Source organism: Methylobacterium sp. WL8 (assembly GCF_008040045.1).
Classification (GTDB): Bacteria; Pseudomonadota; Alphaproteobacteria; order Rhizobiales; family Beijerinckiaceae; genus Methylobacterium; species Methylobacterium cerastii.
On record NZ_VRVF01000010.1, the window covers coordinates 1 to 55,483 of the forward strand.

The 55,483-nt window shown below is 70.7% G+C and carries 56 protein-coding genes; 24 read left to right on the plus strand and 32 right to left on the minus strand.

The features are described from left to right. Window positions 1-3,560 (minus strand): AsmA family protein (locus tag FV234_RS05840; protein ID WP_147828362.1); only part of this gene is annotated, 3,560 nt, incomplete at its 3' end. A gap of 197 nt (window positions 3,561-3,757) precedes the next feature. Further along, a complete protein-coding gene (locus tag FV234_RS05845; RefSeq protein WP_147751559.1) occupies window positions 3,758-3,994 on the minus strand; it encodes a hypothetical protein in 237 nt (78 codons plus the stop codon). A 173-nt stretch (window positions 3,995-4,167) separates the two neighbouring features. On the opposite strand from FV234_RS05845, the gene FV234_RS05850 reads away from it, so the two are divergent. The 6 genes from FV234_RS05850 (at window position 4,168) to proC (ending at window position 10,175) form a co-directional block, all read left to right on the plus strand. Next, window positions 4,168-6,567: a UvrD-helicase domain-containing protein gene (locus tag FV234_RS05850; protein WP_147764834.1), complete on the plus strand. Its 2,400-nt coding sequence runs from the start codon at window positions 4,168-4,170 to the stop codon at window positions 6,565-6,567. Window positions 6,568-6,961: 394 nt separating this feature from the next. Next, window positions 6,962-7,678, plus strand: coding sequence for a PhoH family protein (locus FV234_RS05855; protein ID WP_147751561.1), 717 nt, complete (start codon window positions 6,962-6,964; stop codon window positions 7,676-7,678). Window positions 7,679-7,811: 133 nt separating this feature from the next. Beyond that, entirely contained in the window at window positions 7,812-8,060 is a 249-nt protein-coding gene (locus FV234_RS05860; protein ID WP_147751562.1) for a hypothetical protein, read from the plus strand. 159 nt (window positions 8,061-8,219) lie between these two features. Beyond that, a complete protein-coding gene (locus tag FV234_RS05865) occupies window positions 8,220-8,504 on the plus strand; it encodes an accessory factor UbiK family protein (protein WP_147751563.1) in 285 nt (94 codons plus the stop codon). 325 nt (window positions 8,505-8,829) lie between these two features. Then, the gene (locus FV234_RS05870) at window positions 8,830-9,339 is read left to right on the plus strand and encodes a YbjN domain-containing protein (protein WP_147726522.1); all 510 of its coding nucleotides are present in this window, start codon (window positions 8,830-8,832) and stop codon (window positions 9,337-9,339) included. A gap of 8 nt (window positions 9,340-9,347) precedes the next feature. Next, a complete protein-coding gene (gene proC / locus FV234_RS05875) occupies window positions 9,348-10,175 on the plus strand; it encodes a pyrroline-5-carboxylate reductase (RefSeq protein WP_147828363.1) in 828 nt (275 codons plus the stop codon). 198 nt (window positions 10,176-10,373) lie between these two features. Here the strand turns inward: proC and mdcG are convergent, their stop codons facing one another. The 5 genes from mdcG to mdcA all read right to left on the minus strand — a co-directional run bounded on the left by mdcG (window position 10,374) and on the right by mdcA (window position 14,743). Beyond that, window positions 10,374-11,006 carry a malonate decarboxylase holo-[acyl-carrier-protein] synthase gene (gene mdcG, locus FV234_RS05880; RefSeq protein ID WP_147828364.1) on the minus strand — a complete coding sequence of 211 codons (633 nt, stop codon included), beginning with the start codon at window positions 11,004-11,006 and terminating at the stop codon, window positions 10,374-10,376. Beyond that, on the minus strand, window positions 11,003-11,716 hold the full coding sequence (gene mdcE / locus FV234_RS05885; protein ID WP_147828365.1) for a biotin-independent malonate decarboxylase subunit gamma: 714 nt from the start codon (window positions 11,714-11,716) through the stop codon (window positions 11,003-11,005). The genes mdcG and mdcE overlap by 4 nt, the downstream gene beginning before the upstream one ends. Beyond that, complete coding sequence (locus FV234_RS05890; RefSeq protein ID WP_147828366.1) at window positions 11,703-12,599, minus strand: biotin-independent malonate decarboxylase subunit beta; 897 nt, start codon at window positions 12,597-12,599, stop codon at window positions 11,703-11,705. Before FV234_RS05890 ends, mdcE begins: the two co-directional genes overlap by 14 nt. Next, the gene (mdcC, locus tag FV234_RS05895; RefSeq protein ID WP_147828367.1) at window positions 12,596-12,910 is read right to left on the minus strand and encodes a malonate decarboxylase acyl carrier protein; all 315 of its coding nucleotides are present in this window, start codon (window positions 12,908-12,910) and stop codon (window positions 12,596-12,598) included. Before mdcC ends, FV234_RS05890 begins: the two co-directional genes overlap by 4 nt. 186 nt (window positions 12,911-13,096) lie before the next feature. Beyond that, window positions 13,097-14,743, minus strand: a complete 1,647-nt coding sequence (gene mdcA, locus FV234_RS05900) for a malonate decarboxylase subunit alpha (RefSeq protein ID WP_147763804.1) — start codon at window positions 14,741-14,743, stop codon at window positions 13,097-13,099. Between the two features lie 270 nt (window positions 14,744-15,013). Between mdcA and madL the strand changes: the two genes are divergently transcribed. From madL to FV234_RS05915, 3 genes are read left to right on the plus strand one after another with little or no spacing between them, the layout of a single operon-like run. Beyond that, the gene (gene madL, locus FV234_RS05905) at window positions 15,014-15,472 is read left to right on the plus strand and encodes a malonate transporter subunit MadL (protein ID WP_147828368.1); all 459 of its coding nucleotides are present in this window, start codon (window positions 15,014-15,016) and stop codon (window positions 15,470-15,472) included. Window positions 15,473-15,477: 5 nt separating this feature from the next. After that, window positions 15,478-16,242 carry a malonate transporter subunit MadM gene (gene madM, locus FV234_RS05910; RefSeq protein ID WP_147828369.1) on the plus strand — a complete coding sequence of 255 codons (765 nt, stop codon included), beginning with the start codon at window positions 15,478-15,480 and terminating at the stop codon, window positions 16,240-16,242. Between the two features lie 27 nt (window positions 16,243-16,269). Continuing rightward, entirely contained in the window at window positions 16,270-16,938 is a 669-nt protein-coding gene (locus FV234_RS05915) for a GntR family transcriptional regulator (RefSeq protein ID WP_147751572.1), read from the plus strand. Window positions 16,939-16,953: 15 nt separating this feature from the next. On the opposite strand, the gene FV234_RS05920 is transcribed toward FV234_RS05915, so the two are convergent. Both FV234_RS05920 and cynS read right to left on the minus strand, forming a co-directional pair. Beyond that, window positions 16,954-17,181 carry a hypothetical protein gene (locus tag FV234_RS05920; protein WP_147828370.1) on the minus strand — a complete coding sequence of 76 codons (228 nt, stop codon included), beginning with the start codon at window positions 17,179-17,181 and terminating at the stop codon, window positions 16,954-16,956. A gap of 149 nt (window positions 17,182-17,330) precedes the next feature. Further along, the gene (gene cynS / locus FV234_RS05925; RefSeq protein ID WP_147751574.1) at window positions 17,331-17,819 is read right to left on the minus strand and encodes a cyanase; all 489 of its coding nucleotides are present in this window, start codon (window positions 17,817-17,819) and stop codon (window positions 17,331-17,333) included. 212 nt (window positions 17,820-18,031) lie between these two features. Here cynS and FV234_RS05930 point away from each other — a divergent pair, with 212 nt between their 5' ends. The 3 genes from FV234_RS05930 to FV234_RS05940 all read left to right on the plus strand — a co-directional run bounded on the left by FV234_RS05930 (window position 18,032) and on the right by FV234_RS05940 (window position 22,005). Then, entirely contained in the window at window positions 18,032-19,933 is a 1,902-nt protein-coding gene (locus tag FV234_RS05930) for a sigma 54-interacting transcriptional regulator (protein WP_281407947.1), read from the plus strand. A 72-nt stretch (window positions 19,934-20,005) separates the two neighbouring features. After that, window positions 20,006-21,010 carry a tyrosine recombinase XerC gene (locus FV234_RS05935; protein ID WP_147828371.1) on the plus strand — a complete coding sequence of 335 codons (1,005 nt, stop codon included), beginning with the start codon at window positions 20,006-20,008 and terminating at the stop codon, window positions 21,008-21,010. 116 nt (window positions 21,011-21,126) lie between these two features. Further along, window positions 21,127-22,005, plus strand: a complete 879-nt coding sequence (locus FV234_RS05940; protein WP_147751576.1) for a response regulator — start codon at window positions 21,127-21,129, stop codon at window positions 22,003-22,005. A gap of 41 nt (window positions 22,006-22,046) precedes the next feature. Here the strand turns inward: FV234_RS05940 and lpdA are convergent, their stop codons facing one another. From lpdA to gloB, 11 genes are all read right to left on the minus strand, one after another. Next, entirely contained in the window at window positions 22,047-23,450 is a 1,404-nt protein-coding gene (gene lpdA / locus FV234_RS05945; protein ID WP_147828372.1) for a dihydrolipoyl dehydrogenase, read from the minus strand. Between the two features lie 75 nt (window positions 23,451-23,525). Continuing rightward, a complete protein-coding gene (locus FV234_RS05950; RefSeq protein ID WP_147828373.1) occupies window positions 23,526-24,281 on the minus strand; it encodes an SDR family oxidoreductase in 756 nt (251 codons plus the stop codon). Continuing rightward, window positions 24,278-24,601 carry a pentapeptide repeat-containing protein gene (locus FV234_RS05955; protein ID WP_147828374.1) on the minus strand — a complete coding sequence of 108 codons (324 nt, stop codon included), beginning with the start codon at window positions 24,599-24,601 and terminating at the stop codon, window positions 24,278-24,280. Before FV234_RS05955 ends, FV234_RS05950 begins: the two co-directional genes overlap by 4 nt. After that, a complete protein-coding gene (locus FV234_RS26600) occupies window positions 24,582-24,992 on the minus strand; it encodes a hypothetical protein (protein ID WP_238271020.1) in 411 nt (136 codons plus the stop codon). The genes FV234_RS05955 and FV234_RS26600 overlap by 20 nt, the downstream gene beginning before the upstream one ends. Window positions 24,993-25,022: 30 nt before the next feature. After that, window positions 25,023-26,336, minus strand: a complete 1,314-nt coding sequence (gene odhB, locus FV234_RS05965; protein ID WP_147828375.1) for a 2-oxoglutarate dehydrogenase complex dihydrolipoyllysine-residue succinyltransferase — start codon at window positions 26,334-26,336, stop codon at window positions 25,023-25,025. 86 nt (window positions 26,337-26,422) lie between these two features. After that, complete coding sequence (locus FV234_RS05970; protein WP_147828376.1) at window positions 26,423-29,422, minus strand: 2-oxoglutarate dehydrogenase E1 component; 3,000 nt, start codon at window positions 29,420-29,422, stop codon at window positions 26,423-26,425. Window positions 29,423-29,637: 215 nt separating this feature from the next. Next, window positions 29,638-30,522: a succinate--CoA ligase subunit alpha gene (gene sucD, locus FV234_RS05975; RefSeq protein WP_147751582.1), complete on the minus strand. Its 885-nt coding sequence runs from the start codon at window positions 30,520-30,522 to the stop codon at window positions 29,638-29,640. A 6-nt stretch (window positions 30,523-30,528) separates the two neighbouring features. Further along, window positions 30,529-31,725 (minus strand): ADP-forming succinate--CoA ligase subunit beta, encoded by a 1,197-nt coding sequence (sucC, locus tag FV234_RS05980; RefSeq protein ID WP_147763815.1) that lies wholly within the window; start codon window positions 31,723-31,725, stop codon window positions 30,529-30,531. A 139-nt stretch (window positions 31,726-31,864) separates the two neighbouring features. Beyond that, entirely contained in the window at window positions 31,865-32,827 is a 963-nt protein-coding gene (mdh, locus tag FV234_RS05985) for a malate dehydrogenase (RefSeq protein ID WP_147828377.1), read from the minus strand. Between the two features lie 293 nt (window positions 32,828-33,120). Next, a complete protein-coding gene (locus FV234_RS05990; protein ID WP_238271022.1) occupies window positions 33,121-33,717 on the minus strand; it encodes a TetR family transcriptional regulator in 597 nt (198 codons plus the stop codon). A gap of 335 nt (window positions 33,718-34,052) precedes the next feature. Beyond that, complete coding sequence (gene gloB / locus FV234_RS05995; RefSeq protein ID WP_187273599.1) at window positions 34,053-34,820, minus strand: hydroxyacylglutathione hydrolase; 768 nt, start codon at window positions 34,818-34,820, stop codon at window positions 34,053-34,055. Window positions 34,821-35,016: 196 nt separating this feature from the next. On the opposite strand from gloB, the gene FV234_RS06000 reads away from it, so the two are divergent. Continuing rightward, complete coding sequence (locus FV234_RS06000; RefSeq protein ID WP_147751586.1) at window positions 35,017-35,751, plus strand: class I SAM-dependent methyltransferase; 735 nt, start codon at window positions 35,017-35,019, stop codon at window positions 35,749-35,751. A gap of 206 nt (window positions 35,752-35,957) precedes the next feature. Then, on the plus strand, window positions 35,958-36,764 hold the full coding sequence (locus FV234_RS06005; protein ID WP_147828379.1) for a MarC family protein: 807 nt from the start codon (window positions 35,958-35,960) through the stop codon (window positions 36,762-36,764). A 10-nt stretch (window positions 36,765-36,774) separates the two neighbouring features. On the opposite strand, the gene FV234_RS06010 is transcribed toward FV234_RS06005, so the two are convergent. Both FV234_RS06010 and FV234_RS06015 read right to left on the minus strand, forming a co-directional pair. Continuing rightward, complete coding sequence (locus FV234_RS06010) at window positions 36,775-37,308, minus strand: hypothetical protein (RefSeq protein ID WP_147828380.1); 534 nt, start codon at window positions 37,306-37,308, stop codon at window positions 36,775-36,777. 94 nt (window positions 37,309-37,402) lie between these two features. After that, complete coding sequence (locus FV234_RS06015; RefSeq protein ID WP_147828381.1) at window positions 37,403-38,407, minus strand: hypothetical protein; 1,005 nt, start codon at window positions 38,405-38,407, stop codon at window positions 37,403-37,405. Window positions 38,408-38,755: 348 nt separating this feature from the next. Between FV234_RS06015 and FV234_RS26085 the strand changes: the two genes are divergently transcribed. Continuing rightward, window positions 38,756-38,917 carry a hypothetical protein gene (locus tag FV234_RS26085; RefSeq protein ID WP_187273592.1) on the plus strand — a complete coding sequence of 54 codons (162 nt, stop codon included), beginning with the start codon at window positions 38,756-38,758 and terminating at the stop codon, window positions 38,915-38,917. Between the two features lie 304 nt (window positions 38,918-39,221). Here FV234_RS26085 and FV234_RS06020 read toward each other — a convergent pair whose 3' ends face one another. The 3 genes from FV234_RS06020 to FV234_RS06030 form a co-directional block, all read right to left on the minus strand. Next, window positions 39,222-40,265: a cytochrome c peroxidase gene (locus tag FV234_RS06020; RefSeq protein ID WP_147763820.1), complete on the minus strand. Its 1,044-nt coding sequence runs from the start codon at window positions 40,263-40,265 to the stop codon at window positions 39,222-39,224. 167 nt (window positions 40,266-40,432) lie between these two features. Further along, complete coding sequence (locus tag FV234_RS06025; RefSeq protein WP_147753917.1) at window positions 40,433-41,008, minus strand: sigma-70 family RNA polymerase sigma factor; 576 nt, start codon at window positions 41,006-41,008, stop codon at window positions 40,433-40,435. After that, entirely contained in the window at window positions 41,005-41,250 is a 246-nt protein-coding gene (locus FV234_RS06030; protein WP_187273593.1) for a NepR family anti-sigma factor, read from the minus strand. The genes FV234_RS06025 and FV234_RS06030 overlap by 4 nt, the downstream gene beginning before the upstream one ends. Window positions 41,251-41,863: 613 nt before the next feature. On the opposite strand from FV234_RS06030, the gene FV234_RS26090 reads away from it, so the two are divergent. Next, a complete protein-coding gene (locus tag FV234_RS26090) occupies window positions 41,864-42,022 on the plus strand; it encodes a hypothetical protein (RefSeq protein ID WP_187273594.1) in 159 nt (52 codons plus the stop codon). Window positions 42,023-42,352: 330 nt separating this feature from the next. Beyond that, window positions 42,353-42,565 (plus strand): hypothetical protein, encoded by a 213-nt coding sequence (locus FV234_RS06040; RefSeq protein WP_147828382.1) that lies wholly within the window; start codon window positions 42,353-42,355, stop codon window positions 42,563-42,565. A 155-nt stretch (window positions 42,566-42,720) separates the two neighbouring features. Here the strand turns inward: FV234_RS06040 and FV234_RS06045 are convergent, their stop codons facing one another. The 4 genes from FV234_RS06045 to FV234_RS06060 form a co-directional block, all read right to left on the minus strand. Then, window positions 42,721-43,020 carry a hypothetical protein gene (locus FV234_RS06045; protein ID WP_147828383.1) on the minus strand — a complete coding sequence of 100 codons (300 nt, stop codon included), beginning with the start codon at window positions 43,018-43,020 and terminating at the stop codon, window positions 42,721-42,723. An 81-nt stretch (window positions 43,021-43,101) separates the two neighbouring features. After that, a complete protein-coding gene (accC, locus tag FV234_RS06050; protein ID WP_147828384.1) occupies window positions 43,102-44,454 on the minus strand; it encodes an acetyl-CoA carboxylase biotin carboxylase subunit in 1,353 nt (450 codons plus the stop codon). 113 nt (window positions 44,455-44,567) lie between these two features. After that, window positions 44,568-45,035: an acetyl-CoA carboxylase biotin carboxyl carrier protein gene (gene accB / locus FV234_RS06055; RefSeq protein WP_147763823.1), complete on the minus strand. Its 468-nt coding sequence runs from the start codon at window positions 45,033-45,035 to the stop codon at window positions 44,568-44,570. A gap of 142 nt (window positions 45,036-45,177) precedes the next feature. Continuing rightward, window positions 45,178-45,939: a DsbA family protein gene (locus FV234_RS06060; RefSeq protein ID WP_147814846.1), complete on the minus strand. Its 762-nt coding sequence runs from the start codon at window positions 45,937-45,939 to the stop codon at window positions 45,178-45,180. Between the two features lie 196 nt (window positions 45,940-46,135). Here FV234_RS06060 and FV234_RS06065 point away from each other — a divergent pair, with 196 nt between their 5' ends. The 4 genes from FV234_RS06065 (at window position 46,136) to FV234_RS06080 (ending at window position 48,657) form a co-directional block, all read left to right on the plus strand. Beyond that, window positions 46,136-46,792: a DUF1345 domain-containing protein gene (locus FV234_RS06065; protein WP_147761700.1), complete on the plus strand. Its 657-nt coding sequence runs from the start codon at window positions 46,136-46,138 to the stop codon at window positions 46,790-46,792. A gap of 87 nt (window positions 46,793-46,879) precedes the next feature. Beyond that, a complete protein-coding gene (locus FV234_RS06070) occupies window positions 46,880-47,152 on the plus strand; it encodes a BrnT family toxin (protein ID WP_147761720.1) in 273 nt (90 codons plus the stop codon). Next, window positions 47,118-47,432: a BrnA antitoxin family protein gene (locus tag FV234_RS06075; protein ID WP_246686124.1), complete on the plus strand. Its 315-nt coding sequence runs from the start codon at window positions 47,118-47,120 to the stop codon at window positions 47,430-47,432. Before FV234_RS06070 ends, FV234_RS06075 begins: the two co-directional genes overlap by 35 nt. A gap of 70 nt (window positions 47,433-47,502) precedes the next feature. Next, complete coding sequence (locus tag FV234_RS06080; protein WP_147828386.1) at window positions 47,503-48,657, plus strand: aminotransferase class I/II-fold pyridoxal phosphate-dependent enzyme; 1,155 nt, start codon at window positions 47,503-47,505, stop codon at window positions 48,655-48,657. Between the two features lie 37 nt (window positions 48,658-48,694). Here FV234_RS06080 and FV234_RS06085 read toward each other — a convergent pair whose 3' ends face one another. Both FV234_RS06085 and FV234_RS06090 read right to left on the minus strand, forming a co-directional pair. Further along, on the minus strand, window positions 48,695-49,954 hold the full coding sequence (locus tag FV234_RS06085; RefSeq protein WP_147761697.1) for a methyl-accepting chemotaxis protein: 1,260 nt from the start codon (window positions 49,952-49,954) through the stop codon (window positions 48,695-48,697). 247 nt (window positions 49,955-50,201) lie between these two features. Then, window positions 50,202-53,297 (minus strand): ribonuclease E/G, encoded by a 3,096-nt coding sequence (locus tag FV234_RS06090; protein ID WP_147828387.1) that lies wholly within the window; start codon window positions 53,295-53,297, stop codon window positions 50,202-50,204. 68 nt (window positions 53,298-53,365) lie between these two features. Between FV234_RS06090 and FV234_RS06095 the strand changes: the two genes are divergently transcribed. The 3 genes from FV234_RS06095 to FV234_RS06100 all read left to right on the plus strand — a co-directional run bounded on the left by FV234_RS06095 (window position 53,366) and on the right by FV234_RS06100 (window position 54,972). After that, on the plus strand, window positions 53,366-53,617 hold the full coding sequence (locus FV234_RS06095; protein WP_147828388.1) for a hypothetical protein: 252 nt from the start codon (window positions 53,366-53,368) through the stop codon (window positions 53,615-53,617). A 433-nt stretch (window positions 53,618-54,050) separates the two neighbouring features. Further along, window positions 54,051-54,179, plus strand: a complete 129-nt coding sequence (locus FV234_RS26915) for a hypothetical protein (protein ID WP_281406900.1) — start codon at window positions 54,051-54,053, stop codon at window positions 54,177-54,179. A 178-nt stretch (window positions 54,180-54,357) separates the two neighbouring features. Further along, window positions 54,358-54,972, plus strand: a complete 615-nt coding sequence (locus FV234_RS06100; protein WP_147828389.1) for a ParB-like protein — start codon at window positions 54,358-54,360, stop codon at window positions 54,970-54,972. 18 nt (window positions 54,973-54,990) lie between these two features. Here FV234_RS06100 and FV234_RS06105 read toward each other — a convergent pair whose 3' ends face one another. Continuing rightward, window positions 54,991-55,371, minus strand: coding sequence for a PRC-barrel domain-containing protein (locus FV234_RS06105; protein WP_238272234.1), 381 nt, complete (start codon window positions 55,369-55,371; stop codon window positions 54,991-54,993). Window positions 55,372-55,483 lie beyond the last annotated feature (112 nt).

A 55,483-nucleotide genomic window follows, 5' to 3' on the forward strand; every position in this document is an offset into this window, starting at 1 on the left:
ATGTCGAGGGGGCGTTCCGGCGGCGGGTCGGGCGTCTCGGTGCGGGCGCGGCGGGCGGCCTCCTCGGCGGCCTGGGCCTTGAGCCGGGCTTGGCGCGCCGCCTCCTCCGCCGCGGCCTTGTCCACCATCGCCCTGTCCGCCGTCGCTTTGTCCGCCGCAGCCTTCTCGGCAGCCGCCTTGTCCGCCGCGACCTTGAGGGCGGCGGCGCGCGCCTTGTCCATCTCGATCCGGGCGCGGCGGCGCTGACGCTCGGTCTGGTCGGCCTCGATCAGCTCGATCGTTTCCAGCTCGCGCTGCAGCACCAAGGCGGCGAGGCCCGTGGTGAGCGGTCCGACGTCCAGGCTGCGCTCGGGCGCGGCGAGGGGTCCGGCGAGCCCGAGCTGGATCGCAGGGAGGCCGCCGCCCCAGCCCTTCGGCGCCGTGCCGCCCGAAAGCGTGCCGCGGGCGTCGAGCCGGCTCGTCCGGAAATCGTAGCCCAGCGTCCCGCTCCAGCGCGCCGCGCCGAGATCGAGGTCGAGCGGGCCGGCCCGCAGGGTCCCGCCGATGACGGTCGCCGGCGCGGACGCCGTCTGCGTCGTGCCGGCGGCGGCCTTCGACAGCTCCTCCGCGACGAGGGCTTGGAGCCGGCCGTCGCGCAACGGGTCCTCGATCTGGAGCGCGCGGGCGAGCGCCCGGCCGATCGCGGCGGGATCGGTCTCGGGCAGGTTGAGGGCGGCCAGCGTGACGCTGCCCGTGCCCGAAAGGTTTGCCGCCAGGGCCGCAACATCCTCGCCGGAGGTGCCGAAGCGCAGGGCGGCGGAGAGCCGGCCGCCGAGCGGCCCGCCGTCGGCCAGCGCCGGGATCGCCACGTCGGCGACGGTGCCCTCGCCCGCGATCGCTGCGAGGCCGCTGCGCCGCGACAGGCTCGCCGAACCGGCGATCCTGCCCTCGGCGAGCTTGGCCGAGAGGTCGCGCACGCTCAGCGTCCCATCCTCGAGCCCGAGCGCCGCGGCGGCGCCCGTGGCGACGAGGCCGCGCCCGAGGTCGAGCCGTTCGACCCGCAGGTCGAGGGCGGCCGTTAGACCCGGCGCGGGCGGGGCGCCGAACCGCCCGGCGGCGCCCGGCGGCATCACCAGGGCGGCGGCGAGCTGCGGCAGGGACAGGCGGTCGAGGCGCGCGGTCCCCGACAGGGCCCCGTCCGGGATCCGCACGAGGTTCGCGTCGAGGGCCGCCCCGGCGATCCGCCCGGAGAGCGCGGCGCGCGCGTCGTCGCCCTGGCGGGTCAGGGCGACGGAGAGGTCCGCCGGCCACGGGCCCGGCGCGAGGGCGGCGGCGCCCGCAAGCGTCAGGAACGGGCCGAGGTCGGCGGTCTGGAGCCGCAGGGCGCCGGCGGCGGGTGGGCCCCCGTCGCCGGGAAGCCGCAGCGGCGTCGCGGTCGACAGGCTCGCCCCGGCGATCGTGCCCGACGCCTGCAGCGACAGGCCCCCCTCCGCCGCGCGGGCGGCGACGAGGGACAGGTCGGCCGGCTGCTGCAGGCCGGCGATGTCGGCGCGGCCGAACCAGGTGCCGGCCCGCGGCGTCGCGAGGTGGACCTTCGCCCCCTCGACCGAGCCGGCGCGGCTGACCAGAGACAGGTCGAGGCTGCCGCCCGCGGCCTTGCCCTCTGCGGCGAGCCGCAGCGCGTCGGCATCGCCCGCGTCGCGCGCCAGCGTGACCGCGAGGTCGAGGGCGCCGGCCCGCAGGAAGGCGGGGATCAGCCGGGTCTCGGCGGTCCAGACCCGCTCGATCAGGGCGACGAGGGGGGCCGCCACCGGGGCGGAGATCCGGCCGGCGACGCGCCCCGCGCCGTCGGCGCCGATCCGCCCGGAGAGCTTCGCGTTGGCCCCGGCCAGATCGGTCACGTCGAGGCTGTCGACGACCAGCGCCGCCCCGTCCGACTGGATGCTGGCCGAGAGCGTGCCGTTCCCGCTGCCGGTCGCGCCGTAGCGCAGGTCGCGCGCCTCGATGGTGAGGCCGAGGTCGTGGTCGTGCAGGCCCGCGAGCGCGTTGCCGAGCGGCGGCAGGTTGGCGACGTCGAGGCCGCGGGCGCGGATCTGCGCATCGACGCGGCCGCGGGTCCGGCCCTCGGCCGCGGCGTAGCGGGCGTTGCCGGTGACCTGCGCCGTGCCGAGCCCGAGCCGGAGGTTGCGCAGGGAGTACGCGCCGCCGGCCGCGGAGACCTCGGCCGAGACCTCGATGGGCCGCCCGTCGAGGAGCGCCGTCGGCGGCCCGTCGAGGCCGAGCCGGCGCAGATACCGCCCGAGCCCGTCGGAGGCGGATGCGGCGAGCGTCACCGGGCCGGTGAAGCGCGGGCTCGGATCGGTGTCGATTTCGCCGCTCGCCGTCACGGTCGCCGCGCCCGGCGCCACGGCCGAGAAGCGCCGCAGCAGCAGGCCGCCGGCGCGCTCGATGGTGCCGGCCGCCTTGAGGTCGCTCCATTCCTCGAAGCCGAGCACGGCCGTCTCGACCGACAGGTCGAGGTCGAGCATCACCGGCAGGCCGGACGCCGCCTTGCCCGCCTTGCTACCCAGCTTGGGCAGGCCGCGCGCGAGGAAGGCCTGCCCGCCCGGCGAGAGCAGGAAGGCGTCGAGGTCGAGGCGGCGCGCACCGAGGGTCAGCCCCGCGCGCCAGCGCCGCAGGTCGATCTGGCCGCCGCCGGACAGGCGCAGGACCTGACCGCCCGGATCGATCTCGGCGTCGACGCCCTCGAACCGGACCAGCGCGCCGCTCGCCTTGAACTTGCCACCGAGGGTGAACGGCAGGTAGGCGCCCGCGGCCTGGGCCGGCGGGCCGACCACGAGGCGGGCGCTGCCCTCGGCCTCGGCGACGAGGGCGCGCGGCTCGGAGCCGCGGGTGCCGCGCGGGTCCGCCGGCACGAAGGCGACGCGGGCGTCGGCCTCGAAGCGCGGATGGGTGTCGCCGCCGCCCGAAAGCTTCAGCGCGACCGCGCCGTCCGCCCCCGGCTCGCCGCTGACGAGGGTGAACGGCAGGCCGCCGCTGCTGCCCGAGACCCGCCACGGGCCGACGAGCGCCGGCGCCTGGACCTGCACGGCCTCCGCGTAGAACTGGTCGGTGCGCCCGGTCGACGGCACGAACGTGGTGAGCAGCAGCTGCTGGACGTGAAGGTCTTCGACCGCGAGGTCGCGCCCGCGCAGGGTCTCGCCGAGGCCGGCAGGCACCACGAGGGCGTCGCCTTCGGTCACCGGCAGCTTGATCTCGGCGCGGCCGATCCGCGTCTCCGTGAACCGGACCGCGCCCGACAGCAGCGGGGTCAGGCCGAGCTCGGCCTTGACGAAACGCAGGTCGAGGGCGGGCTTTCCCGCATCGTCGCCGAGGTGCAGGCGGTCGAGGCGCAGGCGCGGCGAGGGCAGCAGCCGCACGTCGATGCGGCCCTCGGTGCGGACCGTCAGCCCGAGCGAGCGGCTCACGGTCGCGTCGACGAAGGCGCGATGGGCCGGCCAGTCGATGAAGGGGGGCACGGCGAGCGCCGCGACCAGGATCAGGATGACGGCGCCCGCGAGCGCGGTCAGAAGGTCACGCACCGTGATCGTTCCGCATGCATCCCGCGCCACCCGGCGGGTTCACGGCGGGCATAGCACGGCCGGCGGCAACCAGCGCCAGCGGGCTTTTGTCGGGGGCCGGCAGGGTCGTTTCAGGCAGGCCGCCGGATATTTACCGGATCGATCGAGCGCCCCCCCCTTCCCTCCCGCTCTGCGGGGGGAGGGAAGGGACGGTCCGCTTATCGCCGAGGGGCGACGACCACGCCCGGGGTGGGTTGAGGCGCCTGCATCTGCTGGCTGCGCTGGATCTCCATGCGCGTGGTGTTGTTCTGCGAGGTGATGTTCTGCTGCAGCGCCCGGGACTCGCTCTGGCGGGCGAAGGACTCGTTGGCGGCGTCGGGGTTGCCCTGCCGGACCTGCGCGAGGGCGGGGGTGGCGGCGAGGACGGCGAGGACGGCGATCGGCACGATGCGCATCGGGCGCTCCTGAATCTCGTGTGGTCTTTAATGATGTGGGTCTTGCGATGATCTGACCAAGCGGCCGAACGACCCTGGGTTCCCCGCCTGCGACTCCCCGCCTGCAACCGTGCGGGGTGGCGACATCGCGTCCGGGCCTCGACGCCGTTCGCGTTTTGGTCCAGGGATTGCCGATGCCGAATTCCTCGCATGCGACGCCGCCTTCCGACGCGGGGCGTGGCCCCAGCTCCATCGCCGCCCGCGCCATGGGGGGCTTGCGCCCGACCGCCGCGTCCTACTTGGATGGCCTGAACGAGGAGCAGCGCCGCGCCGTCGAGGCGACGGAAGGCCCCGTCCTGGTGCTGGCCGGCGCCGGCACCGGCAAGACCCGGGTGCTGACCACGCGCATCGCCCACCTGATCAGCACCGGCCGGGCGCGGCCGTTCGACATCCTGTCGGTGACCTTCACCAACAAGGCCGCGCGGGAGATGAAGCACCGGATCGGCACGCTGGTCGGGCCGGCCGGCGAGGGCATGCCCTGGCTCGGCACCTTCCACGCCATCGGCACCAAGATCCTGCGCCGCCACGCCGAGCTGGTGGGCCTGAAGTCCGACTTCACGATCCTCGGCACCGACGACCAGCTCCGCCTGATGAAGCAGGTGCTCAAGGACCAGAACATCGACGAGAAGCGCTGGCCGGCGCGCGCGCTCGGCCACGTCATCGACGGCTGGAAGAACCGCGGCCTCGGCCCGGACCAGATCCCCGCCGGCGAGGCGCAGGCCTTCGCCTTCGGCAAGGGCGGCGACCTCTACACCGCCTACCAGGCGCGGCTCGTGACCCTGAACGCGGTCGACTTCGGCGACCTGCTGCTGCTGTGCCTCAAGCTGTGGCGCGAGAACCCCGAAGTCCTGACCATCTATCAGGACAAGTTCCGCTACATCCTGGTCGACGAGTACCAGGACACGAACGTCGCCCAGTACCTCTGGCTCCGCCTGCTCGGGCAGACCCGGAAGAACATCGCCTGCGTCGGCGACGACGACCAGTCGATCTACGGCTGGCGTGGGGCCGAGGTCGACAACATCCTGCGCTTCGAGCACGATTTTCCCGGCGCCGTGGTGGTGCGGCTGGAGCGCAACTACCGCTCCACCGGCCACATCCTGGCCGCCGCCTCGGGCCTGATCGCCAAGAACCAGGGCCGGCTCGGCAAGACGCTGCGGACCGAGGACGAGCTCGGCGAGCCCGTCACCGTGTCGGGCGCCTGGGATTCCGAGGAGGAGGCGCGGCTTCTGGCGGAATCGATCGAGTCGCTCCAGGCCAAGCAGCACCCGCTTTCCGAAATCGCGGTGCTGGTGCGGATCTCGGCGCAGATGCGCGAGATCGAGGACCGCTTCGTCCAGCTCGGCCTGCCCTACCGGGTGATCGGCGGCCCGCGCTTCTACGAGCGCGCCGAGATCCGCGACGCGCTGGCGTACCTCCGCGCGACCAAGAACCCGTCCGACGACCTCGCCTTCGAGCGGATCGTGAACACCCCCAAGCGCGGCCTGGGCGACGCGACGCTGCAGCAGCTCCACCTCTATGCCCGCGCCGAGCAGGTGCCGCTCCTGCACGCCGCGCGAAAGCTCTGCGAGACCGACGAGCTCAAGCCGCGCGTCCGCTCGACGCTGCGCGCGCTCACCGAGAGCTTTTCGCGCTGGGCGCGGCTCGTCGAGAGCAACCCGCATTCCGAGGTGGCGCAGACCATCCTCGAGGAATCCGGCTACACCGAGATGTGGCAGAAGGAGAAGTCGGCCGACGCCGCCGGGCGCCTGGAAAACCTCAAGGAGTTCGTCCGCTCCATGGAGGAGTTCCCCGACATGGGCGCCTTCCTCGAGCACGTCTCGCTGGTGATGGAAGCCTCGGAGGCCGAGGGCGCCGACCGCGTCTCGCTGATGACCCTGCACGCGGCCAAGGGCCTGGAGTTCGACACGGTGTTCCTGCCCGGCTGGGAGGACGGCCTGTTCCCGAACCAGCGCGCGCTCGACGAGAGCGGCCGCGCCGGCCTGGAGGAGGAGCGGCGCCTCGCCCATGTCGGGCTCACGCGCGCCCGCAAGCGGGCAAAGCTGTCGTTCGCCGTCAACCGCCGCATCCACGGCCTGTGGTCCTCCACAATCCCCTCGCGCTTCATCGACGAATTGCCCGAGACCGCCGTCGACGTGATCGAGGCGCCGGCCCACTTCTCGGCGGGCGCCTCGCGGTTCGACCGCAACCCGCAGCCCTTCGGCTCCAGCTACGGCACGCCGGGCTGGCAGCGGGCGCAGGCCAACACCGGGCAAGGGAACGGCGGATCCGGCAACTTCGGCAAGGGCGCGGCGCACACCACCGCCCGCGGCTTCGGCGCCTCGCCCGGCGGCGGGCGCGGCGGGCCGCGCCAGATCGAAGGCGAGCTGATCGCAAAATCCACCGGCGCGCCCTCGGCCTTCGAGACCGGGATGCGGGTTCTGCACACCAAGTTCGGCCCCGGCGACGTGGCCGCGGTCGACGGCAACAAGCTCACCGTTGACTTCGACAAGGCCGGTCGCAAGATGGTGCTCGACAGCTTCCTGCAGCCGGCCTGACGCCGCCGCGGGACGGCGTCGGGTAGAGGCGTAGGACGCGACCTTGGGCGGACCGGACACGGCCCCATCCCCCGACCTTCCCGGCGTACGACACGCCCGTCTCCGAACCATTTCGGCAACACCCGTCCAACACCGTCATGCGGTCGTCGCAGGCGGCGATTCTATGGTGCGCGCGTTGCATGCTCCTGCAACGACGAGACCGGCCGCATTCGCGGCTCGCCTTGTCCACAAGCTTCGTGTCGTGGGCCGGAACCGGCTCGAGGCAGCCTGATTGCTTTGAGAGAGGCATAGTAAGCCCCGTCACGAAGGTAGAGCGAAGAGCGGTCCCGAGGTTAGCAAGTTCCTAGCTTAGCAAGTCCTTTTGGTTAGCAAGTCCCACGCGGAGTGTTGATCGATGAAAAGACGGCGCGCACGACTCGAGCTGGTTGAAGACCGCACGGTCCGGCTGCACAGGACCCGCTTCGACGAGGAACGAAACCTAGGCCCGATCCAACCGCTGACCGACCGGCAGGCCGAGTACCTCGACGCGCTGGCCCTCCACCCGCAGGTGATCGTGCTCGGCCCGGCCGGCACCGGGAAGACCTACATCGCCGGCACCCGCGCCGCCGACCTGCTGCGCCAGCGCCGCATCGCCAAGGTGATCATCACCCGCCCCAACGTCCCCGGCGGCCGCTCGCTCGGCTTCTTCCCCGGCACCCTCGAGGAGAAGATCGCCCCCTGGGTCGCGCCGCTCACCGAGGCGATGAAGGAGCGGATGGGCGCCGCCGCCTTCGAGATCGCCCTGAAGGCCGGCGACATCGAGATCGTGCCCTTCGAGGTGATGCGCGGGCGCACCTTCAAGGACTGCCTCGTGATCCTCGACGAGGCGCAGAACACGACCACCGCCGAGATCAAGATGTTCCTCACCCGCATCGGCGACGCGTGCCAGGTGATCATCAACGGCGACGTCTCGCAGACCGACCTGCGCGAGACCTCGGGCCTGCGCACCGTCATCCACCTGATCAAGAGCCGGATGATGCCGATCCCCGTCGTGGAGTTCACCCGCGACGACATCGTCCGCTCGGGGATCTGCGCCGAATGGGTGAAGGCGTTCGAGGAAACGAATCTCTGAGTTGTACGTTACCAGAGGCGGGTCGAAGCGGAGACCCGCCGCGCTTCTCCGGCGCGACTTCCTTCTCCCTTCCTTCGGACCCGGAGGATGGAATGGGTGCCGCGGCCCGACGACAAGAAACAGGATTATCTCCGTGAGGAAACTGACCTTCGCCGTTGCCGTGCTCGCCTCGCTCGGCGCCGCCGCGATCACCGCCCCCGCCTCTGCCGCCCCCGGCGCTCCGATGGGCGTGACCGCCCCCGACGCGATCGAGCATGTGCAGATGCACCGCATGGAGCGCCGCATGATGCATCGCCGGATGGAGCGCCGCATGATGCACCGTCACATGGAGCGCCGCATGATGCGTCGTCACATGGAGCGCCGCATGATGCGCCGCATGTGATCTGATCGCTTCGATCAGGTCGGCGACGGGGTCCTTCGGGGCCCCGTTTTTGTTTGCGGCATCCCCATCCCGCGCCGTCCCGCCGGATTGCCGCGGACTCCGCGGATTCCTATGTCGGAGCGCAGGCCGGGTTGCGGCTGCGACGCTTTCGGAGACCACATGCCCCCGTCCAACCGCCTGTTCGACGACTTCGCCCGCCTGATGACCGATGCCGCCGGCGCCGCGCAGGGCGTACGCCGCGAGGCCGAGACGGTGATCCGCGCCCAGGCCGAGCGGCTGATCCGCGACATGGACATCGCCTCCCGCGAAGAGCTCGACGTCCTGCGCGACATGGTCGCCACCTTGCGCTCGCAGAACGAGGCGCTGACCGCCCGCGTCGCGGCGCTGGAGGCCGACGCGAAGCCGCCCGCGGCCGCCGTCGCCGGGGCGAGCGAGGCGATCTGATCGACGGTGGCGAGGGCCGGGTCGCCGGCGCGAATCGGCCCCGGCGGGGCGGCGGGCTTGTACACAGGAAGCGCGCGCGAACGATCCATTTCCTGTTCACCGGCCGGGGGAAGCGCTTTGTGTCGCGAGTCCGCACCGGTCTATAGTCGGTGACGTACTGATTCGCCTTAACCCGCCGAAGACGGGACGCCGCAGAGCCGCCGCCACGAGGTATACCGTCCCATCGGGATAAGTGTCGTCGCGTCGTGACGTGGTTTCGTGCTTCGGTTCTTTCTTGTTCACCATGCCGCGGCGCTCGAATACGGCGGCGTCATTTCGGATCGTCATGCCACAGCTTCACGTCGACATCGAGGGCTACGATCGGATCGAGCACCCGCTCGATGTCGTCGAGCGGCTTGCCGCGCTCCGCGACTGGATCTTCGATCGCGCCGAGACGGACGAGATGTCCGTGGTGGTGGCCGGACGCTGGACCGAGTACCAGGTCGCCTTCACCTGGATCGAGGATGTCGAGGCGCTGCACGTCGCCTGCGCCTTCGACCTCAAGGTGCCGGACCGCCGCCGCACCGAGGTGCAGCGCCTGATCGCCCTGATCAACGAACAGCTCTGGATCGGCCATTTCGACCTGTGGTCGAGCGACGACGTGGTGATGTTCCGCCATTCCCTGCTGCTCGCCGGCGGCTCGGTGCCGACGCACCCGCAATGCGCCATGCTGTTGAAGTCGGCGGTCGAGGCGTGCGAGCGCTACTACCAGGCGTTCCAGTTCGTGCTCTGGGCCGGCAAGTCCGCCCGCGAGGCGCTGGACGCCGTGCTGTTCGAGACCGAAGGCGAGGCCTGAGGCGCACCATGGTGGGTTCCGCAGGCGGCGCCCTGCCCGCCTCCCTGACCCTCGTCGGGGCGGGCAAGATGGGCGGGGCGATGCTCGAGAGCTGGCTCGCGGCCGGCCTCGACCCGCATCGCACCACCGTCGTCGAGGCCCATCCGACCGAGGCTTTGCGTGTGCTCTGCACGGCGGGCGGCCTCGCCCTGAACCCGGCCACCGTCGCGCCGGCCGCCATCCTCGTCGTCGCGATCAAGCCGCAGGGCTTCCCTGACGCCGCGCCCGACCTCGACCGGATGGTCGGCCCCGACACCGTCGTCCTCTCGATCCTGGCGGGCAAGACCGTCGCCGACCTCGCAGGCCGACTGCCGAGCGCCCGGGCGATCGTGCGGGCGATGCCGAACCTCCCTGCCAGCATCGGCCGCGGCGCCACCGGCGCCTTCGCCAACGCGGCGGTGACGCCGGAGCGGCGTGACGCCGTCGCGGCCTTGCTGTCCGCCAACGGACTCGTCGAATGGGTCGGGTCGGAGGCCGAGATCGACGCGGTCACCGCCCTGTCGGGCTCCGGCCCGGCCTACGTCTTCCTGATGGTCGAGGCGATGGCCGAGGCCGGAATCGCCGCCGGGCTCGACCCGCAGGTGGCGGCGCGCCTCGCCCGCGCCACGGTCTGCGGCGCCGGCGCCCTCCTCGACGCGAGCGACCTGCCCGCATCGGAGTTGCGCCGCAACGTCACCTCGCCGGGCGGCACCACCGCCGCCGCCCTCGACGTGCTGATGCGCGCCGACGCGCTCAGTCCCCTTATGCGCGAGGCCGTCGCGGCGGCCAAGCGGCGGGCGGGCGAGCTGGCCGGCTGAGGATCACCGCCATAGGGCATGTTGCGTTCCTCCAACCCACCCCCCTCATCCTGAGGCGCCCGCGTCAGCGGGCCTCGAAGGAGCACTCCAGGGATCGCGCGCAAGCTGGAAGGCTCCTTCGAGGCCTCCGCTTCGCTGCGGCACCTCAGGATGAGGATGGTGGATGGGAATGGGCTGTGAAGGCTCGATCCGCCGACATCACCGGTCCAGGCCCGCCGGCACCAGCGCCACCCGGTCGAGTCCCTTGGCCAGCACCGATCCCCCGGGCGGGGCGTCGCGGAGTTCGCGCCAGTTCACCCCGGCGCCGTCCGGCAGGACGACCTCGCCGTCGAGGCGCATCGGGGCGTTCGCGTCGATCGCGGCGAGGCCGTCGAGGAGGCGGCGCGTGACCGGGACCGGCCAGAGCAGGTCGAGGTCCGAGGTGGTGGAGAGGTAGGCGAGGCCGGTCAGGCGTTGCCACAGCAGGCCGCCGAACACCTGCGGGACGACGCCGTATTCGGCGGCGAGCGCCAGCACCGCGTCGACGGTCGGATGCCAGGCCGGAGGCGCGGACGGGCGCGCGGCGGCGAGGGTCACCGGAGGGGACGGCGTGGCGTCGGTCCACGGCACTGCGAGGCCGATGCGGCGCTTGCCGTCGGCCGGCGGCAGCGGCAGCCCGGCGGGCAGGTGATCGCCTTCGCCGGGGAAGCGCCGCCGCACGATCACCGGCCGGCCGTCGCGCGCCCAGGTCGCGACGTGCGGCACGCCGTCGAGGTCGGGGCGCCCGGCCAGAAGCCGATGCCAGGCCTCGGGCGCCACCACGAACAGGTCGTGGCGGCGGATCGCCCTCACGCCCGCGCCGCCTCGACCACCCGCGCGGCGATGTCGTGCGCGACCGGGCGGCCGCCGCGGGCCTTGCCGAGGGCGTCGCGGTCGTCCTGCCGCGGCAAGTCTGTGATCAACGCCGCGATCTGCGGCCCGAGCGGCTGGACTGGGTCGAGCACCGCCTGCACCGCGCCGGCCTGGACCATGTTGTCGAGGCCGGGGGCGAAGACTGGCGTGGACTTGGCCATCGTCTCGAGCTTTTCCAGGGGCAGCTTGGTGACGCGGGCGACGGAGGGCAGGTCCATCACGCTCGGGTTGGCGCCGGGCAGCGCCACGAGGACCCGCGTCGCCAAAGCCGTGGCGATGAAGGCGCCGGCGGCCGAGTGGCCATAGATCAGGCCGATCGTCGGATGGCCCTGCGCGTCCGCCAGAAGGAGCGCCTTGGCCAGATGCGCCAGGCACTCGTTCAGGCCGAGCAGCTCGTCGCGCCGGCTCATGCGCTGGCTGTCGGAATCGACCAGCACCAGGATCGGCGCGGCGCCCCCGGCTCGCACCGTCGCCAGCACCGCGGCCGAGAGCGTCAGCGCGCCCTCGATCCCGAGCGGCGTGTCGCCGTCGACGCCGACCACCGAAAGGTCCCGGCCGTCGAGCGGACCGTGGCCGGTGATCAGCCCGTCGGCCACATTCACCGAATGGCCCTCGGGGAACAGCGAGGCCAGGATCTCAGCGAGCGTCATGAGTCGTCCCTTCGAGTCCGGCGACGAGGCCGTCGAAGTCGGCCGCCGACAGCGCCGGCACGCCGGCCGGATCGTTGACGCCGAGGCGCGCCCAGATCGCGGTGGCGTCGCGGCAATCGCCGAAGCGCGCGATGCGGGCTTCGAGCCGCGCCTGCTCCGCCTCCAGCGTCGCGAGGTCGAAAGCCGGCGCCCGGCCGACCAGGTCGAGGGCGGCAGCGCGGAACGCCGCCACGGTGTCGTCGCAGAACACGTCGGCGCCCCCGGTGAGCCGCCGGTGCTTGCCGCCCATGGTGCGCCAGACCAGGGCGCGGTCCTTCGAGTCGAACTCCTCGGCGCCCTTGTTGGTCTCGATCACCTCCGGGCCGGAGACCGAGATGCGCCCGCCCTCCGAGACCGCGAGGCGCGAGCAGGTGCCGGCGATGAGGCCGCCGCCGCCGAAGCAGCCGGCGCGCCCGCCGACCAGCCCGACCACCGGGATGCCGGCCCGGCGCAGGTCGGCGATGGCGCGCATGGTCTCGGCGATGGCGGTCTCGCCCGCGTTGGCCTCCTGCAGGCGGACGCCGCCTGTGTCGAACAGGATCAGGACGGCGTCCGGCGTCTCGGTGAGCGCGGCGCGTAAAAGGCCGACGAGCTTGGCCCCATGCACCTCGCCGAAGGCGCCGCCCATGAAGCGGCCTTCCTGCGCGGCGAGGTAGACCGCGCGGCCGTCGAGCCTGCCCCGGCCGACCACGATCCCGTCGTCGAAGGCGCGAGGCAGATCGAACAGCGGCAGGTGCGGGCTCATCGCGCGCTGCTCGGGCCCGACGAATTCCTCGAAGCTGCCCGCGTCGAGGAGCGCCGCGACGCGCTGCCGGGCGCTGGCCTCGTACCAGCTCAGGCTCATCGGCCGCCCTCCATCAGGCGGGCGCCCTGCGCCAGCCGCAGCGACACGGTGTCGGGCCGGGCGCCGCCGTCGTTGATCGCGATGCGCAAGCCGCCGGGCTGGGTCCGCGCCACGAAGTCGGCGGCCACCGCCTCCCACACGTCGCCGTAGCCGACGACCGGGGTCGCGATCTCGATGGTGCACTGGTCTGCCGGCAGCACGCGCTCCAGCAGCACCTCGAGGTTGCCCGACGCCACCACCCCGGTGATCGCCTGCGCCTTGGTGCCCGCGAGCGGCTTTTGCGTGGTGTGGCGGAAGGTGAAGGATTCCATGGATGACGCTTCCTTCCGAATCTCGGACTCGTCCAAATCGATCACCTCATCCTGAGGTGCCGTAGCGAAGCGGAGGCCTCGAAGGAGGGCTCCAGGGATCACGCGACCTTTGGAGGGCTCCTTCGAGGCCCGCTGACGCGGGCACCTCAGGATGAGGTCGTGCGTGGGATAAGGGGCGAGGACGTCTCACCAGTTCCGGAACCGGGCGGGCGGCTCGTACAGGCCGCCCGACCAGTGCACGAGATCCTTGATCGAGCGCGCCGCGAGCAGGGAGCGGTCGGCGTCGAGGGGCTCGATCCCGAGATCCTCCGGGCGGCGGACGATGCCGCGGGCGCGCAAGGCTTCAACCTTCGCCCTGTCGCGGCCGCGGCCGACCTCGGTGTAGCCGGCCACCCCGCGGATCGCCTGCTCGCGCTCGTCCGCGTCGCGGCAGAGCAGGAGGTTGGCGATGCCCTCCTCGGTGACGATGTGGGTGACGTCGTCGGCGTAGACCATGACGGGCGCGAGCTCGAGGCCGATCTTCTTCGCCAGCTCCAGGGCGTCGAGGTGCTCGACGAAGGCCGGCACGAGTCCGTCGCCGAAGGTCTCGACGAGCTGGACCACGAGCTTGCGCCCGCGCCTCAAGGCCGGGTCGCCGGTGCCGCCGGCCTCGCGCCCGGCCTTCATCCAGGTGTCGGACGGGTGGCGGCGGCCATGGGGGTCCGAGCCCATGTTCGGCGCGCCGCCGAAGCCCGCGACGCGGTTCGTCGTGACGGTCGAGGAATGGCCCTGAAGGTCGATCTGCAGGGTCGAGCCGATGAACAGGTCGCAGGCGTAGAGTCCGGCCGTCTGGCAGAAGGCGCGGTTCGAGCGCAAGGACCCGTCGGCGCCGGTGAAGAAGATGTCCGGCCGCGCGGCGATGTAGCGGTCCATGCCGACTTCCGAGCCGAAACAGTGCACCTGCTCGACGAAGCCGGACTCGATCGCCGGGATCAGCGTCGGGTGCGGGTTCAGCGCCCAGTTGGTGGCGATCTTGCCCTTCAGCCCGAGTTTTTCGGCGAACGTCGGCAGCAGCAACTCGATCGCCGCGGTGCCGAAGCCGATGCCGTGGTTGAGCCGGCGGATGCCGTACTCGGCGTAGATGCCCTTGATGGCCATCATCGCCATCAGGATCTGCGTCTCGGTCACGGCCGCCGGGTCGCGGGTGAACAGCGGCTCGACGTAGAACGGCTTGTCGGCCTCGACCACGAAGTCGATCCGGTCGCCGGGGATGTCGACGCGGGGCACCGTGTCGACGATCTGGTTCACCTGCGCGATCACCACGCCGTTCTTGAAGGCGGTGGCCTCCACCACCGTCGGCGTGTCCTCGGTGTTGGGGCCGGTATAGAGGTTGCCGGCCCGGTCGGCCGAGACGCCGGCGATGAGCGCCACGTTCGGCGTGAGGTCGATGAAGTAGCGCGCGAACAGCTCCAGGTAGGTGTGCACCGCCCCGAGCTCGATCTGCCCGCCGTAGAGCATCTTGGCGATGCGCGCGCCCTGCGGGCCGGAATAGGAATAGTCGAGCCGCCGGGCGATGCCGGTCTCGAACACGTCGAGGTGCTCGGGCAGCACGATGCCCGATTGGACCATGTGCAGGTCGTGGACCTTGCCCGGGTCGCAGGCGCCGAGGCCGCGCGCGAGGCAGTCGGCCTGCTTCTGGTTGTCGCCCTCCAGGCACACCCGGTCGCCGGGGCGCAGGACCGCCTCCAGCAGCTCGACCACCGCCTCGTGCCGCACGACCTTGCCGGACGCATGCGCCCGGCCGGCCGCGATCCGCTCGTCCCGCGCCGTCCTCTGCTTGCGCCAGTCGGTCATTCCGATGTCCTCGAAGCCGGTAGCCAGACGCTGCGGCTCGCATGCAAACGCGCGATCCGATATCGAACGCGTATGCGCCGACCTCGTTCGATCACGTCATCGTATCCCAGATTGCCGAACTGTCAATATTTTGCATACTGGTGGGCAACCGAGACGAATCACGAGATCGGGACGGAGACGCCGGATGCCGCAGCCCGTCGCACCGCAAAACCCCCATTCGTGGGGCTCCGACCGGCCTCCCCGGGGCTTCGAGCCGCGCGGGCCCCGGCCATGATCATCGCCGGGGTCGCCTTGCTCGCCGCCTGCACGCTGGTCGGCGTGTATCTCGGCGACCTCCTCGGGGTCGCGCTCGGGGTGAAGGCCAACGTCGGCGGCGTCGGCATCGCCATGATCCTGCTCATCGCCGCCCGCGTCTGGCTGGTGCGGACCGGCCGCCTGACCAAGAACGTCAAGTTCGGCGTCGAGTTCTGGGGCGGCATGTACATCCCGATCGTCGTCGCCATGGCGGCCCAGCAGAACGTCGTCGCCGCGGTGAGCGGCGGCCCGATCGTGATCATTGCCGCCCTCGGCTCCCTGGCGATCTGCTTCGCTGCGGTCGCGCTGCTGAGCCGCCTCGGCGGCCGCGACGCAGGGAGCCCCGAGGTCGCGCAGGGCGGCGCGATCCTCGGCGGCGACTTCGACGAACGGCCCGCCGACGCCTCGGCGATCTCCGCAAGCCGGAAGGGGTGAGCCGCATGTGGCACGGACTCGAGCACGTCTTCGTCGAGCAGAGCCTGGTCGCGGCCTTCGCGGTCGTCGGGGCGCTGATCCTGGTCTCGAACGTCGCCGCGAAGAAACTGACCAACGGGCGGGTGCACGGCTCGGCCATCGCCATCGTGCTCGGCCTGGCGCTCGCCTACGTCGGCGGCGTGTTCACCGGCGGCAAGAAGGGGCTGGCCGACATCCCGGCGCTCGCCGGGATCGGCCTGATGGGCGGGGCGATGCTGCGCGACTTCGCCATCGTCGCCACCGCCTTCGAGGTGGACGTGGTCGAGGCGCGCCGGGCCGGCCTCGTCGGCGTGCTGGCGCTGGCGCTCGGCACGCTGCTGCCCTTCGTCGTCGGCACGCTGACGGCGGTGGCCTTCGGCTACCACGACGCGGTCTCGATCACGACGATCGGCGCGGGCGCGATCACCTACATCGTCGGCCCGGTCACCGGCGCGGCGCTCGGCGCCGACTCGACGGTGATGGCGCTCTCGATCGCCACCGGCGTGACCAAGGCAGTGGGGGTGATGGTCGGCACGCCGCTCGTCGCCAAGCTGATCGGCCTCGACAACCCGCGCTCGGCCATGGCCTATGGCGGGCTGATGGGCACGGTGAGCGGGGTCGCGGGCGGCCTCGCCGCGACCGACCCCAAGCTCGTGCCCTACGGCGCGCTGACCGCGACCTTCCACACCGGCATCGGGTGCCTCGTCGGCCCCTCGGTGCTGTTCCTCACCGTGCGGGCGATCGTGGGTTGAGACGGCCCCTCACATGACGGGAGATCCATGGACGCGGGCGAGGCCACCGAGGAGCGGACGCTGATCTCCGAGCGCATCCGCGACGCGCTCAGCGACGCCATCGCGGCGGGCGAGCTCGCCGCCGGCACGGTCTTGGACGAGCAGACCCTGGCCGACCGCTTCGGCGCCTCGCGCACTCCCGTGCGGGAGGCCCTGCGTCAGCTCGCCTTCGGCGGCCTGGTGGAGCAGCGACCGCGCCGCGGCATGGTCGTCGCGCGGATGACGCCCGAGCGGATCATGGACATGTTCGAGGCGACAGCCGAGGTCGAGGCCCTGTGCGTGCGGCTCGCGACCTACCGCATGCGCCCGCTCGAGCTCAGCGCCCTGATGGACCTCCACCATCGCTCCGGCGCGGCGGTCGAATCCGGAGACCTCGACGCCTACGACGGCCTGAACCGCCAGTTCCACGAAGGGCTCTACGCCGCCACCCACAACGGGTTCCTCGCCGAGCAGGCGCTGGCGATCCGCACGCGGCTCTCGGCCTTCCGCCGCACCCAGCTCCGCCAGGGCGACCGCATCCGGCATTCCCATGGCGAGCACGGCGCGATCCTCGCCGCGATCGCGGAGGGCGACGGCGAGGCGGCGGCGCGGCGCATGCGGGCGCACATGCTCAACGCCGCCGGTGCGCTCGGACGCTACATCGCCGAACACGCCTGACGGGTGAGACCCGGCTCAGCCGGCGGCGCGGCCCTCGGTGATCCGGCGGAGGTGGTCCAGGATCTCCCGGCGCTGCTCGGCGCGGTCGAGGGTCGCCCAGAGGCGCAGCAGCTCGACGCTCTCGGCGATCCGGTCGCCCTCCTCGCAGCCACCGAAGAACGCCGTCGCCGGGATGCCGAGCGCCGTCGCGAGTTCCTTGAGCACCGAGTTCCCGGGGCGTCCCGTCTCGTCGTCCGCTGTCAACGCGTTCCCCTACGAGTCTTTCGTTCCGGCCGGGAGGCGTCGGCCGGCATCGCCCGGCGCCGACCGCCCGGCAAAGCTTCCACGGAAACCGGCGCTCCCGGCAAGGGGCGATGGTCGGTTCCCGTGACACCGAAGCGGCTGGTGCCGGCTCAGCCTTCCTTGAAGCCGTATTCCGGCACGCCGTCCTCGCTGCCGTAATACTTGTAGGGCAGGAACTTGCCCGACATGCCGAGCTTGACGCGGTCGCCCTTGTTGTTGGCCTCGCGCTCCATGGTCATGTTGAAGTCGATCGCCGACATGATGCCGTCGCCGAACTCCTCCTGGATCAGCTCCTTGAAGGTGGTGCCGTAGACCATCACCAGCTCGTAGAACCGGTAGATCAGCGGGTCGGTCGGCGGCAGCGAGGGGATCGAGCCGCGATAGGGCGCCTCGTTCAACATCCGCTCCTCGGATTCGGTGAGCCCGAACAGGGCGGCGGCCTTGGCGGCCTGCGCCTTCGGCAGCTTCATCTGACCCATGCAGGCGGCGGTGATCAAGATCGGCGACAGGCCGCCGATCTCGTCCTGGATGAACTTCCAGGTCCAGCCCTTGTCGCGCTTGATGTCGAGGAGCTTTTCGGTGAGGTCTTCGCGCTTCATGTCGGACATCCCTCGGGCTTGCAGGATCGGTCTGGCCCGGCGATCGAGCCGGGCCGGCCACGAGCTTGCGCAAGCGATGTGCCAGCCGGACGCCTTCCAAAAAGCTTCGCTGAGACAGAGCTTTGGCCCACGATGGGCAGACCACGAGATTTCGTGTACCATGAAATCTCGTGGCCGTACCACGAGATGTCGTAGCGGGTGCGGTGACCGCCTTGGGTGATGCGACCGACCATCTCGGACCCGTCTTCGAGCAGCACCGCGAGGCGATGCTGGTGATCGAGCCGGAGGCCGACCGGATCGTCGACGCCAACCCCGCTGCAGCCCGGCTGCTCGGCTACGACCGGGCGGCGCTCCGCGCGATCGCGGCGAGCGCGTTGCATCCCGGCCAGCGGACGGCGCTGATCGTGTTCACGGAAGCCGCCTTCGCCAACGGGCAAGGGTGGTCGCAGGCGCTGGAACCGCGCCACGCGGACGGGCGCAGCCTACGCCTGGAATATGCCGGGAGCCCGCTCGCCGGCGACCCCCCGCGGCTGCTCGTGACCCTGTCCGACCTCGAGGCCCGCGGGCGCCGGGTCGTCGACGGGCAGGCCGACGACCACATGCGGGCCGGCGTCGCCGAATGGCAGCGGGTCGAGCGAATCTTCCGCGACATCGAGCGCGAGAACCAGCTGATCCTGCGCGCCGCGGGCGAGGGCATCTACGGCGTCAACGCCGACGGGGCGACCACCTTCGTCAACCCGGCGGCCGAGCGCATGCTCGGCTGGCGCGCCGCCGACCTCGTCGGCAAGGACATGCACGCCACCGTGCACCACACCCATCCCGGCGGCACGCCCTACCCGCACCGCGACTGCCCGATCTACGCGGCCTTCCGCGACGGCGCGGTGCACCAGGTCGAGGACGAGGTGTTCTGGCGGCGCGACAGCACCGCGTTCCCGGTCTCGTACACTTCGACGCCGATCCGGGACCGCGGGCGGCTGCTCGGCGCCGTCATCGTGTTCCGCGACATCAGCCAGCGGCGCGAGGCCGAGGAGCGGCTGCGCAGCGCGCTGGCCGAGGTCGACTCCCTGCGCGAGCGGCTGGAGCTGGAGAACGCCTACCTCAAGGAGGAGATCCGGCAGGAGCGGCACCACCAGGGCATCATCGGCCGCTCGCCGGCCATCGCGGCGACGCTGCGGCAGGTCGACCTCGTGGCCGGCACCGACGCCACCGTGCTCGTCACCGGGGAATCCGGCACCGGCAAGGAGTTGATCGCGCGGGCGATCCACGAAGCCAGCCGCCGACGCGACCGGCCGATGATCCGCGTGAACTGCGCCGCCGTGCCGCGCGAGCTGTTCGAGAGCGAGTTCTTCGGCCATGCCCGAGGCGCCTTCACCGGCGCCCTCCGGGACCGCGTCGGGCGCTTCGAGCTCGCCGACGGCGGCACGCTGTTCCTCGACGAGGTCGGCGAGATCCCCCTCGACCTCCAGGGCAAGCTGCTTCGGGTGCTGCAGGAGCGCTCGTTCGAGCGCGTCGGCGAGGCGCGCACCCGCGCCGTCGACGTCCGCCTCGTCGCCGCCACCAACCGCGACCTGCGCGAGGAGGTGCGCCGGGGGCGGTTCCGCGAGGACCTGTACTTCCGCCTCAACGTCTTTCCCCTAGCCGCGAGCCCGCTGCGCGAGCGGCCGGAGGACATCGCGTCGATCGCCCAGCACTTCCTCAAGGGCGCCGCCCGCCGCCTCAACATCCCCGAGCCGCGCCTGACCGAGGGCGACGCCCGCCGCCTCGCCCGCTACGCCTGGCCCGGCAACGTGCGCGAGCTGGAGAACGTGATCGAGCGCGCGGCCATCCTGGCGGTGCGCGGCCGCCTGCGCTTCGACCTGCCGGAGACCGAGCCGCCGCGCCGGGCCGACGCGGCGGCACCCACCCTCCCCGCCGACCGGCCGCCGACGGAGGCCGACCGCCGGGCCCGCGACCGCGCCGAGATCGCCGCCGCCCTGGCGCTGACCGGCGGCAAGGTGTTCGGCCCGGGCGGCGCCGCCGAACTGTTGGGCCTGCGCCCGACGACCCTGGCCTCGCGGATCAAGGCCATGAGAATCAAAGAGACCGGACTGAAGGAGACCGGGAACGGCCGTTAACCGCCCCGCAACCGCGGCCGCGTCCAGTGGCGAGCTGCGTTCGAAGCGGGCGCGTGTCGCGAGGAAGACCGGATGCCCACCTCAGCCGCGACGGACGCCGCCCTCTTCGCGATGCCGGGCGACGCCGCCCTGCGCGACGCCGCCCACGCCTGGAGCCGCAGCCTCGCGGCCGAGCGGCGGATGTCCGACAACACGGTCGAGGCCTACGAGCGCGACCTGCGCCAGTTCCTGCACCACCTCGACGCCCGCGCCGGCACGCCGACCATCGCCGCGATCGTCGCGCTGAAGCCGCGCGACGTCCGCGCCTTCATGGCCGCGCGCCGGGCCGACGACGTCGGCGGGTGCTCGCTGATGCGGGCGCTGGCGGGCCTGCGCTCCTTCGCCAAGTACCTGGAGCGCGAGGGCCACGGCACCGTGGCGGCGCTCGGCGCCGTACGCTCGCCCAAGGTCGAACGACGCCTGCCGCGGCCGCTGCCGGTGGCCGCCGCCCGCGCGCTGACCGAGGCATCCCTGCGGGCCGACGAGGATCGCGAGCCCTGGATCCTGATGCGCGACGCGGCGGTGCTGGCGCTGCTCTACGGTGCGGGCCTGCGCATCTCGGAGGCGCTCGGGCTGACGCGCCGGGATGCGCCGGTGCCCGGCATCGATGCGGTGACGGTGCTCGGCAAGGGGGCGAAGCAACGGATGGTGCCGGTGCTGCCGGTGGTGGCCGAGGCGGTGGCGGCCTACCTCGCCGCCTGCCCGCACCCGCTGCCGGGCGACGGCCCGCTCTTCGTCGGAGCCCGGGGCGGTCCGCTCTCGCCGCGGATCATCCAGTACGTCGTCGCCCGGGCGCGCGGCGGCCTCGGGCTCCCCGACAGCGCGACGCCGCACGCCCTGCGACATTCCTTCGCGACCCATCTCCTGGCGCGCCAGGGCGAGCTTCGGGCGATCCAAGAGTTGCTCGGCCATGCCTCGCTCTCGACGACGCAGCTCTACACCAAGGTCGACGCGGCCAGGCTGATGAGCGCCTTCGACGCGACCCACCCGCGCGCAGGCCGACACCCGCCACGGAGGACCGCGCAAGACTTGATTTAAGTTACAAACGCCTTTTAGTGCGGTCGAAAGACCAGCTGCCTATTCCTCGGACAATTAAGCTTGCCGAGAGGATTACACTCTACGCTTGTGCGATCGTGACGGGACAGGCGAGAACCATGGCGGACGGACACGCCGGAATAGGAGAGGCGACGCGGGCGCTGCAGGCCGGCGCCGTGCTCATCGCCGACCGCGACGCCCGTCGCCGGGCCGAACTCGCGGCTGTGGTGGCGCGCTTCAATCCCGGAGCCACGGTCGTCGAGACGGACTCGGGCGAAACGCTGATCGAGCTCGCCCTCGCTCACAAGCCGGCCCTGGCCTTCGTTGGCCTTCAGCTCGAAGGCTTGAGCGGCCCGGAGGCGGTGGCGGTGGCGCGCAAGCGCGGCGCGGCCCTGCCCTGCCTCGTGCTGATCGCCGCCCGCGTCTTCGCACAGTGGCAGGAACTCGCGGTGTCGCTCGGCGCCTACGAGGTGCTGAAGGTGCCCCTCGACACCGACCACATCGAGAGCCTGCTGCACGCCGACGCCCGGCGCCGGCAGTCGACGCGCATCCTTCTCGCCTCCTCGTCGGATGCGGCGCGTGCGGCGATCGGACGGGTGCTCGGGCGCAGCGGCTTCGCCCTGGAGATCGACGAGACGGATTGCGGCCGCCACGCGTTCAAGCTCCTCAAGAGCGACGCCTACCCCCTCGCCTTCGTCGACGTGAAGCTCGGCGGCATCGACGGCCTCGAGCTCGCTTGCCAAGTGCAGCCGCTGGGCCTTTCGACCCATCTCACCGTGCTCACCACCGGCGATCCCGAGCCGATCGCCCAGGCGGCGCGCTACTTCGGCGCCGCCTTCGTGCTGCGGATGCCGTTCCACGCCCGCGACATCGACCTCGCGCTCCATCACGCGTTCGGCCTGCGGCGGCCGTACCTGCTGAACGCGATCACCGCTCCGCCGGCCCCGACCGCTCTGTTGCGCATCGCCGCCCTCGCCCCGCACCGCCGCTCGGCCTGAGCGGAGGGCAGGGACAAACAGGAGGCGCGGCTGCGCGATCCTCAGACGTGGATCGCGCGCTTGCCGACCGCGAGCGCGGCTTCCTTCACCGCTTCCGTCAGGGTCGGGTGGGCGTGGCAGGTGCGGGCGATGTCCTCGGCCGAGGCCCCGAACTCCATCGCCACCGCCACCTCGGCGATGAGGTTGCCGGCGTCGGCGCCGACGATGTGGACGCCGAGCACCCGGTCGCTCGCGGCATCCGCCAGCACCTTCACGAAGCCCTCGGTGGTGCCGTTGGCCTTGGCCCGGCCGTTGGCCGTGAACGGGAACTTGCCGCTGTTGTAGGCGATCCCGTCCTTCTTCAGCTCCTCCTCGGTCTTCCCCACCGAGGCGACCTCCGGGTAGGTGTAGACCACATTCGGGATCACCGCGTAGTTCACGTGGCCCGACTGGCCCGCCAGGATCTCGGCCACCGCGACGCCCTCGTCCTCGGCCTTGTGGGCGAGCATCGGCCCGGCGATCACGTCGCCGATGGCGTAGATGCCGGTGACGTTGGTGGCGTAGTGGCTGTCGGTCTCGATCCGGCCCTTGTTGTCGAGGCGGACGCCGACCCCGTCGAGGCCGAGCCCCTCGGTGTAGGGCACGCGGCCGATGGCCACGAGCACCACGTCGGCCTGGATCGTCTCGGCCGCTCCGCCCGCCGCCGGCTCGACGGTGACCGTGGCGGCGCCGTCAGCCACCGCGACGCCGGTGACCTTGGTCGAGAGCTTGAAGGCGATGCCCTGCTTGGCCATGATCCGCTGGAACTGCTTGCCGACCTCGCCGTCCATCCCCGGCAGCACGCGGTCGAGGTACTCGACCACGGTGACCTCGGCGCCGAGCCGACGCCAGACCGAGCCGAGCTCGAGCCCGATCACGCCGGCGCCGATCACCAGGAGCCGCTTCGGCACGGCCGCGAGTTCGAGCGCGCCGGTGGAGGAGACCACGATCGTCTCGTCGATCTCGACGCCGGGCAGGCGCGTCACGTCCGAGCCGGTGGCGATGACGATGTTCTTGGTCTCCAGCATCTGGTTGCCGCCGTCCTCGGACGTGACCTCGACGCGGCCTGCGCCGGCGATCTTGGCGGTGCCGTGGAAGGTCTCGACCTTGTTCTTCTTCAGGAGGAACTCGACGCCCTTGGTGTTGCCGGCGACGCCCTCGGCCTTGAAGCCCTGCATCTTGGCCAGGTCGAGCTTGACCGTGCCGACGTCGATGCCGAGGTCGGGGAAATGCTTCGTCGCCTCCTCGAAGGCCTCGGAGGCGTGCAGCAGCGCCTTCGACGGGATGCAGCCGACGTTGAGGCAGGTGCCGCCATGGGTCGCGCGCTTCTCGACGACGGCGGTGCGCAGGCCGAGCTGCGCGGCGCGGATGGCGCAGACATAGCCGCCGGGGCCGGTGCCGATGACGACGAGATCGTAGGTGCTCATGGGTCTGTTCGTTCCTGCATTCGCGTGCGGCGACCGCCGGGGCGGGTCGCTGCTGGATTCATTCGTTCGTCGGCGTCACCGGCCGCCCGAGACGTCGAGGATGGCGCCGGTGGTGTAGGCCGCCTCGTCGGAGAGCAGCCAGAGCACCGGGGCGGCGACTTCGTCGGCGGTGCCGGCGCGCTTCATCGGCACGCCCGGCCCCATCGCGGCGGCCTTGTCGGGCGTGCCGCCGCTGGCATGGATCTCGGTGTCGATGATGCCGGGTGCCACCGCGTTCACCCGGATGCCCGCATCCGCCACCTCGCGGGCCAGCCCGATCGTGAAGCTGTCGATCGCCCCCTTCGAGGCGGCGTAGTCCACGAACTGTCCGGCTCCGCCCAGCCGCGCCGCGATCGACGAGACGTTGACGATGGCACCGCCGCGTCCTCCAACCTTCGTCGACATCCGCCGCACCGCCTCGCGGGCGCAGAGGAACGAGCCGACGACGTTGGTCGCCATCATGCGATGGAGGCGGGCTGCACTCATCTCGGACACGGGTGCGGGCAGATCGACCACGCCCGCGTTGTTGACCAGCGCCGTAACGGTCCCGAGACGGTCGGCGGCCTCGAACAGGGCGACGATTTCAGCCTCCTCCGCCACGTCGCAGCGCACCGCGACGGCCTGCCCGCCCTCGGCTTCGATCGCCGCGACCGCCGTCGCGGCGGCCTCCGCGTCGGAGACGTAGCTCAGGCAGACGCGGTAGCCGCGCTTCGCCGCGAGCAGCGACACAGCACGGCCGATGCCGCGACCGCCGCCGGTGACGACCACGACCTTTTTCGCGAGATCCGTCACGAGGCGATATCTGCGGGGGACTCGACCGCATCGCGCAGCCGACTGCAGTCGATGTAGTCCGGCAGCACGGTGCGTGCATCGATCACGGCACTGGCCAGTTGCTCGACCGTGAGGTTCTTCGCACCGGTGAGGTCCGCGCCGCGTAGGATCGTCCCGACCAAGCGGGCACCTTCAAAATTCGATCGGGTAAAACGCGCGTTGCTGGCATCCGCGCCGGAAAGCTCAGCATCGCGAAGGTCGGCGTTGCTGAGATCGGTCTGCCGGATGAAAGCACCGCGCAGATTGCGTATGGGACGATCTCTAGGCGACAGGCTTGTCATCGTCCGCAATCCTCATGCGCAGGGTCGCCATGATGGCTTGAACGTCGACCGGTGGATCCAAGTCCCGATAATCCGCCTGCCGTTCCCGCAAAATCGCTTGCAGCAGTTCGAACACTGGATTGGCTAGGTCGGAAAAGTCTCTTCCTATCTCACGTAAGACGTAGATCGCGGCGAGGCGCACCTCAAGGCGCTCGTCGCCGAGCTGTCCGGCGGCGCGGTTGAACAGCTCCGTCACGTGAGTGCGTCGGGCCAGTTCCGCTTGCGTCGCCGCGGAACTGGCCTGCGCCCGCTCCGGTGTAAGCGTCCACCACGCGAGGATCACGCCACCGAAGGCCGCAAGCGCAAGGCCGACGTTCCGGACGATCTTCGAAACGAGGATCCAAGTTTGCATCCGGCCGCGTCCAGAAGCCTACGCCTCCGTTCACAGGTCCAGGACGAGCCGCGCCGGATCCTCCAGCGCCTCCTTCACCCGCACCAGGAAGGTCACCGCCTCCTTCCCGTCGACGATGCGGTGGTCGTAGGAGAGGGCGAGGTACATCATCGGCCGCGCCTCGATCTTGCCGTTGCGGACCACCGGGCGCTCCTCGATGCGGTGCATCCCGAGGATGCCCGATTGCGGCGCGTTGAGGATCGGGGTCGACATCAGCGAGCCGTAGATGCCGCCGTTGGTGATGGTGAAGGTGCCGCCCTGCATCTCGTCGATGGAGAGCTTGCCGTCGCGGGCCTTCTTGCCGAAGCCCGAGATCGTCTTCTCGATGCCGGCGATCGACAGGTCGTCGGCGTTGCGCACCACCGGCACCACGAGGCCCTTGTCGGTCCCGACGGCGATGCCGATGTGGTAGTAGTTCTTGTAGACGAGGTCCGGCCCGTCGATCTCGGCGTTGACCGCCGGCACGTCCTTGAGCGCGCCGATCACCGCCTTGGTGAAGAAGCCCATGAAGCCGAGCTTCGTGCCGTGCTTCTTCTCGAAGATGTCCTTGTACTGGCTCCGCATCGCCATCACGGCCGACATGTCCACGTCGTTGAACGTGGTCAGCATCGCGGCGGTGTCCTGCGCGTCCTTGAGACGGCGGGCGATGGTCTGACGGAGCTTCGTCATCCGCACGCGCTCCTCGCGGGCGGCGTCGTCCGGCTTCGAGGCCGGGCGCGGCGGCGTCGGGCGCGCCTCCTTGGCCGGGGCGGGGGCCGCCTGCGCGGGGCCCTTCGATGACTGGTCGCCCTTCGCGATCGCGCCGAGCATGTCGCCCTTGGTGACGCGGCCGTCCTTGCCGCTGCCGTTCACGCTCGCCGGATCGATGCCGGATTCGCGGGACAGCTTGCCCACCGCCGGACCGTTGTCGTCGGCCGAGCGGGCGGCCGGGGGCGCCGCGTCGCCGTGGTTGCCGTAGCCGGCGGCCGACTCCTTGGCCGGCGCCGCCTCGACCGCCTTCGCGTCGGGGGCGGACGCCTTCGCTGCCTCGGTGTCCTTCTTCGGCGCGGGCTTGGCGGCCCCGCCGCTCGCCTCGACGATCGAGCCGAGGAGCGCGCCCGGCTCCACCGTCTCGCCGTCCTTGACCAGGATCTCGCCGAGCTCGCCGGCGGCCGGGGCGTTGACCTCGAGGGTCACCTTGTCGGTCTCGAGCTCGACCAGGGGCTCGTCGGCCGCGACCGTGTCGCCCGGCTTCTTGAACCAGCGGCCGATGGTGGCCTCGCTGACGGATTCGCCGAGCGTCGGGACGAGGATGTCGGTTGCCATGTTTCTCACGCCGGATCGGTTGGGCCGTACCGGACGGCCGGGATAGGGTGCGGCGGCCCATCAGGAGCCGCCGCGTCGTCGAAAGGTCAGACCGCGAGGGCCTCGTTGAGGAAGGCCTGGAGCTGCGCCTGGTGCTTCGACATCTGCCCGACGGCGGTCGAGGCGGAGGCCGGGCGGCCGACGTAGCGGGCGCGCTTCACCGCGGAGCCGGCCTGGCCGAGCACCCATTCGAGGTAGGGCTCGACGAAGGCCCAGGCGCCCATATTCTTGGGCTCCTCCTGGCACCACACCACCTCGGCGTTGCGGAAGCGGCCCATCTCGTTCGCCAGCGCCTTGAGCGGGAACGGGTAGAGCTGCTCGACGCGCAGCAGGTAGACGTCGTTGACGCCGCGCTTCTCGCGCTCCTCGAACAGGTCGTAGTAGACCTTGCCCGAGCACAGCACGACGCGGCGGACCTTGTCGTCGCGCACCAGCTTGACGCCGCCCTCCTCGTGCTCGGCGTCGTCCCAGAGGATGCGGTGGAAGGTCGAGCCCTCCGCCAGCATGTCGAGGCTCGACACCGCCCGCTTGTGGCGCAGCAGCGACTTCGGGGTCATCAGCACCAGCGGCTTGCGGAAGTCGCGCTTCAGCTGGCGCCGCAGGATGTGGAAGTAGTTCGCCGGCGTGGTGCAGTTGGCGACCTGCATGTTGTCCTCGGCGCAGGACTGCAGGTAGCGCTCCAGGCGCGCGGACGAGTGCTCCGGGCCCTGGCCCTCGTAGCCGTGCGGCAGCAGCATCACGAGGCCGGACATGCGCAGCCACTTACGCTCGCCGGACGCGATGAACTGGTCGATGACCACCTGCGCACCGTTGGCGAAGTCGCCGAACTGCGCCTCCCACAACACGAGGGCGTTCGGTTCGGCCGCCGAGTAGCCGTACTCGAAGCCGAGCACCGCCTCCTCGGAGAGCATCGAGTTGATGACCTCCAGCGGCGCCTGGCCCTCGCGGATCGCGTTCAGCGGCGTGAAGCGCTGCTCGTTCTCCTGGTCGATCACCACGGCGTGGCGCTGCGAGAAGGTGCCGCGCTCGACGTCCTGGCCCGAGAGCCGGACGCGGTTGCCGTCGAGCATGGTCGCGCCGAAGGCCAGCGCTTCCGCCGTCGCCCAGTCGATGCCGACGCCGGTCTCCACCGCCTTGGCGCGGTTGTCCATGAAGCGCTGGATCGTCCGGTGCAGGTGGAAGCCGGGGGGCGCCTGGGTGATCTTGCCCGCGATCTCGCGCAGGGTCTCGGCCGGCACGCCGGTGCGGCCGCGGCGCGGGTCGTCCACGTCCTCGTGCACGGCCTTGAAGCCGGACCAGCGCCCGTCGAGCCAGTCGGCCTTGTTGGCCTTGTAGGTGCCGGCGACCTCGAGTTCGGCGTCGAGGATCGCCCGGAACTCGGCCTTGCGGGCGTCGTAGGCCTCCTGGCTCAGGGTGCCGTTCTCGATCAGCTTGCGGGCGTAGCTCTCCAGCACCGAGGTGTGCTTGCGGATGCGCTGGTACATCTTCGGCTGGGTGAAGGCCGGCTCGTCGCCCTCGTTGTGGCCGAAGCGGCGGTAGCACAGCATGTCGATCACGACCGGCTTGCCGAACTTCTGGCGGTACTCGACGGCGACCTTGGTGGCGAAGGTCACGGCCTCGGGGTCGTCGCCGTTACAATGGAAGATCGGCGCCTCGACCATCTTCGCCACGTCGGACGGGTAGGGCGACGAACGCGAAAAGCGCGGATCGGTGGTGAAGCCGATCTGGTTGTTGATGATGAAGTGGATCGAACCGCCGGTGCGGTGGCCCTTCAGGCCCGAGAGCCCGAGGCACTCCGCGACCACGCCCTGGCCGGCGAAGGCCGCGTCGCCGTGGATCAGCAGCGGCATCACGCTGGCGCGCACCACGTTGGGCTTGGCGCGCTGGTCCTGCTTCGCGCGGACCTTGCCGAGCACGACGGGATCGACGATCTCGAGGTGCGACGGGTTGGCGGTGAGCGACAGGTGGACGTTGTTGCCGTCGAAGGCGCGGTCGGACGAGGCACCGAGATGGTACTTCACGTCGCCCGAACCCTCGACCTCGGCCGGCGAGGCCGAGCCGCCCTTGAACTCGTTGAACACCGCCCGGAAGGGCTTCGCCATCACGTTGGTGAGCACGTTGAGGCGGCCGCGGTGGGCCATGCCGAGTACGATCTCGCGCACGCCGAGCGCGCCGCCGCGCTTGATGATCTGCTCGAGGGCCGGGATCATCGCCTCAGAGCCGTCGAGGCCGAAGCGCTTGGTGCCGGTGTACTTGAGGTCGAGGAACTTCTCGAAGCCCTCGGCCTCGATCAGCTTGTTGAGGATCGCGCGGCGGCCTTCCGGCGTGAACGAGATCTCCTTGTCCTTGCCCTCGATGCGCTCCTGCAGCCATGCCTTCTCCTCGGGATCGGAGATGTGCATGAACTCGACGCCGAGCGTCTGGCAGTAGGTCCGCTCCAGGATCGCGACGATCTCGCAAATCGTGCCGAATTCCAGCCCGAGCACGTTGTCGAGGAAGATCGGCCGGTCCCAATCGGATTCGAGGAAGCCGTAATGCTGCGGATGCAGCTCCTCGTGGTCGCCGCGGGGCGCGAGGCCGAGCGGATCGAGCTTGGCGTGCAGGTGGCCGCGCATGCGGTACGAGCGGATCAGCATGATCGCGCGGACCGAATCCTTGGTCGCCTGTTCCACCGACACGCCGGTCCGGGTGGTGACCGCGAGGCCGTCGGCGGGCTTGCCGGGCCTCTGCTCGGCCTTCTCCGCGCCCTTGGCGAGGATCTTCTCGCCGACCGCCTTCTCCAGGGTCGCCCAGTTGCCGTCGAGGGCCGAGACGATCTCGCCGTTGGCCGGAACCGGCCAGTTCGGCTTGGTCCACGAGGCGCCGGCGGCGTTCTTCTCGACCAGGGTCTCGTCCTCGCCCAGGCCCTTGAAGAAGGTCTGCCACTCGGGGTCGACCGAGGACGGGTTGCGGGCGTAGGCCGCCTGCAGTTCCTCGATGTAGGCGGCGTTGCCGCCATAGAGGAACGAGGTCTCCAGCAGCGCTTCGTTCACGTCCTGGCGTGCCATCGGCGGGTCATCCTGTCCTTGCGGGCTCTCCGCCGGCGCGCGAGAGCCGCGTCATCGCGCGGGAGGCGCCTCCGCTCGGGGAGACTCGGGCCGCGCTGCGATTCCTTGCAGGCGCGCGAAGCGGCGCCTCGTCGTCCATCATATGGCGTCACGGGCTTGCGTGCGCTGCAACACAGCCGCGCGCGGGGTCATACGCGCGCGGCTGTCACTGGGTTTCAGCCCTTGAGGACCTCGACGAGCGTCGAGCCGAGGCGCGCGGGCGAGGGCGAGACGCGGATGCCCGCGGCCTCCATCGCCGCGATCTTGTCCTCGGCGCCGCCCTTGCCGCCGGAGATGATCGCGCCGGCATGGCCCATGCGGCGGCCCGGAGGCGCGGTGCGGCCGGCGATGAAGCCGACCATCGGCTTCTTGCGGCCGCGCTTGGCCTCGTCGGCCAGGAACTGCGCCGCCTCCTCCTCGGCCGAACCGCCGATCTCGCCGATCATCACGATCGACTTGGTCTTCTCGTCGGCGAGGAACAGTTCCAGCATGGAGATGAACTCGGTGCCCTTCACCGGGTCGCCGCCGATGCCGACCGCCGTGGTCTGGCCGAGGCCCGCGGTCGAGGTCTGGAATACCGCCTCGTAGGTTAGCGTGCCCGAGCGCGAGACGATGCCGACCGAGCCCGGCTTGAAGATGTTGGCCGGCATGATGCCGATCTTCGATTCGCCCGCCGTGACGACGCCGGGGCAGTTCGGCCCGATCAGGCGCGACTTCGAGCCTTCCAACGCGCGCTTGACCCGCACCATGTCGAGCACCGGAATGCCCTCGGTGATGCAGACGATCAGCGGCATCTCCGCCGAGATCGCCTCGCAGATCGCGTCGGCCGCGCCCGGCGGCGGCACGTAGACCACGGACGCGGTCGCGCCGGTGGCCTCGCGGGCCTCGCCGACCGTGTCGAAGACCGGCAGGCCGAGGTGCTTGGACCCGCCTTTGCCCGGCGAGGTACCGCCGACCATCTTGGTTCCGTAGGCCATCGCCTGCTCGGAGTGGAAGGTCCCGTTCTTGCCGGTGAAGCCCTGGCAGATGACCTTGGTGTTCGCGTCGATGAGGATGGACATGGTGCTTCAGCCCTTCTTCACGGCGGCGACGATCTTCTGCGCGGCGTCGTCGAGGTCGTCCGCCGGGATCACGTTGAGGCCGGAGCCGCTGATGATCGCCTTGCCTTCCTCGACGTTGGTGCCCTCGAGGCGCACGACGAGCGGCACCTCCAGGCCCACCGCCTTCACCGCCGCGATCACGCCGCGGGCGATGACGTCGCACTTCATGATGCCGCCGAAGATGTTGACCAGGATGCCCTTCACCTGCGGGTCGGCGGTGATGATCTTGAAGGCCGCGGTGACCTTCTCCTCGGTCGCGCCGCCGCCGACGTCGAGGAAGTTGGCCGGCTCCTCGCCGTAGAGCTTGATGATGTCCAGCGTCGCCATGGCGAGGCCGGCGCCGTTGACCATGCAGCCGATCGTGCCGTCGAGCGCGATGTAGGCGAGGTCGTATTTCGAGGCCTCGATCTCCTTGGCGTCCTCCTCGGTCTCGTCGCGCAGCGCGACGATATCGGGGTGACGGTAGAGCGCGTTCGAATCGAACGAGATCTTGGCGTCGAGGCACTTGAGGTGGCCGTCGCCGGTGAGGACCAGCGGGTTGATCTCGAGCATGCTCATGTCCTTGGCCGTGAAGGCCGCGTAGAGCTTGTTCGTGAGGTCGGCGGCTTCCTTGGCCTGGGGACCCGTGAGGCCGAGCGCCTTGGCGACCGCGCGGCCGTGGTGGGGCATGATGCCGGTGGCCGGATCAACCGAGAAGGTGACGATCTTCTCAGGGGTGTCGTGGGCCACCGTCTCGATGTCCATGCCGCCTTCCGTCGAGACGACGAACGCGACCTGGCCGGTCTCGCGGTCGACCAGCATCGACAGGTAGAACTCGGCCGCGATCTGCGCGCCTTCCTCGATGTAGAGCCGGTTGACCTGCTTGCCGGCCTCGCCGGTCTGGATCGTCACCAGCGTCTGGCCGAGCATCTCGCCGGCGAACTGCTTCACCTCGTCGATCGACTTGGTGACGCGCACGCCGCCCTTGGCGCCGGCCGGCGCCCCCTTGAAGGTGCCCTTGCCGCGGCCGCCCGCGTGGATCTGGCTCTTCACCACCCAGACCGGGCCGCCGAGCTCCTTGGCGGCGGCCTCGGCCTCCTCGGGCTTGAAGATCGCGACGCCCTTGGAGACGGGCAGCCCGAACTCCTTCAGCACCGCCTTGGCTTGGTATTCGTGGATGTTCATCGAAGGACCCTCTCCGTCATTCCGGGGCGCCGGAGGCGAGCCCGGAATCCAGAGCCGCTGTCGCGGCAAACTGGAGCACCACCTGTGGTTCTGGATCCCGGGCTCCGCTTCGCGGCCCCGGGACGACAAACGTCGTGGCTCAGGCGAGCGCGGGATTCACCGTCTTGCAGGCCTCGATCAGCGTGTTCACCGCGCCGACCGACTTGTCGAACATCGCCTTCTCGGCCGCGTCGAAGGTTACCTCCAGCACGCGCTCGACGCCGTTCTCGCCGATCACGACGGGGACGCCGACATACATGCCGGAGATGCCGTACTGGCCGTCGAGGTAGGCGGCGCAGGGCAGCACCCGCTTCTTGTCCTTGAGATAGCTCTCCGCCATCGCGATGGCGGAGGCCGCCGGCGCATAGAAGGCCGAGCCGGTCTTGAGCAGGTTGACGATCTCGCCGCCGCCCTTGCGGGTACGCTCGACCATGGCGTCGAGCTTCTCCTGGGTGGTCCAGCCGAGCTTGACCAGGTCGGTCAGCGGCACGCCGGCCACCGTCGAGTAGCGGGTGAGCGGCACCATGTCGTCGCCGTGGCCGCCGAGCACGAAGGCGGTGACGTCCTCGACCGAGACCTTGAACTCTTCGGCCAGGAAGTGGCGGAAGCGGGCCGAGTCGAGCACGCCGGCCATGCCGACAACCTTGTTCGTCGGGAGCCCGGAGAACTTCTGCAGCGCCCAGACCATGGCGTCGAGCGGGTTGGTGATGCAGATCACGAACGCGTCGGGCGCGTTCTCCTTGATGCCGGTGCCGACGGCCTCCATGACCTTCAGGTTGATCCCGATCAGGTCGTCGCGGCTCATGCCGGGCTTGCGCGGCACGCCGGCGGTGACGATCACCACGTCGGCGCCCTTGATCGCCGAATAGTCGCTCGCGCCGGAATACTTGGCGTCGAAGCCGTCGACGGGCGCCGATTCGGCGATGTCGAGCGCCTTGCCCTGCGGCACGCCGTCGACGATGTCGAACAGCACGACGTCGCCGAGGTCCTTCAGACCGGCGAGGTGCGCCAGCGTTCCGCCGATCTGGCCGGCGCCGATGAGCGCGATCTTGCTGCGTGCCATGTCCGAGACGTCTCCAGCTATGCGTGAAAGGTGAGGCGCGGCCTGCGGGCGGCGCGACGTTCGAAATCCGACTCGAAGCGGCGCCCGATGCGGCGGTTTTTCCTGCGCGGCTGTGTGGCCGAAAAGCACCGCTCCATCAACCCGATGGAGTCGGGCCTAGCAGGGTTCGGGCCAGGAGGGAGACGCGGCGCAAAACGAAAAGCCCTCGAAAAGCCAAGCTTTCCGAGGGCTTTGCGAGCGGAACGATGCCGCCGGCGATGCGCTATGACAGATTCGAAAACCTGTCATTCCGCTCAGAGGATGCCAGCGCGCAGCACCCTTTGGATCGCGTGGATGACCGCACCGAAGCGGGCGTCGACGAGGTCGCGCGGCACCTCGGCGTCGTGCTGAATCGCCAGCGGATGGGTGAAGCGGTAGCTCGCGTCGAAGATGAAGGCGATGGCGCGTTCGCGGTCGCGGGCCGAGAAGGTGCCGGTGGCCATGCCCTCCTCGATCACCCGCTCGACCAGGCTGCGCAGGCGCACCCGATGGCGGCGTGCGATCGGCCGGGCGGCGACGGTGGCGTCGAGGTGGACCGCGAACAGGTTCGGTTCGTCCTGGAGCGCGTCGCGCTGCAGGGCGGCGAGCGCGGTGAGCAGGCGCTCGATCTTGTCGTCGGCCGGGTCCGGCGCGTCGGCGATGCCGGCCAGCCGGGTCTCGATGTCGCGAAGCCAGCGGCCGGCGACGGCGTCGAGCAGGGCGTCCTTCGAGGGGAAGTAGCGGTAGACGTTGGCGTGGGTCATGCCGGCTTCGGCCGCGACCGCGACGACGGTGACGCGCTTGGGCCCGAGCCGAGCCAGGTGTTCGGTGGCGATCCCGAGCAACCGCACGTCGGCGGAGATGGGGGCCACCCGGGAGCGGGCGGCCGCCGGGGTGCGGGCCGGGTTGTCCGGATCGGCCGGAGGTCGGTTCGCCGCGGGCGGCGCCTTGGCGGCCGGCTCGACGGCGGACTGCTCTTCGGAGCGCGGCGTTGAATCCGGCTGGAGGAAGGGAAGCGGAAGGCGTGAGGACGAAAGGTGGTAAGGCGAGACGGACCCCCATCTGACCGAAAGAAGCGGGAACACGCTTCCGTTGACGTCGAGCCTCCCTTGAGGAGCCTATCGATCAAGACGGTTGAGCGCCTGTCGAACGTCGTATGTTCACTTCTCTTTGAGAACGCAACAAAATTTCCTTGTAAACCTGTGCGTCAGAAGCGGTTCTTCCAATCTCGCAGTGCAACAAAAACTGTTTCGGGGTCAACGTCTTCACCGAAGCCGACCGCCGACTTGAGTGCCGGCAGGTTGCAGCGCAGGAACGGGTTGGTCGCCCGCTCCTCTGCCATCGTGGAGGGAACCAGGAAGCCGCCGGTCGACTTGAGCTTTTCGGCTTCCCGCATACGTTGCAGCAGGTCGGCGTTGCCGGGCTCTGCTGCGGCTGCGAAGCGGGCATTGGACAGCACGTAGTCGTGCCCGCTGAACACGCGCGTCGCGTCGGGCAGCGGCAGGAACCGCTTCAGCGAGCGCCACAGGATCTCGGGCGGGCTTTCCATCACGCGGCCGCAGCCGAGGGTGAACAGGGTGTCGCCCGAGAACACGATTCCCGAATCGGCGAACCAGTAGGTGACGTGGTCGGCGCAGTGCCCCGGCGTCTCCCAGACCTCGGCCGAGAGGTCGCCGACCCGGACGGTGTCGCCCTCGGACACCGTGACGTCCACGTCGGGGATCGCCGCGCCGGCCTTCGCGGGCGCCGTCACGCGGGCGCCGGTGGCGCGCTTGACTTCGGGGATGCCCTCGATGTGATCGCCGTGGCGATGGGTGACGAGGATGTCGGTGAGATGCCAGCCGGTCTCCTTCAGCATCGCCAGGACGGGTGCGGCCTCCGGCACGTCGATCGCCGCGCAGGCGCCGGTGGCGGGGTCGCGCATCAGCACGCCGACGTTGTCGCTGCGGCACAGGAAGGTGCGGATCTCGGGCACTGTCGCCATGAAGGCGTCTCCGGGCTGGCGCCCCCTACCGGGCGCCTTCCGCGGTGAACGGGTGCCGAAACCGGGGGGTTCCCCGCCGCGCGAGGCCGCAAGTCGCCCGTCGCGCCTTGCCGCGGCGATGGCACGGCCCCATTGAATCCGCATCGCCGGCCGCCGGCCCATACGAACGCCGCCCCGCCTCACGCCCATGCGCCTCGACGTCACCGACCTGCGGGCCTTCTACGCCACGCCGCTGGGCGCCACGACGCACCGGATCGTCGCCCGCACGCTCCACGGCTTCCTCGGCTCGGTCTCGGGCCTGCGCGTGCTCGGGCTCGGCTACGCGGTGCCCTATCTCGGGCCGGTGCACTGCATCGCCGAGCGGACGCTGGCCTTCATGCCGGCGACGCAGGGGGTGGTGAACTGGCCCGGCGCCGGCCGCTCCTGCTCGGCGCTGGCCGACCCGACCATGATGCCGCTGCCGGACGCGGCGATCGATCGGGTGATCCTAGTGCACGCGTTGGAGGCGGTGGAGAGCCCGACGGAACTCCTCAAGGAGGTCTGGCGCACCCTGACGCCGGGCGGCCGGATGATCCTGGTGGTGCCCAACCGCCGCGGGGTCTGGGCGCGGCGCGACGCGACGCCGTTCGGCCACGGCCAACCCTACAGCCGCTCGCAGCTCGGCCGGCTGATGCGCGACACGCTGTTCTCGCCGGAGGGCTGGGCCGAAACGCTGTACATGCCGCCCCTGCGCTCGCGGGTGATGCTGCGGACCGCCGGCGCCTGGGAGCGCGTCGGGACCGGCCTCTCGCTGCCCTTCGCCGGCCTCCACGTGGTGCATGCCACCAAGCAGCTCTACCGCCCGATCGCCGTGCAGCAGGTCCACCGCGCCCGCCGCCTCGCCCCCGCCCGGGTGCTCGTGCCGGCGCCCGCGCCGGGGTGAGGGGTTTTCCGCCGCGATGTCGCGCGGAGGCACGGGTTCGCCGTAGACAGGCGCCTCCCGGCGGGGGATGCGGAATGACGAACGGGACGCTCGCGTTCCGTCCACCGGGTTCAGGCATCGTGCCGGCTGCGGAAATCCGAGAGGCGCATGCCGCGAGCGGAAGGCACATGCCGTGAGCGGAAGGCACATGCCATGAGCGACGAAGCATGAGCGTCGAAGCGGCCATCCAGCAGTTCCTGCTCGCGCTTTCGAGCCTGTTCTCGATCGTGAACCCGCTCGGCGGGGCGCTGATCTTCGCGCAGGTGACGGCGGGGCACAGCCACGACGACCGGGTCTGGCTCGCCGGCCGGATCGGCGGGTACGCGCTGCTGATCATGCTGGCGGCGCTCTGGGCCGGCGCGCCGATCCTCAACTTCTTCGGCGTGTCGCTCGGCGCGCTGCGGATCGCCGGCGGCCTCGTCGTCGGCGCCTCCGCCTGGGGGCTCCTCAACCGGCCGGAGGCGCGCGAGGCGCGCAAGCAGGCCGAGGTCTCCTCGACGACGGGCCAAGGGGCGACCGCCCAGGCCGCGAACCAAGGGGCGGCCGCCCAGGCCGCGAACCAAGAGGCGACGGCGCAGACTGCGAAGGCGGCGTCCGTCAAGACGGTCGAGCCGACGCCGGCGGACGGCCAGAAATCCGTCGACCCGCTGTCCGAGATCGCGTTCTTTCCGCTCACCTTGCCCTTCACCACGGGGCCGGGCACCATCGCGGTGGCGATCACCCTCGGCTCGAACCGCCCGGCGCTGATGGCCGACCGGCTCGGCTTCTACGTCGGCGTGTCGCTGGCCGCGCTCGGCGTCGCCGCGACGGTGGCGCTGATCTACGCCTCGGCCGACCGGGTGGTGAGCCTGCTCGGGCCGATCGGCGCGCGGGTGCTCGGCCGGCTGTTCGCGTTCCTGCTGCTCTGCGTCGGCACGCAGATCACCATCAACGGGGTGATCGACGTGTTCGGGCCGCTGCTCACCGCGCGCTGAGACGCCCCCGTCAGCGTGCGACCTCGGTCCGCGCCAGACCTTCGATCCGGTCGAGCCAGCGTTCGAGGCGCGCCCGGTTGCCGGCGGCGTCGAGCACCCCGAATTGCGGGCAGGCGTAGAGGACGAGCGTGGAGCGGCCCTCGCCGGCCCCGACGATCGCGACGGCGACCGTATCCGGTAGCCGCAGCCATTCGGAGCGGACGACGTAGCGATCCTCCTCGGCCCAGCGGGCCTGGAAGGCCAGCTCGGTGCGCGGCTCCTCGGCCGCCACCTGGGCGACGATGGTGCGCAGGCGATCGCCCGGGACCGGCAGCACCGGCGGCACCCGGTCGGAGGCGGCGCGACACTGCCCGGGCGGGCAGGCGAGCGCATCGCCCGGGCGGCGCGTCAGGGTCGCGAAATCGACCGCGCCGCGATCGGGCGCCCCGAACAGCAGCCACAGATCCTCGATGCCGCCGGGCTCGGGTCCCCGCGCCACCAGCACGCCGCCGACGAGCGCGAGCCCGCCCAAGGCCAGCGCACCGGCCGCCCTCCCCCACCGCACCGTGATCCTCCGCGCCTTCGTCCCGAGCGCTTCGCTTTAAACGAAAACGGCCCCCTCGCGGGGGCCGTTCGCCACATCCGTCGCGTCGATCCAATCAGATGACGGGCGCCGAGAACAGTGCGCCGTACATCGCGGCGTGGCCGACGTAGTAGAGCGTGAGGAAGCCCGTGAGCGCCACCGCGTAATAGGCAGGAGCCAGCGCCACGTCGCGCCGGCGGACGGCGATGCGGGCGTCGTCGGCGGCGATGGCGACCAAGACCACGATGATCCCGGAATGGCCGATGGCGTCGACCTTGCCGAACTCGAACACCGCGGAGACGAAGATCGCGGCCAGGATGATCGCCGCGGTCCGGCGCACCAGGGGCGTCCAGATCAGGGCGAAGGCCAGGGTGAACTCGACGACGCCGGCGGCCTTCATGAACAGCTCAGGGGACGCACCGAAGGTCATCTCGGGCTTGGCGGCCAAGAGCGGCGCGGTCCATTCCGGGTAGGCCCACTTCTCGACCGAGGCCCACATCAGGGTCACGGCGGCGGCGGCGCGGACCACGTCGAGGGGGCGGATGCCGTAGAGGGTGCGGTTCAGGCCGGTGAGGATCAGGTAGGCGGCGACGCCGAGGAACACTGGATAGTCGGCCAAGTGGAACGCGCCGTAGCACCAGGTGGCGTAGCCGAACAGGACGACGATGCCGGCGCCGGCCAGCGGCAGGGTGCGGTGCCAGATCAGGCAGGTGGCGAGCGCCAGCTGGAACCACGGGATCCAGGCCGCGTCGGTCTTGAGCTCGGGGGTGAGGATGATGCCGCCCATCGTCCAGAGCGAGACGAAGAAGAAGCCCAGCGTCGCCCGCACCAGCAACCCGGTGTCGGCCCGCACCCGCGTGGTGACCCGGTCGAGCGCGTTCAGGAGCGCCGTACCGAGGGGGGTGCCCTCGGCGAGGCAGCCGAACATCAGGCACAGGATCGACAGGCCGACGAGCCATTCGAAATCGAGGCAGAGCACCTGTTCGAGGCCGCGGGGCTGGCCGGCGACGTCGAAGGCGCAGAACCACTTCACGTGGGCGCTGGCCTCGCTGCTGGCCAGAACGATCGCCGGGAGGGCCATGGCGCCGGCAAGAAACGGAGAAGAACAGCGCCACTCGGAAAACCGCATCGAAGCCTCGCACCGACCCGCCAGAACAGTCCCCACGCCTGCATTTAGGACTAAGCCGATCGACTTCGCCAAGGGTTTGTTAACATCCATGTCGAAAAGGTTAACGCTGTGGGAAGCGTGTAGAACTGGCTGTACGCGATCTCAGTCGAGACGGCTCGCCCCGGCAACGCGGCATTCAGCATGGGCCGTGATTCCGCCGGGCGCCCCCGCCCCGGCAAGACTTCGCTCAGTGTTCGCCGGTCATCGTGCCCGGGCCGGATGACCACGTCGCCGGCCGGACCCAGCGCGAGGACGCGACGGATGATCGGTTTGACAAGTGTGGTCAGTCTCGGGGCCGGGATCGGTCTCGCCGCGTTCGCGCCCCGGGCGGGCCTGCGCGCCCACGCCTTCGAGTCCTGCGGCGGCCTGCTGCTGGTGGCCGGCCTCGCGCTGCTCGGCTCGGGGCTACCACTGTTCCGCTAGAGCATTTTCCGTGATCTCTGGATCACAGAAAATGCTCTAACCTGCTGTGTGGTCGCATTTTCTTCACGCGAGCCGGCATCCACCTCGCTTGAAAATGCTTTAGCGCGGGGCGTCGTGCGAACCGTCATCCATCCCGCTTGAAGATGCTCAGCGTCGTCGTGGACGACGCGCTGCGTCAACGCCCGGTTCGAGAAAGACTTATACCGAGTCTCAAGGGTAGGAACCCATGAGGTCCGGCGGATTGCCGCCGCCCCGCAGTCGCGGGGGCCAGACCTCGATGAGTCGGGCTCATCGAGGTCTGGTATTACGGCCGCGGTGCGGCCTCGGTCAGATCCGCCAGGGCGGGTCCGGTCCCGGGCTCGGAGTTCAGCGTGCGCAGGAAAGCCAGCAGGTCGGCCTTCTCGTCCGCGCTCAGGTTGAGCGGGCGGATCTCCGGCGAGCGGCTCGGCCGGTCGATGCCGCCCCGGTCGTAGAGGTCGATCACCGCCTCCAGCGCCGCGATCGACCCGTCGTGCATGTAGGCGCCGCGGCCCGCGACCTCGCGCAGGCCCGGGGTCTTGAAGGCGTAGCGCAGGACCTGCGAGTTCGTGACGAAGCGCCCGCGGCCGAGGTCGGCGCCGACGGCCGTGCCGATGTCGTGGAAGGAGCCGTCGGTGAAGGCCCAGCCGCCGTGGCAGGCGGCGCAGTTCGCCCGGCCGTTGAACAGGTCGAAGCCGCGCTTGGCCGCGACCGGGATCGCCGCCTCGTCGCCGGCGATCCAACGGTCGAACGGGCTGGCGCCGGACACGATGAGGCGCTGGAAGGTGGCGAGCGCCGCCTCGATCCGCGCCTTGGTCACGCCCGGGTCGGCATAGGCCTCCTTGAAGGCGGCGACGTAGGCGGCATCCGCCGAGAGGCGGGCCACGGCGTCCTCGACCGGCAAGCCCATGTTGCCGGGGGCGCTGATCGGCACGAACGCGACGCTTTCCAGATCGCGGAACTTGCCGTCCCAGCCGAGCCGGCCCTCCTGCCAGGCGAGGTTGAGCAGGGTCGGGGTGCGCAGGTCCGTGTCGGAATCGGCGCGGGTCGGCGCGCGCCGGCGCCCGTCCGCCCAGGCGAGGTCGGGCAGGTGGCAGGTCACGCAGGCGCGGTCGCGGTCGGCCGAGAGGATCGGGTCGAAGAACAGTTTTCGGCCGAGAACGGCCTTGGCCCGGCTGTAGGGGTTTTCGTCGGGGAACGGGATCGTCGCCGGAGCGGCATAGGTCGCGCGCCAGGCGGCGCGCTGCGCCACCCCTGAATCGGTCGCCGACCCGGTGACCGCGCCGAGCATCGCAATTGCGGTGACTCCACCGCCGAGCTTCCATCGCATCCCTGAGCTCCTAGGGAGCGTACCTACGACGCGAAATCTTGCTGATCCGTGAAGGTTTCGTTCCGATTTCACGCCGTCACGGTCACATGACGCCGGAAAAGCCAGCCCAGGACAATAAACCTCAGCAACGACTTGGCAACCTGGTGCTCGAAACCCTGACGATGCTTTCAGCCGGCCTGGAGCGCGGCGCGGGTATGGGCGTCGGCGCCGACGTCGCCGGCGCCGTCCATGCCGAGGGTTTCGATCAGCCGTCCCCGTGCGCGGCTGACCCGGCTCTTGATCGTGCCGACGGCGACGCCGCAGATTTCGGCGGCCTCCTCGTAGGTGAAGCTCTGGGCGCCCACGAGCACCAGCGCCTCCCGCTGGGCGAGGGGCAGCAGGTTCAACGCGCTCTGGAACGCCCGCATCTCCACGCGGACCTCCTGCTCGGGCAGGCTCGTCAGCCGCCCGGCATGGCTGCCGTCGGCATCCTCGACCTCGCGCTTGCGCTTGCGCTGCTCGGAATAGAACAGGTTGCGCAGGATCGTGAACAGCCAAGCGGTCAGGTTGGTCCCGCGGCGGAAGCTCTCGGCCTTGGTCCAGGCGCGCATCAGCGTGTCCTGCACGAGGTCGTCGGTGCGGTCGAAATCGTAGGTCAACGAGAACGCGAAGGCGCGCAGCGCGGGAATCGCGCCGAGCAGGAGGTCGCGCATCTCGGAATCGGCGCCGGCGGGCGTTCCGACGGGGGCACAGGCCTGGATCATCGCGCCGACTCCTTTTCCGACCGAGCCGCCAACTCCGCGACGAGCGCCTCGAACCGCTCGGGGATCGGCTGGGCGAGCAGGCCCGCGTAGAGCACCCGCAGGCTGCGCCCGATCCGCCGCCGGGTCTCGGCGTCGAGCCGGCCATCGCCGCGCGGCCGCCGTTCGGACGCCCGCACCACGACGACCTCGGGCGGGCGCACGATCGTCCTGTCGGCACCGCGTTCGTCGGGGATGTCCTGCATCGTCGGCCGTCCTCGCAAAGCGGGGCGACGCCTCGCGACCCCACCGCCCGCGGACGACCGGAAACGGCCCTCAGGCCACCGGTTCTCCGCGGACGCAGGGTCCGTCGCCGTCGCTACGGGTGCTAGGGCCGGACGGTTTAATCAAGTCTGAAAACGGCATTCACCTAGAATTCATCGCCATAGATCTCGATACCATCTTATGGTCAAGCTGATGACTTTGTCAATCTGTATGATATCCTCGATCTGGATACATCTTGTTACATTCGAATGTTCGAAACCTGACGGTTTGAACTATGTGGGGATGGGATGGCTCTTCCCTCCCCTTCAGCGGAGGAGCGCGATCACGGCTTCGCTCCACGCTGTTATTACGGGGATGCGCAGTAGAGCTTGGAATCTGGAACCGTAGCTTGCGCTTCAGTGGGTACCGTGAGTGGTCCTGGATCCCTGTATCTTGAGGTGGCTGCTGTAGAGGAGCGGAGCAGGCGCAGCTCGGTGGATCCCCGATCTGCTGCATGATCGCAGTCCGGCGCGGCCGCGCCTGCTCGATAGCCCTCGATCGAACAGGCTTGGGCCCCGCCCGGCTGGCGGCGAGCCTGCATGCCGGACCGGTCCCATGGCTGAAGTGCTGGACGCCGGGCTGATCGCCCGCTTTGTTCGGGCCATGCTCGATGCGATCCGCCCGCTGCCCGACGCCGCCGCCCGTGCGCTCAAGCGCTGTCCACCCGGCGCCAGCAGCTGGTGGCCATGCGCGGGGTCGAAAACACCCGCCTGAAGCAGGCGCGCGAACCGGCCGTGATCGCAAGCCATCGCGCCTGCATCGCGGACCTCGATTGGGGCCTACGCGGCCATCGAGGCGGAGCTGGACGCCCGCAATCCAGGTCGATGCCGAGTGCGTGGTCGCGCATCGCCTGCTGCGCTCGATCCCGGGCGTCGGCGCGCGCGTGGCGGCCGTGCCGATCTACGACCTAGCCGAGCTCAGACAGCGCGACCGCAAGAGCATCGTCAGCCTAGCGGGCTTGGCCCCGCATGTCAGCCAATCCAGCCACGCTCCGCCCCGCGACCATGATCGGCGGCAGCCGGTTCTGCGTGCGCGGCGCTGTACATGAGCGCCCTCGTGGCGGCGCGCCACGACCCGGCCTTCACGACCGCCGACCGAGCCCTGTGCGATCAGACCAAGCCGGCCAAGCTGGACCTGCGCGCCGTCGCACGCCGCATCATCGTCACCGCCAACGCTCACTCGCGCGATTCCTACACCAGCACAACAAACTGGGGTGATGACGGTGAGGATGTGAAAGCCAAAACAAGACGCGCATGAAGCGGATCGCTCTGAGGGCGAGCCAAGATGGCGCTTCGCATTCCCCGGCGCGTTCGAAAATCCCGGTCGGCTCGCACGAGCACGAGGGTCTCGATACGAAAAAGGCCGGCGCCCTCACGGGAACCGGCCTCTCGATCCGCGAACGAACCGGTGCGTCAGCGGGCGGGGCCGCCCGCGGTTCCGCCGGCGTTCGGGGCCATCTTGTTGGTCTGATCGACGTTGCCACCCTTGGCCGAGTCGGCGCCGGGCGCCATGCCCATCTCTTCGGCCGGGCGGGTGACGGTGCTGCCGGTGGTCGCCGCGCCGTCGGCACCCGGCGCCACGTCGCGGGGGCCGCCGGTGGTCTGGCCCGCCTGCGGGACCGCGCGCGAAGGCTGGCCGACGTTGCCGGCATCCTGGGCGAGGGCGGGGGCGGCGACGAGGGCGCCGATCACGGCGAGGGCTGCGAGGCGCATGAGAATTCGTTCCGGTTGCGTGCGATGGGATCGAGCAACGGATGGTGGACGCTTCGGTTCCGGTCTCGCTTCGTCGCCTGCTCAGGCGTCGAGGCCGCCGGCTTCCAGGAATTGCTCCAGCCAGTGAATGTCGTAGGCGCCGTTCTGGACGTCGGCGTTGCGCACGAGGGTGCGGAATAGCGGCAGCGTGGTGTCGACGCCGTCGATGACGAACTCGTCCAGCGCCCGGCGCAGGCGCATCAGGCACTCGTTGCGGGTGCGGCCGTGGACGATGAGCTTGCCGATCAGCGAGTCGTAGTTCGGCGGCACGCGGTAGCCCTGGAAGGCGGCCGAGTCGACGCGGACGCCGAGGCCGCCGGGCGGGTGGTAGTAGGTGATCAGGCCGGGCGAGGGCCGGAAGGTCGCCGGATGCTCGGCGTTGATCCGGCACTCGATGGCGTGGCCCTCGACCCGGATGTCGTCCTGCGTCACCGACAGGGCGCCGCCGGCCGCGACCCGGATCTGCTCGATCACGAGGTCGATACCGGTGATCATCTCGGTGACCGGGTGCTCGACCTGGATGCGCGTGTTCATCTCGATGAAGTAGAACCGCCCGTCTTCATAAAGGAACTCGACGGTGCCGGCGCCGAGGTAGCCGAGCTTGCGCATCGCGTCGGCGCAGATCTCGCCGATCTCGCCCCGCATCTCGGCATTGAGCGCGGGCGAGCCGCCCTCCTCCCAGACCTTCTGGTGGCGACGCTGCAGCGAGCAGTCGCGCTCGGCCAGATGCACCGCGCCGCCACGGCCGTCGCCGAGCACCTGCACCTCGATGTGGCGCGGCTTGGTGAGGTACTTCTCCAGGTAGACCGCGTCGTCGCCGAAGGCCGCCTTGGCCTCGGAGCGGGCCATGCCCAGCGCCTGCTCCAGCTCGCCTTCCGAGCGCGCCACCTTCATGCCGCGCCCGCCGCCGCCGGCCGCCGCCTTGACCAGCACCGGGTAGCCGATCTCGGCGGCGACCCGCTTGGCCTCCACCGGGTCCTCGATGCCGCCGTCGGAGCCGGGCACGCAGGGAATGCCGAGCTTGAGCGCGGTGCGCTTGGCTTCGATCTTGTCGCCCATGATCCGGATGTGCTCGGCCTTCGGGCCGATGAAGCCGATCTCGTGATGGGCCAGCACCTCGGCGAAGCGCGCATTCTCTGAGAGGAAGCCGTAGCCGGGATGGACCGCGTCGGCACCGGTGATCTCGCAAGCCGCGATGATCGAGGGGATGTTGAGGTAGCTGTCGCGGGCGGCGGGCGGGCCGATGCAGACGCTCTCGTCGGCCAGCCGCACGTGCATCGCGTCGGCGTCGGCGGTCGAGTGCACCGCCACGGTCTTGATGCCGAGCTCCTTCGACGCCCGGAGGATGCGAAGCGCGATCTCGCCGCGGTTGGCGATCAGGATCTTGTCGAACATGGCAGGGGCGTTTTCCAGCGAAGTGTGCGCGGTTCGCGTGACGAGAGCGGGGCCTTCGCCGACGGCGGCGCGGATGGCGGGCTGACGAACGCCCTCGGCTCCTCCGCGCTCGGCTACTCGATGACGAGGAGGGCTTCGCCGTACTCGACCGGCTGCCCGTCCTCGACGAAGACCGCGGCCACCGTGCCGGCGCGGGGCGCGACGATCTCGTTGAAGGTCTTCATCGCCTCGATCAGGAGCAGCTTGTCGCCGACCTCGACCCTGGAGCCGACCTCGACGAAGGCCTTCGCCTCGGGCGAGGGGCGCAGGTACGCGGTGCCGACCATCGGCGAGGGCACGGCGCCGGGATGGGTCTTGCCACGCTCGGGCACGGCGCCGGGGCCGGCAGGAAGCGGCTGGGGTGCCGCCGGGAGCGCCATGGCCGCCGGCGCGGCGACCTGGACGTTCACCGGCTCGATCCGGCGGACGACGCGGATGCGGAGATCCCCCTTCTCGACCTCGATCTCGGACAAGCCGGTCTCGGTGACGAGGTTGGCGAGCTCGCGGACGAGATCGGCATCGATGGGGTCGTGCTTGGACATCGGGCCTGTCTTCTGGGGACTGAACCTGGGATGGCGGATGGCGGCCGCGCCTGCGCCGTTCCGCCGGCGCGGCCGCGGACCCCGATCCCGCGAAGGCGCCGGTCTTAGACGAAGGCGCGCGTTCGCGACACCCCGTCGCGCGTCAGCAGGAGGCGTGACCGCACTGGCGGACGTCGGCGATGGTCTTGCGGATCGGCTCGACGCCGACCGCGCCGGGGATGATCTCGTCGCCGATGATGAAGGCCGGGGTGCCCGAGAGGCCGAGCTTGTCGCCCAGGCCCCGGTTCTCGGTGAGTGCGGCCTTCACCTCGGGCCCTTGCGCGTCCTTCTGCAGCTTGGCCATGTCGAGGCCCATCGCCTTGGCGACGTCGAGGGCCTTGGCGCCGTTCACGCGGCCCTTGGACTCGAGCAGCTTCTGGTGGAACTCGAACAGCTTGTCGCCCTTGAGCTGCTGCTTGGCGGCAAGCGCGATCTGGCTGGCCTCCTGCGATTCCGGGCCGAGCACCGGGAAGTCCTTGATCACCACCCGCAGCTTCGGGTCGGCCTTGATCAGCGCCTGCACGTCGCCCAGAGCCTTGCGGCAATAGCCGCAATTGTAGTCGAAGAACTCGATCATCGTGACGTCGCCGGCCGGGTTTCCGGCGACCACGTCGTGCGGGCTGTCGAGCAGCGCCTTCTGCGATTCCTTGAGGGCCGCGGCCTGGGCGAGGCGCTGGGTCTCGACCTGGCGCTTCTCGCCCTCGGCGATCGCCTCCTGCAGCACGTCCGGGTTCTTGATCAGGTAGTCCTTGACGATCGCCTCTATGCCGGCGCGCTGCGCGTCGGTGAAGGGCGCGGCCGGCGCGGTCTGCGCCAGCGCCGGGCCCGCGAGGGCGAGGGGCAGGGCGAGGGGCAGGGACAGCATCGCCGCGAGGCAGGAGGCCGAGAGCAAACGGGGGAGAAGCATACGTCCTCGCTGGGCGGGCGCGGCGGGCAGGCCGAGCCGGGGCATGGTCGATCCGGTATCGATCGGGTTAGGCGTTTTCACGGCGGCGGGTCAAATCCCCGGATCGAATCCGGTTTTGCACGATGCGTCATTTCTCCTGCGAGGCGTCACGTCGATGATCGATCCCCTCCGGGCCTTCCGGCTCCGCCCGCGCCTGCTCGCGGCCTTCGGCATCATGGCCGCCTGCGCGCTGCTGGTCCCGGGGCCGGACCTCGTCACGCGCCTGCTCGCAGGCTGGTGCGCCGGGATCGTGGCCTACGCCGTTCTGATCGTCCGCCAATCGACCGGGCAGTCCCGTGACGCCCTGCGCCTGCAGGCCTCGCGCCTCGACGACAGCGCGGCCCTGGTCACCGTGTTCACCCTGCTCGCGGCCGCGGCGAGCTTCGCCGCGGTCGGCGTGTTGGTGCTCGGCGGCAAGGCGAGCGGGGCGGGCAAGGTCTTCGACCTGACGCTCGCCGGCGCGACGGTGCTGTGCACCTGGTCCTTCGTGCAGCTCGTCTTCTCGGTCCACTACGCCCACGTCTACTACGGCGACGACGCGCCGGGCGAACGCCGCGGCGGCCTCGACTTCCACGGCGACGAGGACCCGGACTTCTGGGACTTCCTGTACTTCACCGTCACCATCGGCGCGGCGGCGGCGACCTCGGACACCAACATCACCAGCAAGCGCATGCGCCGCATCGCGACGGTGCAGACGGTCTACGCCTACCTGTTTAACACCGGCGTGCTGGCCCTCGCCGTGAACATGGCGGCGGGGTTCGTTGGGCATTGAGGATGTTGGGCGATCCGGGCGATGCTCCCGAATCGTCGGCGCGCCGTTTCGTCATCGCCGGCCGCATTTGATGGCGCTACAAATATTATGGCGATCACCTTCGATCCCGCGAAGCGAGATTGGACGCTCCGTGAGCGAGCCCTCGATTTCGCAGCTGCCGCGACCGTCCTCGCCGGCTCCTGCGTCAGCTTCGAAGACGATCGCCAGGATTATGGCGCGACGCGCATCATCACGATCGGGACGCTCGCGAGCCGGATGGTCGTGGTCGGCTGGACCCTGCGTGGCGACGACGAGCATGTCTTTTCGATGAGGAAGGCCAATGACCGTGAGCAAAAGAAATATGGTCCCGCCCTCCGCTGACGGCATCGGGCAAACGGACCTTGCGCGGCTCGATGCCCACGTGATCCAGGCGAGCGAGTATGACGAGATTCCCAAGATTACCGACGCCATGATGGCGCGCGCAGTGCCCGGCTCGGGCCACGACATCGCGCGCCGCGGGCGTGGGCGTCCGAAATCCGAGGCTCCGAAGCGGCAGGTGACGTTGCGCCTCGACGGCGACGTGATCGCGGCGATGCGCGCTAGCGGGCAGGGCTGGCAGGCGCGGGCCAACGCCGTGCTCCGCGAACGCTTCAAGGCGTAGCGCCACGGCGACAGGTCCTGCGGGCCGTTCGAGGGCTGACCGGCGGCCGCGGCCCGCGTATAAGCGTCGGATGATCCCGATCTCCCGCCGTGCCGCCGCCGTCGCGCCCTTCCTCGCCATGGACGTGATGGTCGCCGCCGCCACAAAGGCGCGGGCCGGGGAGGACGTGGTGCGGATGGAGGTCGGCCAGCCCTCGGCGCCGGCGCCTCGGGCGGTGATCGCCGCCGCGCAGCGGGCGCTGGAAGGCGGCCGCGTGCCCTACACCGAGGCCCTGGGGCTGCCGGCCCTGCGCGAGCGCATCGCGCAGGATTACCGCGAACGCCACGGGGTCGCGGTGCCGCCGGAGCGTGTGGTGGTGACCACCGGTTCGTCCGCCGGCTTCATCCTGGCCTTCCTGAGCCTGTTCGACGCCGGCGCCCGGGTCGGCGTGCCGCAGCCGGGCTATCCGGCCTATCACAACATCCTCTCGGCCCTCGACCTGGTGCCGGTGCCGATGCGCCTGAGCGCCGCCGACCGCTACGCCCCGACCGCCGCGCTGCTTCAGGCGACGCATGCGGCACATGCCCTGTCCGGCGTGCTGGTGATGAGCCCGGCCAACCCCTCCGGCACGGTGATCGGTGAGGCGGCGCTCGCCGAACTCTGCGCGGCGGCGCGGGCGCTCGGCCTACCCTTCGTCTCCGACGAGATCTATCACGGCCTCGGCTACGGCGTGCCGACGACGACCGCGCTCCGGTTCGACTCGGATGCGATCGTCATCAACTCGTTCTCGAAGTACCATTGCATGACCGGCTGGCGGGTCGGCTGGATGGTGGTGCCCGACGCCCTCGTGCGCCCGATCGAGCGGCTGGCGCAGCACCTCTACATCTCGGCGCCCTACCTCTCGCAGATCGGCGCGCTGGCGGCCTTCGATGCCACCGAGGAGCTCGACGCCGTGCGCGACGGCTACGCCCGCAACCGCGCGATCCTGCTCGATGCGTTCCCCGGAATCGGCCTCGGGCGCACGCATCCCGTGGACGGCGCCTTCTACCTTTACGCGGATGTGGCGAACCTCACCAACGACGCCTCCGCCTTCTGCCGGCGGATGCTCGACGAGGCCGGCGTGGCGGCCACCCCCGGCCTCGACTTCGACCGGGAGGCCGGCCACCACCACGTCCGGTTCTCCTTCGCCGGCTCGGAAGCCGAGTGCCGGGAGGCGGTGCGGCGCCTGCGCACTTGGCTGGCGTGATGCCGCTCAGGCTCGTCCGACCCGGCGCCTGATACGTTCAGGCTGCCAGGACGGCCGCGTCGGCGGCCGCTGCAGCTGCGAGGGTCGTCGCGGTCGCCGCGTCGAAGGCCTGGAACGCGACGGTCGCGGCGTCCCAATCCTGAACCTTCACGCCGGCGCAAAGCGCTGCCGCCTGGGCGGCGGCGGCGATGACTCCGGCGCGGACGTTTGCGGGCAGGATCGGGTCGGCGACGATCGCCATCATGCCGGTATGGGGCACGACGCCGACCAGCACCGAAGCGAGCCGGCGCTTCCAGGCGGCGCAGTCGGCCGGCAGCCGGGCGAGGGCCACGGCGAGGGGGTCGCCGTCCAAGCGGTCGAGCAGGGTGCGGCTCATCGCTTCGAGCGCCTCGAGCTCGCCGATCGCGTCCTTGATCTCACCGCGCGACTTCTCTGTGCCGGCGGCGATGCGGCCGACGTTGGAGGCGATCTCGCCGGTGGCGGCGATCTGCTGCTCCATCACCTCGGCCAGGGCCCGCATCTCGGAAGCCGCCTCGGCGACCGCGGCGCTCTCGGCCTCGACGCGGGCGTTGGCGCGGTCCATCACCTCGGAGCCGGCCGCCACCGCGGCCCGGCTGTGGCCGACGGCCGCGTGCATGGCCGACAGCTCGGTCTGAAGCGCGGAAAGCCGCGCGCGGATCTCGTCGGTCGCCCGGGCGGTCTGGCCCGACAGCGCCTTCACCTCGCCGGCGACCACGGCGAAGCCTCGGCCCGCCTCGCCGGCGCGCGCCGCCTCGATGGTGGCGTTGAGCGCGAGCAGGTTGGTCTGAGCCGAGATCGAGGCGATCGCGGTCGCCATCTCTTCGATCCGACGCGCAGCCGCGGCGAATCCGTCGAGGCGCCCGCCGATCTCCGACGTGCCGGCCTGGATCTCCTGCATCCGCTCGCCGGCCCGGCGCATGTCGCCAGCGCAGATCGCGATGCCCTCGCGGGCCCGCTCGGCCGTCTCGGCCGAGGTCTGCGACCGGGCGGCGATCTCGCTGGTCGAGGCGGCGAGTTCCTCGCTCGCGGCCGCGATCAGGCGGGCCTGGTCGGCGACCTGTGCGGAATCGTGGGTGAGCCAGCCGATCGAGGTTCCGGCCGACGAAGCCGCGGCCGACAGGCGGCCGGGCAGGCGCAGCGCTTCGGGGTCGGCGGGCGGCACGGAGACGGGCTTGATGGCCTGCTCGGGCGCCTCGGCGGTGCAGTCGAGACCGCCGGGAGCCACAACCGAGAGGGCCGGCGTTTCAATCCTGGCTTTGCGGAAGAAGCTCAACATCGATTGCGTTCCTTGGGACAGGACTGCAACCTGGAATGGAATAGGTCAATACGGAGTTTATACCGCACACGTTTGTACACAAACAGAGCGATTTCAATCCGTCGGTGATGTCGAGATCGTCATTTGCGCCGCACCCGATGTCTCGGAGACCTCATTGCCGTCGCCGGCGAAGCGAGGCCCTGGGTTCGTTGGAACCCAGGGCCTCGTCTCAGTCGGCCGGCTTCGTTTCAGCCGGCCTTGCGCCGGTTCATTCGCCAGTCAGCGCGGCCTTGGTGCGCGACCACCAGCCGGCACGCTTCGGCCGGTCGGGATCGGACGGCTCGCTGAGCACCACCGCCACCGGCTCCGGCGCGCGCACCGGAGCGGGCGCCGGGGACGCCGGCTCGACCATGGGCTCGGGGGCCGCTTCGGTCGCAACCGGCGACGGCGCCGGGGCGTCGGGGGAAGATGTCTCGGCGGGGCTCGACACCGGCAGGTCGATCGCGGTCTCGGCGGGAGGCGTCGCCGCGGCGATCGCCGCCTCGACGGCCTCGGCGCTCACCGGCTGCTCCGGCTGCAGTTCGGCGACCGGGTCGCCGCCTGCCTCCTGCGACGCGTCGAAGTCGGACGCGGCCCCCTCGGACGCGACGGCGTCGCCACCATCCCGGCCGCGGCCCTCGGCGCGGCCGCGGCCGCCCCGACGTCCGCGGCGCCGGCGGCGTCCGCCGGCATCCTCGTCGCCCTCGGCCGGCGCGGCCTCCCGGGCCGGCGCCTCCACGGCTTCGGGGTCTCCGGTTTCTGCGAGTTCGCCCTCCGCCTCGTCGTCGGCCGACCCCTCGCCTTCTCCGTCGCCCTGCTCCGAACCGGCCTCCGCGCCGCGCTCGGCCTCGCCGCCCTCGGAGCGACCGCCGCCGCGCTTGCGCCGGCGGCGCCGGCGACGGCGCTGGCCGTCGCCCTCATCCGATTTCTCCGAACGCTCGGCTCCAACCTCGCGACCGTCGTCGGCCTCGTCGCCCTCGGCGTCGGTCTCGCCCAAGACCTCCGGGCCGGCGGCGTCCTCGAGGGTTTCGTCCTCGATCTCCTCGAAGGTGTCGTCCTCCTCGATCTCGGAGGTCGGCGAGATCGCGGTGGCGCGGATTCCGGTGATCGGACCCTCGGCGCGCTGGGCCGGCTCGCCGCGATCCAGCTGGTAGGCGGTGGTGGCCCCCAGCCGCTCGTCGGCGGCGATGGTCACGGTGACGCCGAAGCGCATCTCGAGCTCGTGCAGGTGCCCGCGCTTCTGGTTGAGGATGTACAGCGCCACCTCGGTGCGGGTGCGCAGGATCAGGTTGTGGCTCGCCGACTTGAGCAGCGCCTCCTCGATCGCCCGCAGGATGTGCAGCGCGACCGATGCGGTGGCGCGCACGAAGCCGGAGCCGCCGCAATGCACGCACGGCACCGACGAGGATTCGAGCACGCCGGTGCGGATGCGCTGGCGGCTCATCTCCATCAGGCCAAAGGGCGAAATGCGGCCGACCTGGATGCGGGCGCGGTCGTTCTTCAGGCAGTCGTTGAGCTTCTTCTCGACGGCGCGGTTGTTGCGCTTCTCCTCCATGTCGATGAAGTCGATCACCACGAGGCCGGCGAGGTCGCGCAGGCGTAGCTGGCGGGCGACCTCCTCGGCCGCCTCCATGTTGGTGCGAAGCGCCGTGTCCTCGATGTCGTGCTCGCGGGTCGAGCGACCGGAGTTCACGTCGATCGAGACCAGGGCCTCGGTCGGGTTGATCACGAGATAGCCGCCGGACTTCAGCGTCACGTGGGTCGAGAACATCGCGTCGAGCTGCTGCTCGACGCCGTGGCGGGCGAAAATCGGCGTTGCGTCGCGGTAGGGCTTCACCACCTTTGCGGATTGCGGCATCAGCATGCGCATGAAGTCGCGCGCCTCGGCATAGGCCGCCTCACCCGAGACCAGCACCTCGTCGAGGTCCTTGTTGTAGAGGTCGCGGATCGCGCGCTTGATCAGCGAGCCCTCCTCGTAGACCAGAGCGGGCGCGGTCGAGGACAGGGTCAGCGCGCGCACGCTCTCCCACAGACGCATCAGGTATTCGAAGTCGCGCTTGATCTCCGGCATCGTGCGCGAGGCGCCGGCCGTGCGCAGGATCACGCCCATGCCGTCGGGCACCTCCAGCGCCTGGGCGGTCTCCTTGAGGCGCTTGCGGTCGGCGGCCGAGGTGATCTTGCGGGAGATCCCGCCGCCGCGGCCGGTGTTCGGCATCAGCACCGAGTAACGGCCGGCGAGCGACAGATAGGTGGTGAGCGCCGCGCCCTTGGTGCCGCGCTCTTCCTTGACGACCTGGACCAGGATGATCTGGCGGCGCTTGATCACCTCCTGGATCTTGTAGTGGCGGCGGTGGCTGCGCGGACGCTCGGGCAGCTCGCCGAGCGCGTCGCCGTTGCCGCCGACCTGCGAGATCTTCGGCTCGGCGTCGGGATCCTCGTCGCCCTCGTCCTCGTCGGACTCCTCGTCGTCGCCGTCCTCTTCGTCCTCGTCGTCGGAATCGTCGTCCTCGTCCTCGTCTTCATCCTCGTCGGATTCGTCCTCGGACGCCGTCGGCGCCTCGGCGACGGTCAGTCCCTGGGCCACGGCGACGATCGCCTCAGGGCGCGGGGCGTCGTCGGCGGTCTCCCCGTCCTGGGCCTCGTGCTCATGCGCCTCGCCGGCAGGCTCGTCGGCATCCGGCTCGGGCAAGACGGCGGAGGCGTCGCTGCCCGGCGCGATCGCGCCCTCGGGCCGGTCCTGGTCCACATGCGCCTCGGCGACGTGATCGTCGCCGGCATGGGCTTCGTGGGCATGGGCCTCAGCGGCCTGCGTGTCGTGGGACTGCGCGTCGTGATGCGCTTCGCCGGCCGGGGCATCATGCCCGTCCGCACGGGCGGCCTCGTGCGACGCGTCATGCTCCTGCGCGACGTCCTCGGCGCTCACGGTCTCGTCGAGCTTGGCGGCGGAGGCCTCGGCCCGGCGCCCGCGGACGCGGCGGCCGTTGCTGCGCGGCGACTTGCGGCGGCGTTCCTCGCGCTCGCGGTGCTCTTCCGCGTCGCGCGCCTCGTCCTCGAGCAGCGCCTGCCGGTCGGCGAGCGGGATTTGGTAGTAGTCGGGGTGGATCTCTGAGAAGGCGAGGAAGCCGTGGCGGTTGCCGCCGTACTCGACGAAGGCGGCCTGGAGCGAGGGCTCCACGCGCGTCACCTTGGCGAGATAGATGTTGCCGCGAAGCTGGCGCCGGTTGGCCGCCTCGAAGTCGAATTCCTCAACCCTAGAACCGTGAACCGTGACGACCCGGGTCTCTTCCGGATGCATCGCGTCGATGAGCATCTTGTTGTTGGCCATGACGAACTTTCGACATGGCGGCGGACGTCGCTCTCCTGGGCCCGTGTCCCGGTGGAGCCTCGCCCGGCTTGAAGGCCGTCAGGGAGAGGGCTCGCGCCGGCCTCGAAACCGAGGCCGCGGGGCTTGAACTGAAGGGATTGCCGTCAACCGCCGCTCGGCGCGCGCTTCCGCTGCGCCTGGGGTTGAACCTGATCGGGGGGACGGACGGATCGGCGCGACGCGCATCGCGCACGCTGACGGCACGGGCAACGGCAATCGATGCTGTGCCTCCGTCCATCTGTATTCCCGACCTCGCGAAAACCATCTCGACCGTCCCGTGATGACGAGGCGACCGCGAATTCCATGATAACCCATGCGCCGGGACAAAACCCGTCGCGTGTGCAGAGCCCCGGCCGTCCAGGGCCGCAACGGCGGAGAATCGTCGCCGCCGCGGGCACGCCGTCGCCCGATGGCGGGCCGCGACGCACGAACGATCCCGTGAGGATCGGACAGGGCCTGCCATCATTACAGATCGTCGCAGGGATTTGGCAAGGCCGAGCTGGAATCGCCCGCCAAGCGCCTGCGGGGCGGCGCCCGTTTCAAACCGGCCGGCGTGTTCGCGGGCGGGAGGCCAGGGCGCCGATGTCGCGCCCGACACCCACAATCTTGCCGGCTTTGGGGCGCGGACTGCCGGTCCTGCGGTTGCACGGGCGGCGATCCGCCGAGCCCGCTCGACGACCCTCTTCGATTCCCTCAGATGGAGTGCGCGAGCCCTTGTTGAAAACCATCGCCCTGGTCGTCTCGGTCGCCGCCTTCCTCGCGCTCCGGGCCTTCGTGAAATTCCTGCTGCTCCCGTTCCGCGCCCTGCGGAACCTCCGGAAGGACAGCCCGATCTCGACCTAAGCTCCGCTTGGCCGACGGCCCTCGCAGAACCGCTCGTCGCAGAACCGCCCGTCGAAGGGCCGCGGGCGGCTATCGGAACCGTGAACGGCGGGGCGCCGATCGTGCCTTCCGGCGTGGGCTGGAATCATGACAGATCGCCGCGGGGGCCTGAAGGCTCGGCGGTGGGAATACCGAATCGATGGCCAACCGTGAGCCGGTGCTGGCGCCCGTCCCGATCGCGGACCTGCGCCCGACGCAGATGACGGTGGGCTACCGGGAGGTCGCCGAGAAGCGCCGGCGCTGGCGCGACTATGACGACAACAAGCGCGCCGCCTTCCTGGGGGCGCACATGGTGCCGACGCTGCTCGGGCCGAAGAAGCACCACTACGTCATCGATCACCACCATTTGTCCCGCGCCCTGCTGGAAGAGGGCGTCGAGAGCGTGCTCGTGACCATAGTCGCGGACCTGCACCACCTCGACAAGGACGCGTTCTGGACGGTGTGCGACCACAAATCGTGGGTGCACCCCTACGATGCCGAGGGCGTGCGCGCCGGGTTCAAGGATATCCCCAAGGCGATGGCGGACCTCGCCGACGACCCCTACCGGAGCCTGGCCGGAGAGCTGCGCCGGGCCGGGGGCTTCGCCAAGGACACGACGCCGTTCAGCGAGTTCCTCTGGGCCGACTACCTCCGTCGCCACGTCAAGGCCAAGCGCATCGAGAACGACTTTTCGGCGGCGCTGGAGGAGGCGATGGCCTTGGCCAAGGCGTCCGAGACGAGCTACCTCCCCGGCTGGTGCGGCCCGACCGCATAGCGGCGCTCGGCCCTTGCGTCACAGGCCCCAATACGGCGCCGCGTTGTAGTAGCGGTGGACCCGCTCCTCCCAGGCGTGGTCTTCGGCCGGGTCGGTGCCCTCGGGCGAGCGCGGCGGGGCGTCGCGCAGTTGCGCCTCGGTGACGTCGACGACGTAGGCGTCGTGCTCGGGCGAGAAGCGGAGCACCGCCCAGGGCAGCGTATGGAAGCCCTCGCCGAGCCCGAGGAAGCCGCCGAAGCTCATCACCGCGTAGGCGACCTGGCCCGAGCGCTTGTCGAGCATCAGCCGCTCGATCCGTCCGACCTTGGTGCCGTCCGGCCGGCGCACGTCGGTGCCGACGACGCGGTCGTGGGCGATCAGGCTGCGGGCCTGTTCAGAGGTATCCGGCGTGGGTGTCACGATGCGGCCTCCGGTTCGTTCGGCCCGCGCGACGGCGGGCCTGCCCGAAAAACGCCCCGGCGGCGGGCGACGTTCCGATCCTCGACGGGCGACCGCCGGACCGGATACACAG

Coding starts and splice junctions, on each gene's coding strand:
- FV234_RS06040 (WP_147828382.1), top strand. CDS start 42,353: ATGAGCGCCCTCGTGGCGGCGCGCCACGACCCGGCCTTCACGACCGCC.
- FV234_RS26085 (WP_187273592.1), top strand. CDS start 38,756: ATGATCGGTTTGACAAGTGTGGTCAGTCTCGGGGCCGGGATCGGTCTC.
- FV234_RS05935 (WP_147828371.1), top strand. CDS start 20,006: ATGCCCACCTCAGCCGCGACGGACGCCGCCCTCTTCGCGATGCCGGGC.
- mdh (WP_147828377.1), bottom strand. CDS start 32,827: ATGGCACGCAGCAAGATCGCGCTCATCGGCGCCGGCCAGATCGGCGGA.
- cynS (WP_147751574.1), bottom strand. CDS start 17,819: ATGAAGCGCGAAGACCTCACCGAAAAGCTCCTCGACATCAAGCGCGAC.
- accB (WP_147763823.1), bottom strand. CDS start 45,035: ATGTCCAAGCACGACCCCATCGATGCCGATCTCGTCCGCGAGCTCGCC.
- FV234_RS06015 (WP_147828381.1), bottom strand. CDS start 38,407: ATGGCCCTCCCGGCGATCGTTCTGGCCAGCAGCGAGGCCAGCGCCCAC.
- FV234_RS06000 (WP_147751586.1), top strand. CDS start 35,017: ATGCGCCTCGACGTCACCGACCTGCGGGCCTTCTACGCCACGCCGCTG.
- FV234_RS06085 (WP_147761697.1), bottom strand. CDS start 49,954: ATGTTGAGCTTCTTCCGCAAAGCCAGGATTGAAACGCCGGCCCTCTCG.
- proC (WP_147828363.1), top strand. CDS start 9,348: ATGGTGGGTTCCGCAGGCGGCGCCCTGCCCGCCTCCCTGACCCTCGTC.
- sucD (WP_147751582.1), bottom strand. CDS start 30,522: ATGTCCATCCTCATCGACGCGAACACCAAGGTCATCTGCCAGGGCTTC.
- FV234_RS05850 (WP_147764834.1), top strand. CDS start 4,168: ATGCCGAATTCCTCGCATGCGACGCCGCCTTCCGACGCGGGGCGTGGC.
- FV234_RS06060 (WP_147814846.1), bottom strand. CDS start 45,939: ATGCTGTCCCTGCCCCTCGCCCTGCCCCTCGCCCTCGCGGGCCCGGCG.
- FV234_RS06065 (WP_147761700.1), top strand. CDS start 46,136: ATGATCGATCCCCTCCGGGCCTTCCGGCTCCGCCCGCGCCTGCTCGCG.
- mdcC (WP_147828367.1), bottom strand. CDS start 12,910: ATGGAATCCTTCACCTTCCGCCACACCACGCAAAAGCCGCTCGCGGGC.
- FV234_RS05855 (WP_147751561.1), top strand. CDS start 6,962: ATGAAAAGACGGCGCGCACGACTCGAGCTGGTTGAAGACCGCACGGTC.
- FV234_RS06030 (WP_187273593.1), bottom strand. CDS start 41,250: ATGCAGGACATCCCCGACGAACGCGGTGCCGACAGGACGATCGTGCGC.
- FV234_RS06025 (WP_147753917.1), bottom strand. CDS start 41,008: ATGATCCAGGCCTGTGCCCCCGTCGGAACGCCCGCCGGCGCCGATTCC.
- FV234_RS26600 (WP_238271020.1), bottom strand. CDS start 24,992: ATGCAAACTTGGATCCTCGTTTCGAAGATCGTCCGGAACGTCGGCCTT.
- FV234_RS05940 (WP_147751576.1), top strand. CDS start 21,127: ATGGCGGACGGACACGCCGGAATAGGAGAGGCGACGCGGGCGCTGCAG.
- madM (WP_147828369.1), top strand. CDS start 15,478: ATGTGGCACGGACTCGAGCACGTCTTCGTCGAGCAGAGCCTGGTCGCG.
- FV234_RS05870 (WP_147726522.1), top strand. CDS start 8,830: ATGCCACAGCTTCACGTCGACATCGAGGGCTACGATCGGATCGAGCAC.
- FV234_RS06090 (WP_147828387.1), bottom strand. CDS start 53,297: ATGGCCAACAACAAGATGCTCATCGACGCGATGCATCCGGAAGAGACC.
- odhB (WP_147828375.1), bottom strand. CDS start 26,336: ATGGCAACCGACATCCTCGTCCCGACGCTCGGCGAATCCGTCAGCGAG.
- madL (WP_147828368.1), top strand. CDS start 15,014: ATGATCATCGCCGGGGTCGCCTTGCTCGCCGCCTGCACGCTGGTCGGC.
- FV234_RS06100 (WP_147828389.1), top strand. CDS start 54,358: ATGGCCAACCGTGAGCCGGTGCTGGCGCCCGTCCCGATCGCGGACCTG.
- accC (WP_147828384.1), bottom strand. CDS start 44,454: ATGTTCGACAAGATCCTGATCGCCAACCGCGGCGAGATCGCGCTTCGC.
- mdcE (WP_147828365.1), bottom strand. CDS start 11,716: ATGACGCTCGCTGAGATCCTGGCCTCGCTGTTCCCCGAGGGCCATTCG.
- FV234_RS06080 (WP_147828386.1), top strand. CDS start 47,503: ATGATCCCGATCTCCCGCCGTGCCGCCGCCGTCGCGCCCTTCCTCGCC.
- FV234_RS06070 (WP_147761720.1), top strand. CDS start 46,880: ATGGCGATCACCTTCGATCCCGCGAAGCGAGATTGGACGCTCCGTGAG.
- mdcA (WP_147763804.1), bottom strand. CDS start 14,743: ATGACCGACTGGCGCAAGCAGAGGACGGCGCGGGACGAGCGGATCGCG.
- FV234_RS05865 (WP_147751563.1), top strand. CDS start 8,220: ATGCCCCCGTCCAACCGCCTGTTCGACGACTTCGCCCGCCTGATGACC.
- FV234_RS06020 (WP_147763820.1), bottom strand. CDS start 40,265: ATGCGATGGAAGCTCGGCGGTGGAGTCACCGCAATTGCGATGCTCGGC.
- FV234_RS05970 (WP_147828376.1), bottom strand. CDS start 29,422: ATGGCACGCCAGGACGTGAACGAAGCGCTGCTGGAGACCTCGTTCCTC.
- FV234_RS06005 (WP_147828379.1), top strand. CDS start 35,958: ATGAGCGTCGAAGCGGCCATCCAGCAGTTCCTGCTCGCGCTTTCGAGC.
- FV234_RS05845 (WP_147751559.1), bottom strand. CDS start 3,994: ATGCGCATCGTGCCGATCGCCGTCCTCGCCGTCCTCGCCGCCACCCCC.
- FV234_RS06045 (WP_147828383.1), bottom strand. CDS start 43,020: ATGCGCCTCGCAGCCCTCGCCGTGATCGGCGCCCTCGTCGCCGCCCCC.
- sucC (WP_147763815.1), bottom strand. CDS start 31,725: ATGAACATCCACGAATACCAAGCCAAGGCGGTGCTGAAGGAGTTCGGG.
- FV234_RS05890 (WP_147828366.1), bottom strand. CDS start 12,599: ATGAGCCTGAGCTGGTACGAGGCCAGCGCCCGGCAGCGCGTCGCGGCG.
- lpdA (WP_147828372.1), bottom strand. CDS start 23,450: ATGAGCACCTACGATCTCGTCGTCATCGGCACCGGCCCCGGCGGCTAT.
- FV234_RS05915 (WP_147751572.1), top strand. CDS start 16,270: ATGGACGCGGGCGAGGCCACCGAGGAGCGGACGCTGATCTCCGAGCGC.
- FV234_RS26090 (WP_187273594.1), top strand. CDS start 41,864: ATGGCTGAAGTGCTGGACGCCGGGCTGATCGCCCGCTTTGTTCGGGCC.
- FV234_RS05955 (WP_147828374.1), bottom strand. CDS start 24,601: ATGACAAGCCTGTCGCCTAGAGATCGTCCCATACGCAATCTGCGCGGT.